The following is a 57,671-nucleotide window of genomic DNA, read 5'->3' as shown; positions in this document are numbered from 1 at the left end:
GCGGCTTTTCCCCGCTCTTTCCGGGGCTCGCGTCGTGCGGAGCTGGGCGGCTTTGCGCGTGCTGACCGCGGACGGCGATCCGGTCTATGACGAATCCCCCACGCATCCCGGGATATTCGTGGCCGCGACCCATAGCGGGGTCACACTCGCGCCGGCCCATCGCGGGCCCCTCGCGCAATGGATTCTGCGCGGGCAGAAACCACCCGAGTTCAAAGCTTTCACCGCAAGCAGGTTCGCAAGAGAACCTGTCAATCAACAACAACACTGAGGGAACCCATATGAAGAATGCATCCAGCCAAACAGCCTTGCTCCTCGCTGCCATGTTGGCGGCAGGTCCCGCCGCTGCGGACGTGACATGGACCTTCGGCGGTATCAATCCGCCGGAAGCGCCCGTCACGATCGCATCGAAGCGTTTCGCCGATCTCGTGACGGAGCGGACGGAGGGACGGGTGAAGGTGGAGTTCTACGAGGGCTCTCAGTTGGGAGATGGCCCGTCCCAGATCGAGGCGATGGCCGTCGGTGCGCAGGAGGGCTACATCTCCTCCGGCTCGAACGCGTCGAATCTCGTCCCGGAGTATGGCGTCATCGACATGCCCTTCGTGTTCGAGAACGAGGAGCATTTCCTGAAATTCATGGAATCCGAGATGGCAGCGGAGTTGAACAAGCGCCTTCGCGAGGAATTCAACGTCCGCATCATCGCCACCAACTGGTTTCGCCTGCCGCGGGTTTTCATGACCAAGAGCGCCTGCGTGGACGGTGTCGACGACGTTGCGGGCAAGCGCGCACGCTCGCCCAACCTGCCCATGTTCATCGCAGGATGGGAGGCGATCGGCGCCGTGCCGGTGACCATTGCCTATGGCGAGACCTATATGGGCCTCAGGCAGGGCGTGGCAGATATGACGGAATCGGCGGGTGAGCAGGTCTTCTCCTCGAAATTCTACGAGGTCCTGCCCTATGTCACGGACGCGCGGATGATGTATCCGCAGAACTCGGTCTATGTGGCCGAGAGCGCGTTCCAGGCGATCAGTCCGGAAGATCAGGAGATCGTCGTCGAGGCTGCCAGGGAGGCGGGCGACTATTTCACGCAACTCGTGAAGGAGGAGCAGGCCGAGAATATGGAGGGAATGAAGGCCGCCGGCGTCACGTTCTGCGACATGGACGAGGAGACCCGCGCGCAATTTGCGGAGAAGGTGGCCGGATCGATCGACAAGTTCGAGGCGCAGGAGCTTCTTCCGGACGGCTGGTGGGGTAGGATCCAGGCGCTGAAATAGCGCTCGGTCCAGCATCGTTCACCCCGCCTCCGGTCGCGGAGGCGGGCCTCGAAAGGGAAATCCCATGGCCGCATTTCTGGATGGGCTCTGCCGTGTCATCCTGTTGGTGTGCTGCGCGCTTGCGGTGGTCATCGTCGCCGCACTCGGCGTCCAGATCATCTCCCGTTATGTGCTGAACGCCCCGGTCCACATGACGGATGCTGTTGCCGCCGGCGCTTTGATCTGGATGACTTTCCTGGGTGCCGCAGTCGTTTATCGGGAAAGGGGCCACATTGCCATCGAGCTGATCGACATGCTGCCGTGGAACGGGGCGAAGCGTGCCGTGCGCCTGATCATCCATCTGTTGGTGCTCGCGGTGCTCGCGTTCATCCTCCAGCAGGTCTGGCAAGTGAGGCCGCTGATGCTTCGGGTTCAGTTCGGTACGATCCCGGCCTCGACGCTGACCTCCAAATTCGTCTTCGTGACGCTGCCTTTTGCCGTCGGTGCGGCGCTGACGATCCTGTTCGCCCTCGAAGCGATACTCCGCGAATTCAGCGGGAAGAGATGACCGGATGAACCCTCTCGTCTTCATGGGTCTGTTTTTCGGCCTGCTCGTCCTCGGCATGCCGGTCGCCTATACCATGCTTCTCTCCTCGGCTGCCTATATTCTGGTGTCCGGCTTGCCGGAGGTGCAGCTTACGCTGCGCGCCTCGGGTGGGATCGAAAGCTTCTCGCTGCTTGCGATTCCCATGTTCCTCCTGGCCGGCAATCTCATGAACGGCATGGGCGTGACGGAGCGCATTTTCGATTTCGCGAGCGTGCTGGTCCGGCATATCACCGGGGGGCTCGGCCATGTGAACATCATGGCGTCGGTCCTGTTCGCCGGGATGTCCGGCAGCGCCGTGGCCGATGCGGGTGGCCTCGGCGCCGTCGAGATCAAGGCGATGGAGCAGGCTGGCTACAGTCGCCGTTTCTCCGCGGCCGTGACTGCCGCCTCGGCCACCATCGGCCCCATCATTCCGCCTTCCATCACATTGGTGGTCTACGGCTTCCTTGCGGAGGAGAGCATTGGCCGATTGTTCCTGGGCGGTGCGGTGCCGGGCCTGCTGGTGGCCTTCGCCCTGATGGTGATTGTCTTTGTGCTGGTGAAGACCGGTCGCGAGGAGGCCCCGCGTCTTCCGCGCGCCAGCTTTGCCGAGGTTGGCCGGGCCTTCTGGCGCGCACTGCCCGCCTTGATGGCGCCCGTAATCCTCCTGGGCGGCATCCTGCTCGGCATCTTCACGCCCACCGAAGCGAGCGTGGTCGTCGTCATTTACATCCTCGTCATCGGCATTGCGGCACTCGAATTCCGTCGTGAGCAGATATTCGATGCGCTTCTCTCCACGGTGCGGACCACGGCTTCAACCCTGTTCATCATCGCCGTCTCGGCGGTGTTCGCCTGGATCATTTCGATCCAGCGCCTGCCCGTGCAACTCGTCGGCCTGATGGAAGGAATGTTCGTCAGCAAGGAAGCCGTCATTCTCGTGATGATTGTGACCCTCCTCATCGTGGGAATGTTCATGGAAGTGTTGGCGGCCCTTGTGCTGCTGGTGCCGACTTTCCTGGTTCTCGCCGCATCCTTCGGCATCGACCCCGTGCATCTGGGGGTGATGACGGTCGTGACGATGATGATCGGCACGATCACCCCGCCCGTGGGCCTCGTGCTCTACACGGTGATGGCGGTGGGCAGGGTCGGCATGGGCGCGCTCACCCGTTCACTTCTTCCCTTCTATGCGGTGATGGTCCTTGTGGCGCTCCTCATAGGCTTCTTCCCCCAGATCACGCTCTTCCTTCCCGACCTGCTGATGCCTTCGGTCCGGTAGGTCTACTCATCATCCAGGAGACGCAACCATGTACCGTATCGGTTTCGATGTCGGCGGCACTTTCACGGACTTCACCGCGATGGAGATGGAGACCGGCACGACCACGCACTTCAAGACCGCATCGACGCCGCACGACCCCTCGGAAGCGATCGAGACGGGACTTGCCCATTTCGTCCATCAGCTCGGCTTTGCGCCCGGCGCATTCGAGTTCGTCGGCCACGGCACGACGGTCGCCACGAACATGGTGATCGAGCGACGTGGCGTCCCGACCGGGCTGATCACCACCAGGGGCTGCCGCGACGTACTCGAAATCGGGCGGCAGACCCGGCCGCATCTTTACGATTACAGCGTCACCAAGCCGGAGCCGTTGGTCGAGCGCTGGATGTCGCTTGAAGTGACGGAACGCCTGGATGCAGGCGGCCGGGTGCTGCATCCCCTGAATGAGGAGGAGGTCCATGCCGCCGCTCACAAGATGAAGGCTGCCGGGATTCAAGCCGTGGCCATCTGCTTTCTTCACGCCTATCGCGATCCCGTCCACGAGCGGCGCGCAGCGGAGATCGTCCGCGCGATGATGCCGGAGGCCTATATCAGCCTCTCCTCGGAGGTGCTGCCGGAATATCGCGAGTTCGAGCGCTTCTCGACGACCGTCATAAACGCCTATGTCGGCCCCCGGATGGACCGTTATCTGGCGAAATTTGTCAATCGGCTCGAGACGCTGGGCCTCCACGCCGCCCCTCGCACGATCCATTCCAATGGCGGGCTGATGTCGGTGGAGACCGTTCGTGCTTTTCCCGTTCGCACCTGCCTTTCCGGCCCGGCGGCCGGGGTGGTGGGGGCAGTGCAGGTGGCCGCGCGCTCGGGCTTTTCAGAAATCATCACCTATGATGTGGGCGGCACTTCTACTGACGTTTCGCTGGCGCTGGGCGGCCGGCCTGCGTTCACGACGAACCGCCTGGTTGCCGGCTATCCCGTCCGCACACCGATGCTGGACATCCATGTGATCGGCGCCGGCGGCGGGTCCATCGCCGCGATCGACGATGCCGGGGCGCTCAAGGTCGGTCCGCGCAGCGCCGGCGCTCATCCCGGTCCCGTGGCCTATGGCAGGGGCGGCGTCGAGCCGACGGTGACGGACGCAAACCTGGTGCTCGGCCGGCTCTCCTCCGACACTTTGCTCAGCGGGCGGATGACGGTGGATGCCGAGGCGGCGCGCAGAGCGATCGCGGAGCGGATCGCAAAACCGCTCGGCCTGACAACCGAAGAGGCGGCGCTCGGCATCCTGCGCATCGCCGTTGCCAATATGGGCCGCGCGATCCGTGCCGTCTCCACCGAAAAAGGGCACCGGCTGTCGGAGTTCGCGCTCTTTGCCTATGGCGGCGCGGGGCCGCTCCACGCCGCTGCCGTGGCGCGCGAGACGGGAATGAAAACCGTGATCGTGCCCTTGCAGCCGGGCACCATGTGCGCCCGCGGCATTCTCCTTTCCGATGTAGGTTTCGATTTCGTGCGCACCGGCGTCGTGGAGGCCTCGCAGGAGAGCTGGGCATCGGTCCGCTCCGCCTTCGATGCCATGACCATCGAGGGGAGTGCGTGGCTGGAAGGCGAAGGCATCGCGCCGGACCGCCGATCCATGAGCTACGTGGCTGATGCCCGCTACGACGGGCAGAACCATGAGGTGCAGGTGGATCTGCCGCACGGGACCGCCACTGGTTTTGCCGCTTTCCTTGAAGGTTTCCGTTCCGCCCATCGCCAGGAATATGGCTACGATATAGAGGGCCGGGCCGTGGAGATCGTAAATCTGCGCCTGTCCGTAAAGGGAACTGCAGCCAGCCGGCCGGAGAGCCTGCACCAGCCCGAGGCCGGCGACCCCACGGTCGGCCGTCGCTCCGTCTATTTCGAGGGAGGGTGGCGGGAGGCCGCGATCTACGATCGCGCCCGCCTGCCTGTGGACCAGGCGATACCCGGCCCCGCGATCATCCAGGAAATGTCGTCCACCACCATCGTCGAGCCCGGCCAGACCGTGCGCGTCGACGATACGGGAACCATGATCATCGAGGTATCCGCGCAATGAATGCCAGCAAACAGGCCGATTTCCACTTGGCCGATCCCATCGCCATGGAGGTCTTCACCAATCGCCTTCTCGCCATTGCCGATGAGATCGGCAATGCCATGATCCGGGCTTCCTTCTCTTCCAACATCAAGGAACGCAAGGACTGCTCGGTGGCGCTGTTCTCGATCGACGGCCGGCTGATCGCACAGGCGAGCCATATCCCGCTTCATCTCGGCTCACTGATGGGATCGGTCAAGGCCGTCCTCGACCGCTATCCGCCGGAGAGGATGCAGAAGGGCGATGTTTTCATTTGCAACGATCCCTACGTGGCCGGCGGCACGCACACGCCGGACATCTCCGTCGTTACCCCTGTCTTCATCGAGGACAAGCCCGCCTACATTACCGCCAATATCGGCCATCACTCCGATGTCGGCGGCACAGTACCGGGCTCCATCCATGGCGGTGCCACATCGATCTTCGAGGAGGGGCTGCGCCTGCCGGTCATGAAGCTTTTCCGTGCCGGAGTGCTGGACGAGGATCTGCTCTCCATGATCGCGCTCAACTCGCGCTCCAGCGAGGAGCGCTGGCTCGATATAAAGGTGCAGGCCTCGGCCAACGAGCGCGGCGCGCGCCTGCTCCTGGAATTGACCCGCACGCTCGGTGCCGACGACGTGGCCCGCGCCATCGATGACCTCTTCGCCTATACCGCGGCGCGCCTGCGCAACCGCATCGCCGAAATGAAGGATGGCACGGCTTCCTTCCATGCGATGATCGAGGGAGACGGCATCGATGAAACGCCCGTTCCCATCCAGGCCAATGTCACGGTAAAGGGTGATCGGCTGAGCGTCGATTTCACCGGCACGGGGCGGCAAGCCAAGGGTGGGCTGAATGTGGTGGAAAGTGCTCTCAACGCCTCCGTCTATTACGTGGTGAAGACGCTGCTCGATCCTTATCTTCTGCCGAATAGCGGCATGTTCGAAGGAATAGAGATTTCCGCGCCCAGGGGATCGCTTCTCAACCCGCAGCCGCCGGCTGCCGTGGGCGCGCGTTCGATCACCTGCAACAAGGTGGTGCGGGCGCTGATCGGCGCCTTTGCCCAGCTTCTGCCGCCGGAAAAGGCGCAGGCGGCGGGACAGGATATCGTCCCTGTCATGGTCTTTGCCGGAAAGCGCCGCGGCCGGGACGACGGTTATGTCTACCTCGAATCGATTGGCGGTGGCGCGGGAGCGCGCTTCGGTGGCGATGGCATGGATGGCGTTCATGTGCATGTCACCAACAGCTCGAACCTCCCCATCGAGCCGCTCGAGGTCGAATACGACCTGATCGTCGACGAATACGCGCTGGTGAACGGCTCGGCGGGCACCGGGCAGCATCGCGGCGGCATGGGCATCGCCCGGCAGATTTCCGCCCCCAACGGCAATGTGATTTTCACTGCACGCTCCGACGGCCACCGCGAGGGAGCGCCAGGGGTCATGGGCGGTAATCCCGGCCGTCCCGCCCGGCTGGTTCTTGACGCCGGCCGGCCGGGTGAGACCGAATTGAGCCCGATGACCGCGCGGCTGACGCTCGCCCCTGGAGATACGGTGCGTCTGGAAACTCCGGGCGGTGGCGGTTTCGGGCCGCCGCAGGCGCGCAAACCCGAAGCGCTGGCGCGCGACCTTCGTGATGGCCGCCTGACCCGCGAACAAGCCGAGACGGCTTACGGGCCGGACAAGGTGGCGGAAGCGCTGGCCAAGCAGTGATGCAAAGAGCAAGGCCCGGCGAAGCGTCCGCCGGGCCTTTTTTGATCTTCGTGGCTGCTTATTTCGCCGCTGAGACCACGATCTCCACCAGCGTGCCCTTCACGAGCTGGACGCCGACGGTCGTCCGCGTGGGGAGGTCATCCGGCGCAAGCCACTCCAGCCAGGCCTCGTTCATGGCGTCCTTGCCCGAAAAATCGGAAAGGAAAATGGTCGCGGTCAGGATCTTTCTCTTCGAGGAGCCGAACTGCGTCAGCAGCGCCTCGATTTTCGAACAGACCTGTTGGGTCTGGCCCTTCATGTCGAGCGTCTTGTCGTCCGCAACGACGCCGCCGAGATAAAGCACACCGCTATGCTCCACCACGCGGTGGTTGATCTTGCTGCGTATGTGACGTTGGATCACGCCTGTCTCCTTCTCTGGGTTGATAAGTCAGTGCGCGAAGCGGTCGATACGAAAGGCATCGAGCGGCAGCGCGCATTCCTCGGTGGCGATCAACTGCGCCATCAGCGCGCCGACGCCCGGTCCGAGCTGGAAACCATGCGCGGAAAATCCGAAGGCATGGAAGGCGGTCTCGCTTACGGCCGAGCGCCCGATTACCGGAATACCGTCGGGCATACGGCCTTCCACCCCGCTCCAGCAGCGCACCACGGCCGCGTGGCGCATGATGGGGAAGACCGAGATCGCGGTGGCGGCGCTGTGGCGCAACTCGGCCATGGTGAGGTCAGCCCGGTTGCGTGCGGGATCGGCTCGCCCGAGCCGCGCGCCGCCGATGATCACCGTGCCGTTCGGCATCTGCTTGAAGGAGAGAGGCCGGCTTGCGGTGCCCACCACGGCATCGCAGAAGTGCGGCATGCGGGCGGTGACAATCATCATCGGGGCGATCGCCTCCACCGGTGCCTGGTCACCCATCATTGCGGCGATCCCGCCCGCCCACGCCCCAGCGCAGTTGAGGACACGGTCGGCAAGGAAGCGCTCGCCGCCTGCCATCACCTTCCATCCTGCGCGTGTTTGCCGAATCTCCCTTACCGCACAATGCTCATGGAAGCGCACGCCGAGGCTGGCCGCCCTGCGGCGGAACGCCGTCGTCGTTGCGAAGGGCTGTGCGAAACCGTCATCGAGCACGGCGAGGGCACCGATGCAATGGGACGCCGCCGCAGGCAGATATGTACGCAGTTCGCCTTCCGTCAGCATCACCTCATGAGCGAAGCCGTGCGCTCGTACCCCGAGCATTCGTAGCTTGAGCTTCTCCAGGTCGGCCTCGTTCTCGGCCACTTTGATCTGCGGCACCACCTGGAAGCCGCAATCGTCTTCCACCAGCTCATCGATGCAGCGCCAGATCCGCATCGAATAATCGGCAAGGGCGATCTCCGCATGATCGCGCCCGAGCCGCCGCACACCACCCGCATTGACGCCCGAAGCGTGACGCGCGACGGTGTCTCTTTCCAAAACGATTACCGACATCCCGCGCAAGGCCGCGTGGAGAGCCGCCGAGCAACCGTGTATCCCGCCGCCAATCACCAGAAGATCGGCGCTATGGCGAGAAGCAACAGCGGCGCTCATTCCGTCTCGATGGCGGCGAGTTCTGCCAGCGACAGGGGCTTGAGTGGCGGCCGAATGCGGAAATATCCGGCATCCGCCGGGCTCATGCCGCGCCCGGCCGCGACAAGTTCCGTCACGGCCAGGCCGCACACGCGCCCCTGGCACGGCCCCATGCCGCAGCGCAGAAAGGATTTCACCTGGTTGGGACCGGGGGCTCCGTCCGCCACCGCAGTCCGGATTTGTCCGGCAGTCACCTCTTCGCAACGACAGACCAGTGTTTCGTCCGACGGAGCAAGGATTTCCTCAGCCGGCGCGTAGAGCGTTTCCAGAAAAGGGCGTGTAGCGGCATCTCGGGCCAGTGTTCTGCGGAGCGCCCCTACGGCTCCGGTAGGAACGGTGCGGCCGGCCTTCTCGGCCACGCGTAAGGCGGCGAGGCGTCCTCGAAGGGCGGCTGACACCGCGCCGCCGATGCCGGCGCCATCGCCCGCCGCGAAGATGCCCGGCTCCGTCGTCTCGAAACAAGTGTCGACCACGGGCACGAAGCAGTGCTGCGTGTCGTGCCAGCGATGCGCGCAACGGAGCATGCGCGTGACCTGCTGGTTGGGTACGACACCTTGATGGAGTGCCACCATCCCCGCCGGAATGCGGCGGGTTTGCCTGCCCGACGAGAAGCTCACGGCTTCTGCCGCTTCCGAGCCTTCGATCCGGATGTTCCGGGCATTGCGATGGATCGGCACGCGCGCCTTGCGCAACGCATGCATCATGGCGAGGCCCTTGCGCAGATAAGGCCAGCCGCGCAACGCCTGGGGCAGGTGCCTCAGTGCCAGCAGATGACGGGCACGTGGAACGGTTTCAACGATCGCGCGCGGTGGAGCGCCCGCCGCCAGCATTTGTGAAGCGAGAAGGTAGAGCAGGGGACCAGCGCCCACCAGAACCACGTCATCCGCCACGCCGCCATGCGATTTAAGAAGGATTTGCAGCGCGCCTGCGGTCATCACGCCGGGCAGTGTCCAGCCGGGCAGGGGAACGGGACGTTCGATCGCGCCTGTCGCCACGATCACCGCGTCGGCGTGGAGCAGGAGGGAGCCGCCGGCGATCGATACGTCCAGCCTGAAACCCGGCTCGATGTTCCAGACCATCGCTCCCGGCCTATAATCGGCGCCAGAGGCGCGGAACGCGGCGGCCAGCGCAGCACCCGCGTCGTAATCGGCGCCCAGCATGGCGCGGCGTGCGGTGCTTGCGGTCTCGATGGCTCGATAGATCTGGCCGCCGGGTGCAGGCTGCTCATCGAGCACGACCACGCTCAGATCCTGCGCGCATGCCTCCACGGCGGCAGCCATTCCCGCGGGTCCGGCACCGATGATCGCTACGTCATGGCGTTTCATGGAATGCCAGTTCCGCAGCAGCATGTTGGCGCCGCACCCGCATGTCCGGCTCAACCAGCGTCATGCAGGCCTGGCGATTGGGCACGCCGTCGATCTCCACCAAACATTCGAAGCAGATCCCCATCATGCAGTAAGGACCGCGCTTGGCGTCGGAGACGGCCGTCGTGCGAAACTCCTTGATGCCCGCCAGCAGCAGGGCAGATGCCACGCTGTCGCCCCGCCTTGCCTTGATCTCCCGCCCCTCGAAGAAGAAGCCGATCGCTTCTCCCGCTTCGTCCAGACGTCGCAGCATCACCATCCCTACAACAGCGCCCACGCCATGGAGACTTGTCTTGCACAGGTAGCCATAGTTCAAATAACAATGGACGCCGCGAATATTCGGAAATGTTATATGCTTAGCCAGCGCGCCCTCGAGGCCTTCCGGGCCGTCATGGAATCGGGCTCGGTCTCGGGAGCCGCCGACATGCTCAACGTCTCCCAACCTGCCGTCAGCCGCCTCATCCGCGATCTCGAGGAGAGCGTGGGAATGTCCCTGTTCCTGCGCATGGGCGGCAAGATCGTTCCCACGCCGGAGGCCCGTGAACTCGTGATGGAAGTTGAGCGCGCCTTCATCGGCCTCGGCACCATCGAGCAGGCCGCGCGCGACATTCGGCACGGGCTGCGCGGCGCCGTCTCCATCGCCTCGATGCCGGCTTTGGCGCAGAGCATCCTGCCGGACGCATTGATGTCGCTGCACCGCGCGAGGCCGGATTCGCGCATCGAGCTTCTATCGATGCGGACTCACAACGTCATTCGCCAGGTGGCATCGCGCCAGTGCCAGATTGGTTTCACCGCGCCCACGCAGCACCAGTTCGATATCGACCTGATCGATACCTATGCGCTTGGCTATCGCTGCATCATGCCGGCAGGGCACCCCCTGGAGGAACAGGAGGTGGTCAGGGTGAAGGACTTCGCCGGCATCGCGTTCGTAGGCTTCAACGAGACGACCGCCACCGGCAGGATGCTGGAGCGCCACTTCGCCACGCTCAACACCCCGCCGCTGATCATGGCGCGCTCGCATCTCTCATCGATCATCTCTGCGATGGTGCTGCGCGGCATGGGGGCTGCGGTGGTGGATCCGTTCACCGCCCGAATCCACGAAAGGGCCGGCGGTTCGGCCAGGACCGTCGAACTCGAAGACAGGTTCATGTTCGCGGTAATCCGTCCGCTGGGCCAGAAGTTCAGTTCGGATATCGAAGCGCTGCTACTGATATTCAATGAGATCGTCGCCGGGTTTGAAGGAGAGGAAGGTTCGGTCTGAATGAACCGCAACAGGGCCCGATCGGAGCATCCTCCGCTTGATCGCTCTTGCCCGACGCGCCGCGCGTCGCCGGGGGCGGTCGATGATACAACGTCCGGCGTCAACACCTGAACATCGGCACGTTTTTCTGTTCAGCGGCGCGGCGTCTGTCCCGAGCCGCCTACAGTCTCTGTTCCAAGCTGACGCCGCGAGCGGATTCGTGTATCAAGCGCCATGCGAGGTGCTGGGGATTTACGGTATGACTCTTGCCGGACTGATTGCGTATAGCGGGGCGCTGGCACTGGCCGCTGCGATACCCGGACCCGGTGTGACGGCCCTTGTGGCCCGCGCCCTCGGCTCCGGCTTCCGCTCGTCGCTCCTGATGGCCTTCGGCTTGGTTCTCGGGGACCTCACCTATCTGACTGCAGTGGTGTCGGGCATGGCGGTTCTCGCCCAGGCGTTCGGCACCGTTTTTCTCGTCGTGAAGTGGGTGGGAGTTGCGTACCTGGCCTGGCTCGCCTGGACTTTCTGGAGGTCCGGAATCACTGCCGGGAAGATCGAGGCATCAAAGGGTAAGAGCGGGGCTTTTTCCAGTTTTTTGGCTGGCCTGCTTGTGACGCTCGGAAACCCGAAGACAATGATCTTCTACCTTGCCCTTACCCCGACGCTGGTCGACCTGCACACTTTGACCCTCGTGGACTACGGTATTTTGATGTTCTGCACGATCGTCGTGCTGCTCATGGTGCTCGTGCCCTATCTCATTCTCGCCGCCAGAGCACGCCTGTTGCTGCAGGCGCCTCGCGCGTTGAAAGTGTTGAACAGGACTGCCGCCGCGTTCATGGCCGGAGCTGCGGTGACAATCGCCGCGCGGCAATAGCGCCTGGCCGACGATCCGGCACAACGGGGTGTTCGAGGCGATGCTGGCCAAGCTCGACGCGAAAATGGCCCAGATCGGCGACGTGCCGGAGCACGACAGTGCGGCCGCACGCGCCGCGCGTCTGGACAGGGCGGCGGCCTGAGATGAGCTGCTGCGGCGCTTCCCGGACTTCTCTTGCCTCGGCGCCATCGGCGGCAAAGCCGGACGCTTCGGATGCGTTCGCGATCGCCGATGCACGGCGCCCGGAAATCGTCCGTTTCTCCGGCGGGCCGAGCCATATCGGCACCCGCCGGCCCGAGATCGGGCAGGATGGCGAAGGGCTCTTCCGCACCGTCAAGCTCCGCCCCTTTGCGGTTGAATCATACCTGGTCACCAACGCGCGCTTCGCCGCCTTCGTGGCCGAGACAGGATATGTCACCGAAGCCGAGGAGCTTGGCTGGGGGGTCGTCTTCCGCGGGCTTTTGCCGAACCCGGAAGCGGTCCTTCCCTCGGCATCCTCGACTCCCTGGTGGGTCAGGTGCGACGGCGCCGCCTGGTTCGCGCCCGAGGGACCCGGTAGCGATGTCAGCGAGCGGCTCGACCATCCCGTCACACATATCTCCTGGGCGGATGCCAGCGCCTTCGCCGCCTGGACGGGCGGGCGCCTGCCGACCGAAGCGGAGTGGGAGCATGCGGCGCGCGGCGGGCTCGAAGACCCGCGCTTTCCCTGGGGGGACCGCGAGCCCGAGGACCGGGAGTTCCTGCCCTGCAACATCTGGCAAGGCCGTTTTCCCCATGACAATACCCGCGCCGACGGCTGGCTCGGCACTTCGCCCGTGACCGCCTTCGCCCCGAACGCGGCCGGTCTCCACGACATGGCCGGCAATGTGTGGGAATGGACGTCGGAGCCCTTCATGGTGCGCTCGCAGACGAGGGCGGCGCGGCTCAGAAACGAGGAGGCACGGGCGACGAAGCAGAAGCTGATGAAGGGCGGCAGCTTCCTCTGTCACCGCAGCTACTGCTACCGCTACCGCATCGCCGCCCGCTCGGGCGTCCCGGCAGACAGCGGGGCCAGCAACAGCGGATTTAGGGTGTTCTACGATGCCTGACACGGCCCGCCTGGTTTGAGGAAATGCCATGAGGCCCAATCTTCGTCCTCTTCAGTTCTCTGAACCGCTTGGCGGTCGCCGAGATTCGATCTGGTTCGATGCGGTGCGCGGACTTGGCGGATCGTGGAAGGCACCTTCGAGATGGCGTGGGGATCTTGGCTCACGGCATCCGAACAGTCGGCAGAACCGGTGCTGATGAAGGATTCGAGGAGGCGCCTTTTACAGCCATACGCCTCCTCTCAAGGTGGACCTACGGCCGCAATGTGGCCTATTCGAACATTCCCGTCGGTGTTTCGTCCTTCAGGAAAGGCTCGATGAAGGCATGGAGCAGGTCAGGCTGGCCGATGATGGCGGTGTGTGATGTCGCCGGCATGACGGCGAGGCGGGAGGCCGGCAGCGGCTTTCCCATATCGCCCATGACGCCGCCGCCGAGCAGCCGGAACATCGCAACTGAATGTTCGAGGGTGGTTACGTCGGCATCGCCGGTTATGATCAGCACCGGGGTCTTCAGCGCCTTGACGTCCTCCTCCCACGCCATCTGCTCGTGCTCCAGCGCGATCAGCTTCTCGACCAGTGCGGGGAAGCCATCCGGATCCGCAGAGAGCTTGCGATGGTCTTCGGCGAACGGCATGCCGACGAACATGTCCACCGTCATCTGCGGTATGAAGGCCTTGAATTCCGGTTGCCAACCCTCGGCATCATAGGAGACGGATGCGGCGGCGAGCTTGTCCACTTTCTCCGGGTGTCGGATCGCGAGCTGCAATCCTGCCGCAGCGCCCATCGAATAGCCGAATATATCGGCTTTCCCGATGCCGACCTTGTCCATGAATGCCGCGACGTCATCCGCCAGGTTGGGATAGGTGATGGGTCGGTCGATGTCAGTCGTGCGGCCGTGGCCCTGCAGTTCGAGCGCATAGACTTTGTGGCTCTCTGCGAGCTTGGGGATGATCGCTCCCATGGATGGGATGTTCATATAGGCGCCGTGCAGCACGATCAGTGGATCGCCCTCGCCGGACACCTCGTAGTACATCTGCATGCCGTTGACTTCGACCCGCTCGCCCGCCGGCCCGGACTGGGCATGCGTCAAACCAGGGACAAGCAAACTTGCGGTGACCAGGATCGTGCGGAACATGAACCCCTCCTTTCGTCTGTCTTTTCTCCAATACTGAAAACAAGACGAAGGGATCCTCCTGCAATCCGACAAGATCCGGCAAAAAATTGTCGGCGCGGATCGAAAAACTGCCGTCGTCGCTCTCTATCCGTTCTCGTTCAGATGTGGCTCGCCCTTCAGAAGCGACGCTGCGCGTGTGGAAGGTGGTGAGGCCGCTAGCGGTGCGGCGACGTTCCCGTAAAGCCGGTGCTGGGATCTTCGGGAGGGGAGAGTGTGGCCGCGCCCCGTGCGAGGGGGGCGGGATCGCCGGTGGCGCGGCCATCGTCGCGTTGCAGGTGGTAGAAGCATCACGACGCGAGATGGAACATAATCTTCTACCGTGGATTGGTAAACACCGTTTTTGAAATTTTCATCGGAAAAATCGCAAACCCATTGTTTATAACTAGCGTGATAATATGCAATGCAACCTATGCACGATATATGTAGGAAACAAGGCTGCAGCTCGCGCCTTTGACGATGCCTGTGCGCTCGTCGCCACAGCTGTGATTCGCTTTGGCGGACTCGGTTCCCTTTAGCGGAGTACCACGTGCATCGAAGCTCCATCGGGGTTCGAGATGGATAGAGCCGCTCGGTAGTGGCCATCACGGTAATGCGAGACCTCGTGATGTGCCGGTACGGCCTGTCAAAACAAGAAGAGCTTGATGGGTTCAGTGCCCGCGTGGGAGACGATGGCTGCACAGCACGCCCGCCGAGTGTGGGAGAGGGTCGCCTTCACGTTTCCACGGATTCTGATGAAGCCCATTTCCGGGGAGATGTGGTGACGCGCTGTTCGCTAGGAGTGCAGCGTGCCTCTTCCCTCAAGGCGGGCATCACCTTCCCGCGCAACTTCGATCGACATCGCGAGGAGGTGCTTGAGTAGCCTGAAGTCGATTTCATCCCCGATTTCCGCCCCGAGGCGGAAAGCCTCGCGCAAATGGAGGACAAGCAGATCGCGCGCGCAAGCACTTGCCGGCTCGTTCCATGACGCGAGCCGCTCTTTTCCATCATTCATTTGCCTTACCCCTTGATCGCCCGAAGCCAAATACAAGGCAATGTTGCTAAGCGAATGGGATATTTCAACTAAGAAATGTATCCATGGGGCTGCTTTCCTCAATATCAAAGCGTCGGCCACGAAATAAGTTCGATAGAAGTAGATTGAAACCAAATATAAAAAAGAACTCACTTTAAAACATCCGTTGCATGGCCGCCGGCTTTTCGCCGTGGTGGCGGGGACGTGAAAACGGCCCTTGTGGCCACGGCATCTCTCCAGCGTTTACAGCGCTGGCGGACACGGGCCGCATATTGCTGAATCGCGCATAAGCCTTGGTCCCGCACGCGGGCGGCAAGCCCGGAGCGGTTACGCACCGGAGATCGCACCCATTCGCTTCCTAATGTTGTCAATTAGTAGCCCGGCGCGATGAATGGGTGCCGACTGCCGGCCACTCCACGATTCGAGAGAGGGGAGCCTGGTAGGTTTGGCATGAAGGCGGGAAGGGCGCCTGCATGTCTGGCTGAATTTTTTAAAATCAATTGGAAAAGGTCGGATATGAATATTCAAGCACAGATTGTTGCCTCTGGCTCTGACGCGTCCTCGGTGCGCGTGCTGAAGGGAGAGAACCCAAAACTGGATGTCAGTTCGGCATCGAGCATCGCGCTTGATTTGCCGGCGGATTCAATCCTCGCCTGCGAGCGGCATGGATCCGACCTTTATGTTCGACTGACAAATGGCGAGGTCATTCTGCTCGTCGATTTCTTCCAGGAGGATACGAACGAGCATCCGCTGCTCAAATTCCGGAGCGGCGATGAATATGTGGAGATCTGGTTCCAGGACACCGATGTCGGATATCCAGAGGCCGGTGACGGAGCGTTCGAGCAGGCCCCTGGCGAGGAAGGGGCCGATCGTCGTGCGCATGGTCTGCTTGTCCCGTTGCTTATGCTCGGCGGCGTTGGTGGAATTATTGCCGCAGCAGCGGCCGCAGATTCCGATGACCACCGTGGCGGCTCTGGATTCTTTGACGACAGCGACAGCGACTCCGACAGCGACAGCGACTCCGATAGCGACAGCGACTCGGACAGCGACAGCGACAGCGACTCGGACAGCGACAGCGACTCCGACAGCGACAGCGACAGCGACTCGGACAGTGACAGCGACTCCGACAGCGACTCAGACTCGGATAGCGACAGTGACTCGGATAGCGACAGCGACTCGGACAGCGACAGCGACTCCGATAGCGACAGCGACTCGGACAGCGACAGCGACTCGGACAGCGACAGCGACTCGGACAGCGACAGCGACTCGGACAGCGACAGCGACTCGGACAGTGACAGCGACAGCGACTCGGACAGCGACAGCGACTCGGACAGCGACAGCGACTCCGATAGCGACAGCGACTCCGACAGCGACAGCGACAGCGACAGCGACTCCGACAGCGACTCGGACAGCGACAGCGACTCCGACAGCGACTCGGACAGCGACAGCGACTCCGACAGCGACAGCGACTCCGATAGCGACAGCGACTCGGACAGCGACTCGGACAGCGACAGCGACTCGGACAGCGACTCGGACAGCGACAGCGACTCGGACAGCGACAGCGACTCCGATAGCGACTCCGACAGCGACAGCGACTCGGACAGCGACAGCGACTCCGACAGCGACAGCGACTCCGACAGCGACAGCGACTCGGACAGCGACAGCGACTCGGACAGCGACAGCGACTCGGACAGCGACAGCGACTCCGACAGTGACAGCGACAGCGACTCGGACAGCGACAGCGACTCGGACAGCGACAGCGACAGCGACAGCGACTCGGACAGCGACTCCGACAGCGACAGCGACTCGGACAGCGACAGCGACTCGGACAGCGACTCCGACAGCGACAGCGACTCCGACAGCGACAGCGACAGCGACAGCGACTCGGACAGCGACAGCGACTCGGACAGCGACAGCGACTCCGATAGCGACAGCGACTCGGACAGCGACAGCGACTCGGACAGCGACAGCGACTCGGACAGCGACAGCGACTCGGACAGCGACAGCGACTCGGACAGCGACAGCGACTCCGACAGCGACAGCGACTCCGATAGCGACAGCGACTCCGATAGCGACAGCGACTCCGATAGTGACAGCGACAGCGACTCCGACAGCGATAGCGACTCCGACAGCGACTCGGATAGCGACAGCGACTCGGACAGCGACTCCGACAGCGACAGCGACTCCGATAGCGACAGCGACTCCGACAGTGACAGCGACTCAGACTCGGATAGCGACAGTGACTCGGATAGCGACAGCGACTCGGACAGCGACAGCGACTCCGATAGTGACAGCGACTCCGACAGCGACAGCGACTCGGACAGCGACTCAGACTCGGATAGCGACAGTGACTCGGATAGCGACAGCGACTCCGACAGCGACAGCGACTCCGATAGCGACAGCGACAGCGACTCCGATAGCGACAGCGACTCGGACAGCGACAGTGACTCTGATAGCGACAGCGACTCCGACAGCGACAGCGACTCGGACAGCGACAGCGACTCGGACAGTGACAGCGACTCCGATAGCGACAGCGACTCCGATAGCGACAGCGACAGCGACTCCGACAGCGACAGCGACTCCGATAGCGACAGCGACTCCGACAGCGACAGCGACTCCGATAGCGACAGCGACTCGGACAGCGACAGCGACTCCGATAGCGACAGCGACTCCGATAGCGACAGCGACTCGGATAGCGACAGCGACTCCGACAGCGACAGCGACTCCGACAGCGACAGCGACTCGGACAGCGACAGCGACTCCGATAGCGACAGCGACTCCGATAGCGACAGCGACTCCGACAGCGACAGCGACTCGGATAGCGACAGCGACTCGGACAGCGACAGCGACAGCGACTCGGACAGCGACAGCGACTCGGACAGCGACAGCGACTCCGACAGCGACAGCGACTCGGACAGCGACAGCGACTCGGACAGCGACAGCGACTCGGACAGCGACAGCGACTCCGACAGTGACAGCGACTCCGACAGCGACAACGACGTTGGTCACCGCGACGTTGGAGATCCGACCCACGCTAACGCGTATCTCTACCTAGACCCGTACACCTGGAAACTGATGATGTTTGCGATCGACGAGCAGAGACAGATCGACGCTTCGCCGACCAGGGAAACTGATCTTAAGCCGCTCTATGACCAATATCGCTGGGCGACGGCTCCCTACTATCAAAACCAGCAGTATTTTGCGGACGTCACCGGTGACGGACTTTCCGACTGGGTATATACGGATGCCTATACTACAAAGAAGATCTACGTAGTCCCGGGAACTACCGACGGAACTTTCGACACGGACGATCTGAGAACCACCGATATGGCCGGACCGGCTCAAACCGGTACGTGGAGTGGTTACGGCAGCGGTAATGGCAGTACCCACCTTGCGGATGTGACAGGCGACGGTGTGCTTGATCTTGTCCACGCCAACTACAACAACACTGGTCGAAGCCTGCGCGTCTTTGCCGGTTTGACGGATGCAAACGGTGTTGCCACGGGCGAGTTCGACGCAAATCATCCGGTGGAGAGTGTTGGTCCCGGCGCCTATTACTGGTCGAACTACACGCAAAGCTGGTTGACGAATGTGGGCAATGACCGGGGACTCGCCTGGGTCCACCTCGACATGTCCGAAAAGAAGCTGAACGTCTACTATTTCCAGGAAGACGGGCATCTTAGGTCGACGCCTTCCGTCTCAACCGACATATCGACGATCTACCAGTATTCCTTGCCGACCCTGAACTCCGGCAACTCGGCATGCTTCTTGAAGGACGTCAACCAGGACGGAAATGTCGATCTGGTTTGGGGTTACTACCCGAACAACGACATTCGTGTCCTCTTGGGCAACGACGATGGGACCTTCGATACACGTGCAATGAAGCAGACGGATATGAAGGATCAAGGTAGCTATTGGACCGGCCACACTCCGGGGAGTTACCCTGCTGTCGATCTGGTAGACGCCACCGGCGACGGTTTTCTGGATTGGGTGGTGCGTTATCCCAGTGGCAACCTGAATTATGTCAGGATCTACTCAGGCGAGGGAGACGGCACGTTCAATACGGATTACACCGAAAGCGTTGTTCCGTGGTTCAGTACGTATGGTGGTGCCAACTACATCGCTTACAACGGCTACAGTAACTTGGCCTGGCTCGGCGAAGCGGAAGATCGGACGCCGCACGACCCCGTGATATCGGCCACGACCACCCGCACATCTTCAGCGCCGTCCTTGACGGAGGCAAGTGCGGACGATGGTGGTGCGGGCCTTCTGCAGAGCACCAGCGGAGGCGATGTCGCCAATGTCGGCAGCACCGGTTTCGGACACGGCGACGCTGGTTCGGGAACGGGTTCGCTTTCGCTCTCCGGCGGCGGGATCCACATGGACTTCTCGCAACTGGATATCGCGAAGTTCCATTCCTCCTTGGGCCTCGGTGCCGAGGTGGACCTCACCGGAGGTGGTTCGAACAGCCTGACGCTCACCGCGGAGGACGTGAAGGATGTTCTGGACCAGTCGAACCAGAACGAGTTGCGGATCCTGGGTGATGCCGACGACACAATAGACGCAGCCGGCTTCACCGATACGGGCAGGACGGCCTCCGACGGCGACGTGAACTACCACGTCTACGAGACAGCGGATGGTGCCCAGCTCTGGGTCGATGAAGATGCAGAGGTAGTGTCCTAACCGCGGTGGACGGTTGCGAAATCCGGTCGGGCGGCCTCAAAAAGCCGTCCGACATCGAAAGGAACGGTTCCGTCGCATTGTGAGCCATCGTGGCGGCGGGACCGATTTGGACCGGATACAATTCGAGACGTATCTTGCTGCCCGCGCCAGCTCTTGGCGTGGGCAGATTTTTGAATGCGAAGTCACGTTCCTGCGACAGTGCGATCCCGTTCGGCACCCCCTTGCCGAGGAACTGGCAAGGCAGCCGATGCACAGCATACCATGATCGATCGGATCCGTGGCCGCTGGTGTGAACCGCGGCCGATCCGCGTCTTCGGAATCGCCGGCCGGCAGAGCATCGTTGATGAACCAGCGTAAGTAGAGGGGCGGCGGGCCGCTTGGCTCCAGCCGTGCCGGCGAGCCGGCAAGTCTCGTGCGCCGGCAGCTTCCTGAGCTCTCGCACCACACACTCAGCTCCTAATGTTGCCAATTAGCACGCGGATGCCGTGAATGGGCGTCAGCTACCGACCGCTTCCACGATTCGAGAGAGGGAAGCGTGGCTGGTTAACATGCTGGCAGGGAAATCGCCTGCATGCCCGGTTATAAAATCCATCGGAAAGGGTCGGACATGGATGTTGGAGCATCGATAGTTGCCACGGGGTTTGACGAGTCGAACGAGACCGGTCGTCTCTTCGCGGATATGGACAGGACAGCTTTCGAGGGCAGTGTGCTTATCGCGTTTACGAAACATCCGACAGTGCCCTGCTCTGGATCGACTAGTATGCAGAGCTAGTGTCCTGGCGGTAGGACGAGGGGTTGCCGCCCCTTCCTCTCGTCCGGGGCCCGTCTTTTGCTGCCTCTGGGCAAGCGAAGACGGGCCAGAATTGCCGCGGCCGACCTGCTGAGGGCGTCATCGGCGGCGGCGGGACTTTCGAGTTTTTCATCAGTCTTGCGGCGGGGAGAGCATCCATCCGGGTGAATGCGGCATCTCGCGCGTGCCGCGGAAGGCCAAACTTGCATCTGCAGAGGTCAGTGGTCGAGCAGCACAGCTTGACGGCTTCCTCCGGCAGTCAGGGATCGTGACGATAAATCCAGCCCAAAAACAAGCCAGGGGCGAGACAGAGTGACCATCACACGAAAGATTTCAGGACAAGGGCCGCAGCGGCGGATGCCGATATTGGCGGGCACTGTTTTCGCGGCGATTGCGCTGCACGGCTGCCTGCCCTCGGGCGACGCGGTGTTCGAGACCGCGGCCGCGTTGCCCGAACCCGCTACAGGCAGCACCAGCGCCGGCGCGCCGGCCAAGCATAAGGTTTGTGACTGCGTCGTGCCGCCGGGCCAAGATGCTGTGCCTGCTGCCGACCGCAGGGTGGCGCGGGCGCCGGGCGGGTTGCGTGATGCGGCCTTGTCCGCTCTCGACTACAGTTCGGAGATACGCGGCTCTCGCGCCGCGGTTGCTGCCGCCGATGCCCAGGTGGACCAGGCCCGGTCGGGCTATTTCCCGGCCCTGGACAGCAATGCCGGGATCGGTACCGACGGAGAGCACGATTATGAGGTGACCCTGTCGCAGCCGCTCTATGATTGGGGCCGCACGGCAGCGAAGGTCGGTGGCGCGCGGGCAGGTCGCTCGGCTGCGCAGGTGGAACTCTCCGCGCAACGGGAACAGGTGATGCTGGATGCCGCCAGCGCCTATATCGAGGTGGCGCGTGCAGCCGAATTGGAGAAGGTGGCGGCCGATGAGCTGAAGGCCTATCGGCGGATTGCCAATCTGGCGCGACAGCGGACAGAGGGCGGTTATGGCGACGCAACGGAGGCGACACTCGCCGAAGTGCATGTGGGCGAGGCAAGCTCCTCGCTTGCGGATGCGCAGGGCAAGCTTCGGGACGCGCGCAGCGTCTTTGCCTCCCGGGTCGGGCGCGGCGCCGGCACGCTTCCACCCGTGCCCGAACTTTCCACGGCGTTGAAAACGGCCCTGCGGCTGTCCGACGGGGCGGCCGGACAGAACCTGAGCAGGCGAGCAGACCAGGCGCCGACTGTCAAAGCGGCCTTGGCGCGCGCATCGGAGGCCGACGCGTCGGCGGCGGCGGAGGAGGCGCAGCTTTTTCCGACGCTGAGTGCGGAAGCCTTTGTGCGCGGCGACGATGCGCGCGACGACCTGAACAAGGGCATAGGGCTGCGCGTGACGAGTCCGACCGTTCAGGGGCTCAGCAATCTGCGGCGTGTGGAGGCGGCGAAACTTGCCGCTGAAGAGGCGACCTGGAAGGCGGAGACGGCACGACGCGATGTCTTGCGCCAGGTGCAGGCCTTTCTGGATCAAGAACCCACGTTGCGCAGTCGTCAATCGGTTCTGAAGGAGCAGCGCGTCAATGCGCGGCAACTGCGCGACCTTTATGAAGATCAGTTCAAGACGGGAACGCGTTCGCTCTCGGATCTCGTAACCGTGCAATCCGATCTCACGCGCATCGAAAGCAGCTTAATCAATGTGCGGTTCGACCTCTACGACCTGCAATATAAGGCCGCGGCCTCCCTGGGGATGCTGGGTGGCCTGCTGGAGATTACTCCGGCCGCGGATGCGGGAGGGATGTGAAATGACATCAGACGACCGGCAAGACGCAAAAGAAAATCCGGCGCTGCGTGGTTTGCGCGCACTGATCATGTTGTCGCGGCTCCATGACGAACTGCGCGACGGGATGGCGGGAGGGGCGTTGCAGAGCCGCTCGGACACGGGTGCGGATCTCCTGACGCTTCTGGATCGCGAAATCAGCATATCACAGGATGAGAACGGGGCCACGACATGAACCTCGGCAGGAACAGGAACTGGTTCAAAGCACAGCAGAGTGATGCGGCGGACGGCCCGCGGCCCGGCGAGGCGCAAGCGATCGAGGCTGCCCCCAGGGCCGCGGGTCGAGCACGGGTCACGCCGCATGCCACAGCGGATGAGATTCCGGAAGCACTGGCGGGTGCCGATCTCCTCGATGGACTCCTGCTTCTATGCCGGCTCCACAACCGCCCGGCCACGAGCGGTGAATTGACCTCAGGCCTGCCGCTCGAACAGGGTCGCCTCACCATAGGGCTCCTGTCGCGGGCGGCAGCGCGGGCAGATCTGGACGTACGGGTCCGCCGGCGGCCGTTGTCGTCGATCCCGCCTCACCTGCTGCCTGCATTGGTACTGTTGTCGGATGGCTCCGCGGTGGCGCTCGTCAGCCGGGAGGGAGAGTTCTGCCGTATCTGTCATCCCGAGTTGGACAGCCGGGAAGAGACGGTTTCTCTCGCTGCACTTTCGGCGCGGCACTCGGGCCTTGTGGTTCTCGCAGCACCGCTGGTCCGCTCCGATGATCGCGCTGGACCCTATGCCGCGGAACCCGAGCAGCACTGGTTCTGGAGTGAGATCAAGCGGTATAGGTGGGATTTTGCCGAGGTCGGATTTGCTGCCGCCTTGGCCAACACCCTTGCCGTGGTCACATCGCTGTTCAGCATGCAGGTCTATGATCGAGTGGTGCCGAACCTCGCCTTTGCGACACTGTGGGTTTTGGCGCTCGGTGTCCTGATCGCGATCGGAATTGAAGCGGTCGTGCGGATAACCAGGGCATATCTGATGGATGCGGCCGGCCGCCGAATCGATCAGCGTCTCTCCGCCCGGATTTTCGAGCAGGCGCTTGGACTTCGGCTTGAGGCTCGCCCTGCGGCGGTCGGATCCTTCGCCAGTCAGGTGCGGGAATTCGACGGCGTGCGCGAGTTCTTCACCTCGACCACCATCGGGACGCTGAGCGACATACCGTTCACGCTCCTCTTCATGACAGTCATCTGGCTGATCGGGGGGCCGGTGGTATGGGTCCTTATCGCTGCCATCCCCTTTATTGTATTGCCGGGCATTGTAGCGCAGTGGCCGCTCTCGCGAATGTCGCGTCAACATCTACGCGAAGGTGCCATCCGCAACGGCCTGCTGATCGAGGCGTTGTCGAGTGCGGAAACTGTCAAGTCCCTGCAGGGGGAAGCACGTTTCCAGCGGCTCTGGGAAGAATATACGCAGCTTCTGTCAGGCAACGGGATGCAGACACGCCGGCTGTCTTCGGTGCTCAATCAATCGGCAAGATCGGTGCAGCAGATTGCCTATGTGATGGTGATGGTCGTGGGTGTGTACGAGATTGCCGCCGGGAATATGACGACGGGCGGTCTTTTGGCTTGCGCAATCCTGTCCGGGCGGACCATCGGCCCACTGACGCGGCTCTCGTCGATTTTCGCCAGGTGGCAGCAAATGAGAGTAGCGCTGAGAGGCCTCGACGGCATCATGAAGACGCCGGTGGATCGGCCGGTGGGGCGCCGGTTCGTGCATCGTCCACGCCTGAAAGGGGCTTACGATTTCGAGGCGCTTTCATTCCGCTATGATCAGGACGGCGGGCCGATTCTGCAGATTCCGTCGTTCTCGGTAGCCGCCGGGTCGGCAACGGCCCTCCTCGGCACCAACGGGTCAGGCAAATCGACGCTTCTGAAGCTGCTATCGGGGCTTCACCAGCCGGCCGAGGGACGTGTTCTGCTTGATGGCACCGAGATGCGCCAGATCGATCCCGTGGATGTGCGACGCGCGGTGGGATACCTGCCGCAGGACGTGCGGTTGTTCTATGGAACCGTACGCGAAAACCTGCTTATGGGGCTCGAAAATCGCGAGGATGAAGAACTCCTCGAGGCGCTGAGATTTACCGGCGCCGACAGTCTTGTGCGCGACCACCCGCTCGGGCTCGATCGCAAGCTCGGGGAGGGCGGTTCCGGGATGTCCGGCGGCCAGCGCCAGTCCCTGGGACTCGCGCGACTTTGGTTGCGCGATCCCCGTATCGTGCTGCTGGATGAGCCGACGGCGGCCATGGACCACACGCTTGAGATGCGCGTGATCGAGAATCTGCGCGGGTGGCTGGCAGGCCGGACCTTGGTGGTTGCCACTCACCGCCAGCCAATACTCTCATTGGTCCAGCGTGCGGTGGTGATGAAGAACGGAAGACCGGTCGCGGACGGCCCCGTGGAAGGCGTGCTTGCGGCACTGTCGAGCAGTGAACCGGCACGTAAGGCTTAGGAGAGCGACATGGCATATGAAGGAGATATCGGCTGGGGAGCCGAATTCGGGGCGTTGAAGAAGGGCTCCCTACGCAGACCGGTTTTGTGGCTCGCCGCCTTCACGATCGCGGCGTTCTTCATCTGGGCGGCAAATGCGCCGCTTGCGGAAGTCACACGCGGGACAGGGAAGGTCACGCCATCGAGCCGCGTGCAGGTTATCCAAAGCCTCGATGGCGGCATTCTGCAGCACATCACGGTGCAAGAAGGAGAAGAGGTGAGGGCAGGCCAGGTCCTCGCGACACTCGAGGACACGCGGTCTCGCTCTGCTTATCAGGATCTTGAAGGGCAAGTGCTCGCGCTGCGCGCCGCATTGAGCCGGCTTGCCGCCGAACAGGCGGACCAGGACAGCTTCCGGGTGCCGGCGGACGTTGCCTCTCACGAGGAGGTCGTCGCCGTCGAAAGGGAATTGTTCGAGGCGCGGCGTCGCAATCTCGCCGAAACGACCGCTTCATTTGAGGAACGCCTCGCCTTGGCACGGCGCGAGTTGGAACTCGCGACGCCCTTGGTGGCCAAAGGTGCCGTGTCGACGGCAGATGAAATCAAGCTGCAACGCAATGTGGCTGATTTGCGGGGACAGCTTACCGAAACGCGGACCAGGTATTTTCAGGAAGTCAACGAAGAAATAGCAAAAAAGAGCGGCGAGCTTTCAAGTCTCCAGCAACAGCTGGCGGAGCGTCGCTCCGCCTTGGCTCGCACGGAGCTGAAGTCGCCTGTGCGGGGCATTGTGAAGAAGCTCGAGATCACCACCCAGGGTGGCGTCGTGCAGCCTGGTGAGACCATTATGGAGATCGTGCCGCTCGATGAGGCGCTTTACGTGGAGGCGCGCATTCGGCCAAGGGATGTTGCCTTCCTGTATCCGGGGCTCCCGGCTACCGTGAGGATCACCGCCTATGACAGCGCGATCTATGGGACCTTGGACGGAGAGCTGGTATTCATCAGCGCCGATACGATCGTTGACCAAAAACCGACGCAGCAGCATGACGCTGAACCCTACTACATGGTCAGGGTGCGGACCGAGCAGTCGGCCCTGGAAGGGCCCGATGGTTCTCTGCCAATCAAGCCAGGCATGGTGGCCGAGGTGGCCATACAAACAGGCAGCAAGACGGTCCTGAGCTATCTGCTGAAACCTTTGCTGCGCGGCCAGGAGGCCCTTGGCGAGCGCTAGCCGGACCGCGACCGCCATGGGCGGCTTGGCGCCCTTCCTGCGTGCGGTTCCGTCAAAGCCGCGGCCAGGGCCCGCTCTCGGGCCTGCGGCGCGGGGCTCGGCGGTTGAAACAGCCGCGATGACCTGTGTGTGAGCAGCCGGGCGCGAGAACATGCGAAGGTCTTCGGTCGGATCGTTGAGGACGTCGCGCGCGGCAGGTGCCGCACCCTATGGAAAAATATGTTTACCAACTGCTCGTCAGCCTTTCGGCGCGGCAGGACCAGGCGCGGGTGAGGTGCGGCTGGAGTCGGATCGGCTGGTCTCCTTCGACGAAACCGGCGCCACGGCAAGGGCGATCCCCCTCCTTGGACGCTGCTTGAAAGGCGCCCGCTTATTTTGCCCATAAGCCCCCGGCGGGATACGGTTTGATAATGAATACTCAGCACTGGCACCGAATCGGTTCGCTGGCTGATTCACCTTCCAAGACACGAGAGCAGCCATCCCAATGAGCCTTTCGCATCTCCTTATGCGCCTGAGACCGCAAGTTCAGAAGCATATGGCCACGCTCGCCGAGCCCTATCCTGCGTGCGTTCTCTTCTTTTCGGTGAGCGACGGCCGGAAGCGCGCAGAGGTTACGACTGCCTCCGGTAGGGACTTCGCGTCCGTGTGGCGGCAGGGCGTCCAGCGCCTTGCCCGCCTCGTGAAGGCAAAGAAGATGGAGCCTCGGTGGTTGCGCGTGGATTGGGTCGACGCTGCAGAACAAACCACATGGCTCGATCTGCAGATGCGTCTGATCGCCACCAAACGCAATTATTTCCGCTATGGCATTTCGCTGGATCGCGCATTTCGGCACGCGTTTCTGGAGACCGAGTTGAACGGCAACGCAATGCTCTACGAGGGAGGCGCAACGCGCCATGCCGTCCTGAACGCCGGCAACTTCCGCCGCTATGCGGCCCTGCGCCACAAACTCCCCGGTCTGGATTTCCCAAGTCATGGCGAAGTGCATGTGTTCTCCGCAAGGGGCGCCTTCGCTTCTGTCGGGTCCGATGAGGTCTATATTCTCAACGGCCCTGGCCGAGACGGCGGCCGGCGCGATCCGGGCCCCTTGACGCTAGGACAGGTCAGGGATCTGATCAAGAGCGGAAGCGACTATCTGGTGACCCAGGTCAAGGCCGATGGCCGCTTTCACTACGGCTGGCATCCGTGCTTTGACCGAGAGATCAACACATACAACAGCTTGCGGCACGCCAGCACCGTGTTCGCCATGCTGGACGCGTGGGAGGTGATCCGCGGTCCGGAATTGAAGTCCGCCATCGATCGAGCAGTCGGATATCTGACCGGCGCCCTTATAAAGGAAGTCGACATCGGCGATAAGCGTGCGGCGTTCCTGGTGGAAGAGAATGCCGAGATAAAGCTGGGCGGAAACGCTGTGTGCCTGCTCGCGCTGGTGAAATATTGCGAGCTGATGGATACGGATAAATACGCCGGGCTTCTCGAGAAGCTCGCGCAGGGCATCCTGCATATGCAGGATCAAAGTACAGGGAAGTTTTTCCACGTCTTAAATTATCCGTCCCTTTCGCGAAAAGACGAGTTTCGCACCATATATTACGATGGTGAGGCGGCGTTCGGACTGATGCGCCTATACGGCCTGACCGGCGACCCGCGATGGCTGGCGGCGGTCGAGAAAGCCTTCGCATACTTCATCGAAGCCGAGCATTGGAAGGCGCATGATCACTGGCTTTCCTATTGCGTCAACGAGCTTACGCGCTACAGGCCGCGCGAGGAATATTTCAGGTTTGGCATCAAGAACTTCGCAGACCACCTCGACTTCGTGATCGAGCGAATAACAACGTTCCCCACGCTTCTCGAACTCATGATGGCGGCGCAGAAGATGCTCGAGCGGCTTCAGGCCGACCGTGAGCACGGGCATCTCCTTTATGAGGTCGATTTGGACAAGTTCTACCGCGCGCTGCATACCCGCGCGAACTACCTGCTGAATGGGCATTTTTGGCCCGAACTGGCGATGTTCTACAAAAATCCGGCGCGGATCGTCGGCAGTTTCTTCATCCGGCACCATGCTTTCCGCGTACGCATCGACGACGTGGAGCATTACTTGTCCGGCTATGCCGCATATTTGAGATTCCTTGAGAGAGAGCCCGAGGTGCTGCCCCTCGGCACGCGGGATGTGGCGGCTTAAGGTCGATGGTCGCATCAAGTCATCCGATGAAGACGAGAGTGGAAACGCCCGCGTTGCATCCGCGGCAGGTTAACGCTGAAACAGGCTGGAGCTTGCGAAGTCTGCGTGGGCCTGAGCGATCCTCTCCCGGCATCCATCGTTTGCCATCCTATCTTTCGCTCGTTGCCGCGATCTTGCGTCGGACGCCGCTTCACTTCAGCGCTATCGTGCTTCTGGTGCTTGTCTCTCAGATATTGTTCTTTGCAACTATATGGCTTCCTTGGAAGGTGCTGGTTGTGCTGTCGGGGGCGGAGCCAAGGCTGATGCCCGAAACGGTAGGCGTCCTGTCTCAGCAAGATCAGGTTCTCATTCTCGGCTTTACGGCCGTGTTGGCATATCTGCTCCACCTGGCGTCCGAGAAGGCGATTGGCTGGCTCTGTATGCACGGCGCCGGCAAACAAAGATCGGCGAGCGGCAAGACTGGGTTGTTCAACAACCAGCGTGAAGTCGCCGAGCAACTCTATAGAAAGCTCGTGCGCTGCCTCGCCGACGCGTGTTTCGTTGCCGTTGCGTTATCGCTGCTGTTCCTGCTGTATCCTGCCCTGCCGTTTCTGTTCCTGGGCTGGAGCATCTTGTTCGGAACGGCCACTTGGTGTGCTGCCATCTGCTCGCGCCCGACGCGGCACTGGATTTCCAAGTCGCTCGGATGGGTGCTGGGTGTTTACGCGAACGCGGGCTTCTTTTGCGCCCTTGGCTGGCTGATCTATGCGCATTGGCGCGGCGTCATGCCTATGCTGTATATCAGCTTCATCGCGCTCTTTGTCATGCGCCTGGCACTGCAGCAGAGCGCCAGCATCGTGCTGAACCTGCGCGGTCTGGTGCGGCAGCGCAGCCAGGCGATGGCGCTGTTTCTGCCTGATGTACCTTGGCCCAGCCAGCTTCCGCGCAACAGCCCATTCGGTGATCTTTCGCTGGAAGCGAACCGAGTGCGCTGGATACGGAAGCTGGTGGAATCTCGGGAAGGTGTGATCCAGGGCGACTGGACCATCCGCATGAGTGCGATGGAGTGCGGCAACGTCAGTGTCTTTTTCGTCTCGATCACGAGTGGTGGTGATCCAAGTGACGGCCCGAGTGGCTATCTGGTTAAGCTGTTCAATCATACGCGGGATGCCCTTGCTCAACAGGAGGCAGATCTGTTGAATGTGGAAGGGCCTTCCTTGCCGACGTTCGAGTGGCTCGGTGAGACCAAGGTGAAGGGCTATCTCTGCCACCTTATGCGTTGGGAGCCTCAAGCTGAGCGGATGGAAAACGCGGCACATGGCCAAGCTGCCGGTGCACTCCGCATTCAGTTGTTGAGCCACGATCCGTCCCCGACCTTGATAGAGAAATACCGCCGCTCGCGCCCGGATCTAAGGGCGCGTTTGAAGCCCGACATGTGCGACATGCTTCTCCGATCGATCGCCGATGAAAAGCAAATTCAGTGCGTGGAGCATCTCCGCGACATATGGGATGATTTAGTTCATGTGCTGGATGATCTGCCTGTGCAGTTGACGCTGCCGTGGCTGAATGCACAATCGCTCTATAAGAGGCAGAGTGGCCAGTATTGCCTTCATCATTGGGCCGGTTGGTGCCTGGAGCCGGTGGGCGCCGGCTGGCCGCTCTCTCCTAGGACCAGCAAGGAATTGCACGACGCTCTCCAGAAGGCGGCAAAGATACGGCCCGCCTTGCAGAGTGTCACTCCGCGCGCTGCCGAGCTCAGTGCGCGACTGTTCGAGTTCGAACGCCGCTTCTCGATTTCCAACTACAATGGAGCGGCAAATATGGCACCAAAACTCCTGCGTGCCTACTCACCAGACCCATCTGCAATCCCGTGAATGGAGGAAAATATGCAGGGTAAAGCATCTATATTCATTGTTTTATCCTTGGCGTTTTGCATGGGATGGCAAAGTGCAGACGCAAGAACCCATATGTCCGAATTGGTTGTGAAAACAACCGACGACATCATTCCTGTTGAGATGATGGTTGTATTTTACGGCGCATCACCGGATGAGGACGTTGATTGGGAGACATTGCATGTTCAGCAAGGGCTGCCCGAAGCGTGGCGGGTCGCCAAGACAACGCAAAATGATGACGAGCGGATATTTAGTTGGTCGGAGCGCATCGAGCTTAATTCAAGTACCTCTCCTTCAGCAGTGGCGGCAAGTACGGGTGGCTGCGATATATGCTGGCGTAAAATTGCTATTGTATATCGGATGCCGAACGACCTGGTTGAAGAGAACTTCGCGGTCCAGGTGCGGCGCGGCGGAAACTGGCTGTTGAATACAGAGGCTACCGTGTCGGCTCTCAACGAGCGCACAATTCAGCCTGCAGAATTTGCACCTGCGCGATATTCAACAGCTGATGGCTACAAAGTCCTCGACCTGTCGCGCGCTATACCCATCTTCAAAAACCTGTTCTACGAGCTCGATGAGAATCCGGTGCTCACCGCTGCCTACGACGAACTGGGTAACATAGATTTTCGGGCGTATTCAGACCTGGCGCAGGTGGCATGGTGCTCCGAATTCGCTGCTCATATTCAAGAGGCAGCGGGACGGACCGCACCTGCAGTGCGCGACCGCGAAATCAACGGTCGTTTCCTGTTTCGCTATTATCGTAAAATTGGTGCCCACGCCTACGGGTTCGAGGAAATAGCAGGGTGGACACCGGAGGAACGGCGTAGGCGCCTGCCACCCGGAAGCATTGTATCCATAGCTACGGTCGGTGTTGGGGGGCATACTTTGATTTTGACCGCGTGGAAGGAGATGGATGGCCTGCAGACTTTCAGCGCCATTTCGGGCAACACCAGCAGGACCGTGCGACATAATTCGGAAATACGAATCCCGCGTTTGCCTCCTGAAGTGAAGGATGACCCCGCAGCAACCAAGTATTGGCGTGATCGCTCCTTTATGATTGTCACGGAAGGGCTAAATGAAAAATATTGAATACTCTTATAATTTCAGAATCTTAGACAAGGCTGAGCGCAGGCAAGAAAGTCTGGATGTTCCAGCGCGGCATGTGACTCCCCACCCTTCCGATGTAATTATTGCGTGGGGTGGAGATGTCAATTTGGGTAGGCGGCAGCACTATATAACGAAAGAGGTTGGCGAGGAAAAGGTTCTGGATATAAATGCCCTGAAATCGGCAGATTTGAGTATTGTAAATCTTGAGTGTGTCGTATCGACAAAAGGGAGATATGAGATAGAAAAAGGGGAGCCCGGTCCTTACTACTATCGTGCTCGCCCCGAGATGCTTCAAATTCTCCGCCACGCTGGCGTTCAAATGGTTGCCGTAGCAAATAATCACTCTGGTGACTATGGCGATGAGGCTCTCGTGGAGCAGGCGTACTGGCTCCGGACATTCGGCCTGAAATTCGCAGGTTCAGGTCTTAATATCTCGGAAGCTTTCAGTCCCGCTTATTCACAAGCCGGACCATTCAAAGTTGCCTTGTTCTCCGTTGATTCGACCCAACATCGTTTTGCAGCAACTGATAATTCCCCCGGAATTGCCTACCTCGATCCCAAAAAACCTGAGATCTGGCTGCAAACTCTCAAGGCGCTAATTGCAGAAGCGCGCACCAATGCTGATATCGTTCTGGTAGCAGTCCATTGGGGAAATAACTGGGCAACGATGCCGGACGATGCGGAAATTGCAATTGGCCATGCGATCATTGATGCAGGTGCTGACGCAATATTAGGGGCTTCTGCCCACGTTCTGCAGGGCATCGAGGTTTATAAGGGCAAGCCAATTATTCACGATGCGGGTGACCTGTTGTTCGATTCTAAGCTACCCGAACGAGGCGCCGGCGTATTCAGACTGCATCTCGATCGAAAGGGTATTCACGCCGTCAGCTTTGTTCCGATACGCACTGCCTTCGGCAGAACCTATCAACTGCCGCCGGATCGAGCTGCCAAGACCAGTGTCGCGTTCCGCGACCTTTGCCTGCAGCTTGGCACTGACCTTGCACTTCAGGAAGACGGGGCGGCGAAGCTTATAATTCGTGAGCAAGAAGACGATCTAACGGTCGCGCGGACACCGCCCCCAAAGCACCATAGGGCGCCGGACGCTGAAATTGCGTCCGCACTCGCTGAGATCGACATCAGGAGTGAGTGGACTGTTGTCGATGTTCCGGCAGATGCACGGTTGGAGGAGCCCCTTCGCATAGGCCCACTTACTCTTCTTGGTCTTCGTTGCAGACCGCGAGATCTGACCGGTAGAGCAATGGTTTGGGTGGAAAGCTTTTGGATCTGCGAAGAAAAGCTGGTGGATAATTGGCGACTCGACATTAGAGCTGTCTCCAAGGACGCAGGCTCCCCGGTTGTTTGGGGTGCCGGTATGGATCATGACCCATGTGATTGGATGCTACCCACGTCCAAGTGGCAGCCGCAGCAAATCTATCGCGATTATTTCGGTCTTCGTCCACCAACCTCCAAAGCCATTCGCAGTACTGACTTGCTATTTGAGGTTTGCCTGGTGGGTCGGGACGGAAAAACGGATCCCGTTTGCGTACCGAACCGTACCGTTCATATCGAGCTTCCATCGCCAAGCCCTATCCGACGTCCTTCCTTCGCTCGGTCAGCGATCAGTCGAGACCAACGGCAACCCGTGCCGATCAGTAGATGCAGGTTTAGCTTTCTTAACGTTGATATGGGCTGGCAGCGCACCGGTGTAGAGAATGCGTCGATACTTCGTGTTGCCCTATTCTCGCGAGAGCTGGGAATTTCACCCTATGTCCTTACAAGTAGATACAATCCTCAACTAAGGAGAGTGGAGGAATATCTTCGAGCTACTGGGCAATTGCCTGATGGCGTCCTTTTTCGCAACATGTATGACGATTACCAAAGCGCTGACAGCTTCGATGCTGACAGGCATCTTTCTGCCGATCTCCTGCGGCCAGAGTTGCATCCGGAGCAGGAATGGAGAGCCGTACCCAACACTGACGATCATCGGGTTTTCACACGAGATGGTCGAAAATTGATGTACGTCGCCCGCCGAAAGGACACCGGCAGAATTGGATATGTGAATCACTTTCATGACAATTTCAAGTGGCGACGCGATGTCTATGACTTCCGGGGGTTTCTGAGTTGTATACAGATGCTGGACGGGAAGAGCGCGCGCGTTGTACAGGAGATCTTTTTACGTCCGGGGGGCTCAATTGCACTCATTAAAAGTTATACCAAAGATCAAGGAAATATCGATCACATACAGGTCGTCGAAGAAAATGGGCATCTTTGTTCCAGGGTAAAGGATGAGAGCGAATTGATGAGGCTTTGGCTGAATGAGTTCGTTAACGAGGACGATTTACATCATGTTTTTATTGTAGATAAAAGCAGGATACTATACGCGCCCGCGGTTGATGTTAGAGATATGCAACCTGATAAAGGGAAGATAACGGTTATTCCCGTAGTGCACGCGTTGCATACCCGTGATCATCGTCGGGTTGAAGATGGTCGGGAAAACAGAAACTACATCGAGATTCTTAAGGACATCAGGCGACCAGATGCGATAGTTACGCTGACTGAGGAGCAGAAAACCGATATAGTAAATCGCTATGGCCCGGCTCCTATTGATGTTATTGGTCATGCTTACAATAGCCAAACTACACCTGGTTGCTTTGAGCGGAGAGATCGATATAAGGTTGTTTATCTAGCGCGCTATTCTCCAGAGAAGGAGCATAATAGTGCCATTCGCGCCTTTAGACTGGTCGTCAATCAGGTTCCTAATGCAACCTTACATTGCTACGGTTTTGGCAACCCCGGAGATCCAACACTGCCTGCATTAGAAAAACTTGTGAAAGACTTACATCTAGGATCAAATGTTTTTCTTAACGGCTGGGCTCAGGAGACAGCGTCTGTTTATGAAGGGGCGGGGTTGACTATTCTTACAAGTCAGGCTGAAGCATTTTCACTTACTATAATGGAAAGCCTCTGCCATGGCTGTCCTGCGATCGCATTTGATGTGCGCTATGGTCCTCGCGCCCTTATCCGTCATGGTTACAATGGATTTCTTGTACCTTTCGGTGATGAGAAGGCACTCGCGCAATACATAGTGGGCGTATTGGAGGATGAGACGCTGCATCGCTTACTTTCTTCCCAAGCTAGACAAGATGCTGCGCGATTTTCCCCTAGTCTGACGGCTCATTCTTGGTCGAAGCTGTTTTCGTCGCTCTCAATTACAGGATGTGCAAACAAGGCACCCAATGATTTTGACGTGCTCCCCGCTTTGTCCCCGCCTATAGGTTAGCCCTGTTCACGTTGTGGTCCATTCTGGACCGGGTTGCAAATTCGTGCGGGGTGAGCCCGTCGAGGCTCGTATGCGGTCGGTTCAGATTGTAATCGATCCTCCATTCCTCGATGCTGTCGCCGGCGTGCCGGTAGCTGGTGAACAGCCGCTCATTGAGGCACTCGTCCCTGAGCCGCCCGATGAAGCTCTCCACCAGACCGTTTTGCATCGGCTTGCCCGGCGCGATGTAGTGCTATTCGACCTGCCGCTCCTCCTGCCAGGCCAGAATCGCATTCGAGGTCAGCTCGGTGCCGTTGTCGGAGACGATCATGCAGGGATAGCCGCGCCGCTCGGCAATGCGGTCGAGTTCGCGAGCAATCCGCTCGCCGGACAGCGAGCTGTCGACCACCGCTGCCAGGCATTCGCGGCTGAAGTCGTCGATGACGCACAGGATGCGGAAGCGCCTGCCGTCGGTCAGCGTGTCGGAGACGAAGTCGAGGCTCCAGCGCTGGTTGGGGGCCTGCGGGATCGCCATCGGTGCTCTCGTGCCGAGCGCTCGCTTACGGCCGCCGCGCTTGCGCACGGTCAGCCGCTCCTCCTTGTAGAGCCGATAGAGCTTCTTCCAGTTCACCGTCACGCCCTCCTGCCTCAAGAGCAGGTGCAGCCGGCGATAGCCGAAGCGCCGGCGCTGCGCCGCCAGCTCGCGTAGCCTCTGGCGCAGGCCGGCATCGTCCGGCCGCGACGAGCGGTAGCGGTAGACGCGCGGCGCAATGCCCACCAGACCGCACGCACGGCGTTGGGAATATCCCCTCTCTTCAATGGCCCAGCCCACGGCCGTCCTCCTCGAACCGGGCGTTTTTGCCGGCATCTCGCGCAGCGTCGACGCATCCATCATCTGCTCCACCAGAAGCTTCTTCAGGCGCGCATTCTCCTCCTCCAGCGCCTTCAGCCGCTTGGCCTCCGACACCTCCATGCCGCCATACTTCTTGCGCCAGGTGTAGAACGTCGCGTCGCTGATCCCGTATTTGCGGCACAGATCCGTCGCCGACAGCCCGGCCTGGTGTTCCTTCAGAATGCCGATATCTGCTCGTCCGAAAAGCGCGATCGCTTCATTGCCAGTCTCCCTCTCTCCAAGAGCAGACTAACCACAAAGCGAGGACATTTCAGGGGAGCACGTCATCTCCGACGACGGACACGTGACCCAACCGCAATCCACTTAGCAAAGCCCTATGAAAGCTTTGGTAACTTGGTGTTAATCCCTGTTACACTATTGCTGATTTTGTAACATTTCACCTATACGTTGTGTAAAATGCTGTCAAGACATCATCCGTAGTCCATGTGGATAAAGGATATGAGAGTTGAATCTGGCTCTGCTGCATTTTGGCACACACAACCATGTGTTGCATTCTGCAAGAAGTGGAAAATAGGGGCGCATCTCAGGCATTTATGCCGGCCATTTGGTTATGATGGTTCCACAGGAGAAGCCAGCCTTCCTCCCGACCCAGCCGCACCTATGTAAGGTGGGTGGTCCACAGCCAAAAAACCGACTGCCTTCTCGATGCAATCGGTGTATCAAAGCAAATGTAGGATATTAAGCGGATTGTGGCCGCATTAGGGCTGGTTACAGCGGCGTATGTTCAGCCAACACTGCTCCAGCCAAGGGTGAGACGACATGTTTAAGATCGCGGACCTATCTGCGTTCATAAGCGTCGCGCTCAGCTTATGCGCGCTTCCAGGACGCTGCCTCGGTGCGATGCATTCTCTGTCTTGAAGACAAAGAACATGGCGCGGAAAATCGGTATCTGTACCTGACTAGCCCACCAGTACACCGGTGCGAAAGGGAGGAGTCGCATCGGCAGGACGCCCAGTTTGCACTCTGTCTCGGGTCATCAATACGGCTTGCGTTGCCGGTTGGCCCCCTACGGCTTGCGCGCGAGTCATCGCCGTTGAAGGAGCGCCTGTTGCCTGCCAAAGACGCTCGGCAAAGCCACGCTCTTCCGGGCCTACGACATCCGCATAGATGGCGGTAGTGCTCCAGTGAGCGTGCCCAAGCCAGCGCTGAACAAGGTTCATGGGTACCCCGGCTTCGAGAGCCGCGACGGCAAAGCCATGCCGCAGGCCCTTGGGGCTGGCCTGCTGTCCCTTGATGCCGGCGGCAGACATCACTGAGCATATATATCTGTAACCAGTCATACGACTCCAGGACCAGATGGGATCATCGTATTGGGATTCCGGTGTACTTTCCTTTGCGGTTACAAAGAGAGTGGCCGTTCCCGAGGAAATAGGCACTATCCTGTAGCGGATCTTTTCCCTTTTTTTTAGGCTTCGTATGACAACAATATCCTCTTCGAGGTCGATATTACGAAAAGTTAGGTTAAGAGCTTCGGAAATACGGCATCCTGTTTCCAGAAGGGTGCGACAGAACAGTTGAACCGGGAGATCTTCTTCCATTGAATGCTGTAGGAAGCGGCGCCTCTCCATAGAAGTAAGATATTTCCTGTTTCCGTACTTGTCGATCATTGACTATCCCCGCTCGACACGCCGCTTGCTATACACCACGCCTGCATCCCCATCCCCGTGTTTCCTGCTTAGTCTCGATTGTCACGAGAGTTCGCGTATAAGTTACAAAATCAGCAATAGTGTAACACCGTTGCGTGTGTCAATCGGAGATGGATATGAGAGGGATCGCAATCCTGTTCTTTTTGATCGATCTGGCGGGTATGGCATGTATCATACTGATTTCATTGATAGTTCTAGATATCGCCCTTGGGGGTATTCTGCCTTGATCCTCTGATATGCCGGGAGCTTCGTATGGATGGAGAGGTCAGAAGATACGATTTGGTTTGCGATAACTTCCTGGTTCCGGAGCACTTGAGCGCGCCGAAAGGTTCGGCGTCCTGGCCGAGGGGAAGAGGAGTGGGTTCCTGGTCATGATATCGAAGGATTCTTGCAGGTGCGAGATATGTTTTACCAGGAAAATTGGAAATAACGTCCTGTCGAGTTGCTTAAGTTCGACGTATATATGGACATATAGCTGATATACACGCGTTTATCCGAAGTGGATGCCCGTGCTGTTGAGAGCAGTTGGGCCAATCGAAATGGGAGAATGTCATGAAGCATTATATTCAAGAAAACTTGAAAATAATATTCATTAGAGAAGATCGCAGTCTTTGGCATGACATGCAGCTTGCCTTGCAGTTGGTAGGGTTTCCTGTGTCTCTCGCTGAAACAAAGGAAGAACTTGATTGTATGGTTGCATCGAGCGCTCGCTGTATTCTTGTTCTTGACTTGGAAACATGCGCAAACGAATGGCTGTCCACAATAAGGCAACTGGCTATACGCAAGCAGGTGCGCATCGTTGCCTTGATGGCGAATACGGGAGCTCAGGAGCGCCTCGAGGCGTTGAAGGCAGGTGTGGACGTCTACCTGGCGAAGCCGGTCAGCTATGACGAGTTGAAAGCTGTGCTGCAGCGTCTTGCCGCCCGTTTCCCGGAGGCGCCGTCTGCTCTGGCCCTGGACAAGGGGCGGCAGCTCCTGATGATCTCCGGAGGCCCCGTCGTGCGGCTGACTACGTTAGAGTGCTGGTTCCTTGCCTGTCTGGCAGAGGCTCCGTACCGGAGGGCTTCGCGGCATGAAGTCGAGCGCTTCCTTTGGGACGATGACCTTTCACTGACGGACAAGCGCCTCGATGTTCTCGTCCACCGCCTTAGAAAAAAACTCGAAACCGAGGCGCCGGAGCTAGGGAACATCATTGCGACGCATCGTAGCCATGGCTTCTCGCTTCTGCGGGAGACACATCTCTGTGAGCTGGATCCACCAATGTTTACTGTGTCTCCGGCGCTGGAGAGCAGCAGCGTATGAGACGAATGGGCCGCCTGACCGGCGTGCGGCAGGATGGTAACTGGAGAAGGTGCAGTCGATAGAGACGCGCTTGCACGGGGTCTCTGCAGAATCCCGTGATCTGTCGGCGGGTGATCGTAAATCCAGTACGCGCACGATGTAGGGGCTTACGCCTCCGAGCTCGGTAACTTGTTGTGTGCATTGTTAAACAATGTTCACCGTGTGCATGTGCTCGTGAATCCAATTGTAACTGTGTATACGGCGGTAGTTAAGTATACCTCTTTGAACTTTGATCGTTAGTGGGCGTAGATCGCTTTCCATCAAGAAAGAGTCATTCCCCGGGAAATAGGTATCCGGTGGCGGCTGACGATGTCCCCTTAGGAAAAGACAGGGAGCGCGACGATGAGCCTTGAGCGGTTGTCACTCGGGACAATACGATGTGTCCGAGAAGTTCTTGCGAGCAGGAGCGTAACGGTTGCTGCTGAACGTATCGGCATATCCCAGTCGGCCGTATCGCAGCAAGTTGCACGCTTCGAAAAGCTTTCGGGCATTCCAATCATAGCCCGCAACGGCACCAAGATGACGGTGTGCTCGGACGAAATTGCCCGCCTTATCTTCGCTATGATGGAGCCCGTGGAGACGATGCGGTGCATCTCGCTCGGCAAGGAAATGGGCAAGTTGCGGCTGGGCCTCTGCGACTATCTGGCTGCACGCCACTGCAGCAACATCTCTCGTTATATGGATTTGGACAAGGAATTCGAGATCCGAATTGGTCGCCCGTCGGGTGTTGCGGGGATGTTCAACGATGGCGAACTGGACATCGTTATGCGCCCTCTTTTCCACCATGAGGGTGAGGTTGATCTCATGGTCGACGTTCCATTGGTGTGGGTGGCCTCCCATGCCTTTGGACCCAGACTGGGCGACGGCCGCTCCGCGCCGATCCCGGTTGTTCTCGAGGCCACTCTTTCTCCTTACTCCTACTATGCCGAACGGTCGCTTCGAGAAGCGCAGATTCCTTACAAGGTTGCCGGCCGTGCCGATGACAACCTTGTTCGAATGCATCTGGTGTCAGCTGGGCTTGGGTGCACAACCGTTCCAAAGTTTGCCTTGGATACCCTTCCGGCTCATGCAATCAGAGCTGTGGCGGGTATCACCGGAAAGAGCTGCATAAGATTTGGCATGTTTTATAATAAGAAAAAGGTCCAATTTAAAAAGGCATGCAGGATATTTGAAGCAATATCTGAATATATGGTATAATGTCCTCTGCGCCGCAGGACTATGGGCCATTCGAATAGCCTCAACAACAAGGTGTGCTTACATGAATGCCCAAGGAGGCCGGAAGACAGGTGGTATTGGCGCTACTCTCGTGTCGCGACGTCTTGATCTTTCGTCCGCTGGTGCGGAGCGGTTCGCTCCTGCGTTTGTTGAAACAGGACACCAGGTTCCGTAATGCGAGATTCGGAAAGAATTATAGAAAAGCCGATTAGGATTAGGTATAGGCCAGCTTCAGTTCTGCCGAAAGTGCCGAAAGGGGAGATGGATACTTTTGTCGTAGCGGTAATGTATATGGAGAGCGGACAGGTAAACTGCTTCCCGGCAGACTACCTGAATGACTTTCCATTGTGGGACGATCCGCCGGACCTGCTGAAGACCGGCGACCGATCACGGTTTCTGGCGAAGGTGCAGGGCTGCAACGCGACGGGCTGGTTCGACCATCTGCCGGATGAGAGGAACGGAGCCATCATTTCGCCAATGCATTTGGGCGAGGGACAGCGCCTTATCGGCTGGTGTCCCATAGACGATCTGATCCCAGGGAAAGAACAGATCGGTCCGCTTCCATAGTGCTCTGGGCGACTGAAGGCACTCGTCCTGGAAGCGGAGTTTTGCAACCAGCGGCCGGGCAGTTGTTGTGGGAGGCCCGGATTACACCAAAAGGATGCAGCCGTGGCAGCAATCATCTCCCTTGACCCGCGCGTAAGAGACGCATGGCTGTCATCGTGGATAGGGCAGGACATGTTCTGCGCCACCGCCATACAGGAGCTTCACGCGATGCTGCCCGGCAGGCACTTCATGGTTGTGTTGACCATCGCACGGGCAGGCCAGCCATACAGTGTGGTCTTTCGCGCATGGAAGACACCTCCTTCAGCCGTGCCGTTGGGTACGCCACCGGGGTTTCAGACGAGGCGTTTGGCGGCAATTGCTCATTTGGGCAAGCATGCCGTTGAGCAAGATCCGTTGCCTGATCATCTCTTTATCTCGAAACGGAGCGGGGATCCCTGCAGCTTTGTCGAGGCGTTGGATCATGCGAGGGGCATGAGCCGCTTCTGGCCTTGCCCGGTCATCTATGTCTTCGATGGAACGGCCTACAGCCGCGCCTGATCTGTAAACGCCGGAAATGATGCAGTATGGGAGAGCGCACGAGCAATGTTGATACGGGATTTAACAGCACGCAACCTTATGTAGGTATGCATGCATCAGCATGCTGCAATCACATGTATGCTGCCCTGATGCGGCATACGGCTTTGTGCGATTTGCTTTGCCGGACGTTCATCGGACTACCGAGCTTATCCTGCGTGTAGCCCTTGTTGTAAACCTCCTCTGACAATTGGATCATGCGATGATTGAACGGCGTCTTTTCATCAAGTCTCTGATGGCATTCGGCGGCTGCGCCGCCTGCGCAGGCATTGCCTTTGCGGATGAGGAGTGGGGCTATGACGGAGCCGAGGCGCCGAAACATTGGGGCGAACTCGATCCGCACAATCTCGCCTGTGCGACAGGGAGCCAGCAGTCTCCCCTGGATATTGCAGGCGAGATCGCGGCGAAGCTGCCGAAGCTCGAACTCGACTGGGAAGAGAGCGACGGCACCATGGTCAACAACGGCCACACGATTCAGATCGATGTGCCGGCCGGCAGCGCGCTCGATCGCGACGGCGAAGTCTACGAACTGAAACAGTTTCATTTCCACACCCCGAGCGAGCACCACGTGAAGGGGCGGGCCTTTCCGATGGAGGCACATTTCGTGCATCAGAATCGCGAAACTGGCTCTTTCGGTGTTCTTGCCGTGTTCTTCGCCGCTGGCGCGGCTAACGAGGCGTTTGCCCGGCTCGCGAGAACCTTTCCCGCGCATAGGGACGACAGCGTCCTGGTGGATGATTTCGATCCTCGCGGGTTGCTACCCGGCTCCCTCGACTATTGGCTTTATGAGGGGTCTCTGACCACTCCGCCCTGCAGCGAGGACGTGGACTGGATCGTCCTCAAGGAACCGCTGCGGGTAAGCGAGGAGGACATTGCAAGGTTCAGGGCCATCATTCCTCACAATGCGCGACCGATCGTCTTGCCGCATCGGCGCTTCATCTTGAGTTCGACCTGACCGGCAAGCATGGCCGCTCCCGGCTGGCCGGCACCCGCGTGGAGCCGCTTCAGACGTTCAGGAGCGAGCCTGGAGGAGCGATGCGGAAACAATTTTCGGTTTCACTGTTCATCATTCTCGCTGGATGTGCCAGCCCATCCTCCGGCCCCAGTGTCGGCGATATTTATAGTGTTACCCTTCCCGGTTCGGATGAAAAGATGCCGGTACTTGAGCTTGTAAGTGCTTTGCCGGATATCACGAATATGCCTTCCGCCACTTCCTCTTGTGGCGAGTTCGATCGACTTCAGGCTGCAAAGACCGGAGGCAATGGCCTACAGGCGGGCGACGTGATCGAGGTCACCATTTTGGACACCGGTGAAGCGGGTTTACTATCGCCCACCGAGAGCAAAGTTCTTAACCTGGGCCGCTTTACAGTCGATCAGGACGGCTCCGTAACCGTTCCTTTTGTCGGCCGGCAACCCGTGAAAGGCGCTTCGCCCGAAGTTGTTCAAAATCGGATCGTCGATAGCCTTCGCGGATCCGCGGTAAACCCCCAGGCCGTCGTCACGGTGGTGGAAAGCCCGGCCAGTACCGTTACCGTACACGGGGATGTGCGGTCCATCGGCCGCTTTCCGCTCGCCAGCAAGAGAGAGCGGGTTCTCGATGCCATCGCATCGGCAGGCGGGCCCGGTTCTCCCCCCGGTTCGACAATGGTGACGCTGGTTCGCGGCCCTTACAGGGCGCGTGCGCCGCTTGACTGTCTCCTGGCGGATGACGGCCAAAACGTCCGCCTCATGCCAGAGGACCGGATTCTGGTCGAGAAGAACGGCTCGAGCTTCACGGCCCTCGGCGCGTTCAAGAGCAACGGCGAGTTCGAATTTGAGACCGGCAAGCTCACGCTCGCCAAAGCCATTGGGCGTGTCGGTGGCCTTCTGGATGACCGTGCGGACGCTCGCAATGTCTATCTCTTCCGCAATCCAAACATCCATGTTGCGGCTGAAGCGGCCTCGCGCGCATCCGCAACTGAGAAGCCCGTCATCTATCGCCTCAATCTGCGCGACGTCGCAAATTTCGTTCTCATGCAAGGGTTCTTGATGCAGGACGGTGACATCCTCTACGCCGGCAATGCTCGCATAGTGGATCTGGCCAAGCTTTTGACGGTTTTCCAGAAAAGCGTCTCGCTGCCCGCCGCATCCCCGCCGGCGGAGTAGATGAAGCAAGCGTCTTCTATCCGGCGATCGCGCGCAGGGCAGCAAGGGCCTCTCCCGCGCTGCCTGGGCAACGTGTGGGGTCGCCGCAGATGAGACGCTCGGCGAATGACGCCAGGGCCGCATCCGCGGTCCGGGTGCAGTGGTCCAGAAGCCTCAGAAGGATTTGTCCGCATGCATAGAGATCCGCCCGCTCATTCGGGAGGCCGTTAGCAAGGCATTGTGGAGGCGCCAGGCGCGAGCGTGCCCGCACTGCAGAATCCGGTCCGGAGGCGCTCCGCCGCTCCACCGAAATGCCGAAATCCGCGATCTTCAGGCTTATCGGACTGTCTTCGGCGAAGAGCAGATTGGCGGGCGTGATGTCCGCGTGCACGAACCCCGCCGTATGGATGGCCTGCAGCCCTGAAAGGAGCGCCTCCATGATTCCGCAGATGTCGCTGGGCGAAAAACATCTCGACCCGTTGAGGCGCTGCGAGAGGCTTCCCCCGCCCACCCATTCCAGCAGCAGCGCCGGCCTGCCGTCTGCCAGCCGCAAAGGGAGGTGGGCGATCACGATGTTCGTGTGGTGAAGCGCGGTATGAATGCGCGCTTCACGCAGCAGGAGGTCGGAAAGTGTAGGATCATCCGCGCATTCCGGGTGCAAAACCTTGAGCGCGTAAGCCTCCGCGAGATCGCGATGGCGTAGACGGAATATCTGTGCCCGAGGCGTCTCATGAACCAACTCTTCCACCAGGAAAGTGCCGGCGACGATGTCGGATGCAGAACCAGCACCGAAATGTGCGTGTCCCCGGTCGAGTGCAGCCCGCACGCGATCGATGAGCAGCCGACTTTCCTCGCGATCACGCACCCGGTCGCCTTCATGCGTCAGGGCCTGCCAAAGAGCGCCGAACCGGGCGGCGATCCGGCTCATATCCGTATCCTGCACGCTCATCTCTGGCTCGCACCGACGAGGATGGCGCTGACATTGTCGCGTGTGTTCACGATCAGCGCTTCCTGCACGAGCGCGGCGGGAAGCTCATGGGCAGGTAAATCCAACAGCATTGTTGCGATTGCATGCTCGCCCAGGACGCGAGGAAGCGGCGCACTGCAAAGCAGAAGCTGGTCCCCGTCTTGGAGGGTGTCGCTGACGATTTCGGGCGCCAAGGGGCCATCTCCTCCGATGCAGCGCGAAAGTCGCCGACGCAGCCCGATCTCTATGTGGTCCCGCGTGAGACACCGCATCATGCGGTCTCGAACCAGGTAACAGCGGGCATCTCCTGCCCAGATCACCGCAAAAGCATCGCCCATGATGGCGAGCACGATTACACTCGCCTTCGGCCCCTCGCCACGTTGGTCGGGAACAGGTAACGCGCGCAACAGTCCATGCGCGCGTCCCAGTTTGCCCTTTACCTCCTGTACGAGCGCCGAGAGCGTTTCCTGCGGGGTTGCGTCGGTCAGCGCGTTGACTGCAGCCTTGGCGGCATTTGCATCCGCCATGCCGTCTCCTACGCCGTCGGCGATGGCAAAGAGGCGTGGAACATCCGAAAGGAGCAGCGCATCGCCATTGATGGAGAGGCGCGTTCCGGGATGCGTGGCGTAACCTCTTTCGATCACAAGCTCCCGTGAAGATGGTGCTTCTGCCGAACGTGGTTCCTGGCGCGCTGAGACGTCCCCCGGCTGCCGGGTCTCATCTCCGTCGATGCGTCCTGTGGCGTGCTCGAGCAACCTCGGAAAATCGGATTCCCTTGGCTGGCCGACAGTCTTGAAGCCTGACACCTGACGCGTATGGGCGTCGACCATCCACCAGATGGAGACGCCCCTGCCGTTGCCGTCGCGCTCTTCACCGGGCAGGCTGACGAGAGCCTTCGCCTCCGGTAGGCGGAGGCGTTTGAGACCCGCCGACAGGCCTGCCAGGTCGAAATCTTTCGCGCGCGAGGTTTCCGCCAGTGCCTCGGCGGCCAGAAACCACGTCCTGTCGTAACAAAGCCAGCGTGCGGCACCGGAATAGCTGCTGAGCTGTGCTGCAACGATCAAAGGAAAGCTGCGCCCAACACGGTCTCTGCTCGGCAGCATCACGCCGGCGACGGTTGCCGGTCCCCAGAGGCCGCTCTGAACGACAAAGCGCCACGGCGTGTTAGCGTGGAACATGTCGCGCCACTGTCTGCCAAAAACCTGCTCACTCGATTGCAGTCCGGCTTGTATCCAGCCGTCCAGCGCCTCCCTTAAGGCGGGTCCGAAGCCTTCGGAAAGGAAATCGCCATGCGTGGGTACTTTACCGAAGAAGCCGATGAGGTCGGGTTCCTCCTTGGTGGCGCCTTTTGTTTGGCCCTGCCTCATGGTGCATCCCTCACAATTGCGATGGACAGCTGAAATCCGAAAGCGCCTCGAGGCGAAACGGGCTGAGCACCGAGCCGAATTGCACCTCGAACTCTGCAGTGAGGCCGACGCTTTCAAAGCGCGCCCGGAAGAGGTCGTCACCTTCGGATGTAACCTCTGCTCTATCAAAGAGCCGGAACGCGGACCAATCTCCCGTCTCGGTTGTTGCTTGCTGCCATCCGCCGGGCAGGAAAGCGATTCGCGAGAGGTTGACCGCCTCGCTGGACGGCCAGGAAATGGTCTTCGACTGCACCGGGCCATGGAAATAGACCACGCGCTCGCCGTCGATCTCGATCATCACAGCGTTGGCCGTATTCGAGAGTGAGAGCGGCTTGACGTTGATGGCTACACTCGGATTTTCACCACCCGACTGGAAAAAGGCGCGGCGGATCTTGTCTGCATTTTCAAACTGGGCGAGGGCCTCGCTCGGAGTTCCGGGCGCCCCGAAAGTACCGCGCCATGTCCACGGCGAGGTGGTCGTATCGACAAAGGGTGCGAGCCGTTCCTTGAAGAAGGTGTGAAAGAGGCCGCTCGGCCCGAACAGTCTGGCGAAGTCGTGAAGAGAGATGTCATGCGGGGACGAGCGGACGAACGGGTAGCGGCCCGTCACGATGCTGGAGCATACCGTCGCTTCGGGCGCCCACAGGTCCGCCACGCGCCGCCGTGCCGTTTTGACGGCGAGTGAACCGATGTCGGCCGCAACCCCCGCCATCCAGCCGTCGACCGGAGCAGGCATGTTTCGCGCCTGCTGCAAGAGGTCCTGATTGGCATTGGTGAGCTGGCTGTCGACGTCGAAGATCTGTGCGACTTCGGCAGTCGAGGTGGCCGCGCGCGAAAGCTGGCCGTAGACGGCGCGGATACCGGGTTGCAGGGCTGCCAGTTGGGCGGGAGCGGCTCCGCTTTCCTGGCCTTCCGCTACGGACTGTGTCTCCAGGGACTTGCGCAGAGCGGCATATGGATCAGGCACGCTGACCTTGTCGCCGTCGAGCACCGTTGCGACCTCCTCGCCTCCGCTGATGAACGCATCCTGCAAGTCGGTCGCCGCGGCGATCGATCGCGCGACCGTTTCGATCGGGTTTGGGGAGCCGGCCAGAATGCGAGCGGTCTCTGCTGCCTCGCCCAGTGACTGGGATGAGCGCACGCGCATATCCGCCAGCAGCCGGGCCCATTGTTCTCCGAAATTGTCGAGGTAGAGCTGGAGCGCGGCCTTCGTGACCTCGTTGATCGTCAAGCCCGCCGGGTTGGCCTGCCCGCGCACCCATTGCTCATCCAGGGCCGCTCGTGCAGCGCTGACGATCTGCGGCAGAACAGCGGACTGGTAACCGGTAGCGGTGAAGAAGCCCGGGACGCCTACCCGAAGCGATGCCCCCGACGCACGTTCGAAAACTTGCTCGCCAAGCGGCCCCAGCGCATCCGCAGGTATCCAAGGCGGGAGTGCGCGCGCTTGTCTGCGGCTCTTGAGTATGTCGTAGGCCCTGCTCGCCACGCTCAGGTTGCGTATCCTGTCACGCGCCTGCGCGATCAGCCCATCGTCAAGGCCGATCGGCGGCAACGGACCTGCCGCCATAGTCTCCGTGTGAGCGACCAGCGCTGCTCTCGCCTCTTTGCGCCCGGCGCCCGGATAGAGGCGCTCGAACATGTCCTCCGCCTCAACGGATACGAAGTCGGGATCGACGGGCCCGAGGCCGCCCAGCATGCTGTAGAACTTGAGTGCGTCGAAGGTCTCGTCGGTATCATGGCTCTCGGCGATCCGGCTCTGCAGATAGACCAGCATGCGGGGCAGAAGAAGTGCGCTGAGCGCCCGGTGATACGCTTGGCGTTGGCGATTGGCGATCTTGCTTCCTTGATCGAGTCCGAAGCGGATCGGCCATACCTTCTCCCGCGGAAATCCGGCGGTGATCGCGCGCAAATTGTCCAGCGCCGGTAGGATGCGCAGGAAGTCGGTATCCGACACGTCGCGCACGGGCACGCGTTGTACCTGCTCCTCGTACGCGCTGATGTGCTCCTCGGCTTGTGCCAGAGCAGTGGTATTGCGGAAATATGTTGCCGTCCAACTGACGAGCACGAGAGCGGAAAGCAGCGTTGCCGCGCCATAGGCCGCGCGGCGCAGGATCAACTGCCTGCGGGAGACGCGGCTGTCACGCTCCACGAGCGCGGCCTCGCCAAAGATGACATCCGTGAAGAGCCGGGATAGAAAATAGCTGCGCTGTGTCTGCGGCGCGCCCGCAAGCGCAGGGCTGCTTTCCTCCGTCTGGGTCGCCGATGCGAGATATACGCCGCGCAACAGGGGAGCCTCGACGAGTCGAGAACCGGAACACATTTCCGCCAAGACCTCGTGCAGCCTCTCCTTGAGGAAGGCGAGTTCGGCCGGGAAACGGAACAATCGGCCCCTGGCTTCGAGATCGGGCTCCTGCTGGAGCCGTTCGAGGAGCATGGCGTCCACCCGCTCCTGCAGCAATGCAAACTCTTGCAGAAACCGCTCGGGCAGATCCACGGCGCGATGGCTCTCTTCCAGTTCGAAGGTCATACCGAAGACTTGCTCCCTGTCCGACTTGTTGAAGCCGGCGAAGAATTCGACGAAACCGCCGAGAAGATCGGCTTTGGTCAGCACGAGATAGACCGGCACACGGGCCAGGAGGAATTCGTCCAGCTCCGAGAGGCGCTGCCGGATGGCGCGCAGTTCTTCCTTTCGCGCAGCCGGGTCGCGCATCAGGAGATCGCCGACCGAAACGGTGACGAGCACGCCGTTGACAGGCTGTGATCGACGATATTTCCGCAAGAGCTTGAGGAAACTCTCCCACCCGGCCTTTGATGCCCCGTTCAGGTCATCCTGCGTGGTGTAGCGGCCCGCGGTGTCGATGAGGATCGCTTCATCCGTGAACCACCAGTTGCAGCTGCGTGTGCCGCCGACGCCCTGGACGACGTTGGTGCCCAGAGCGTCGCCCAGGGGGAATTTGAGACCCGAATTGGTCAGCGCAGTCGTCTTACCCGACCCCGCGGCGCCGAAGATGACATACCACGGAAGCTCGTAGACATATCCAAGACGTCTGCGCGCCAGGCGGCGCAGCAACGCCAGCGCCTGCCTCAGGCGGTTGTGTATCTCGGCGACCTCTGCCTTCTGGGCGCCGGCCGCTTGGGCGGCGGCATCATTCTCTATGGCGTCGACCAGCGCCTGGTCGCGTTTTCGCGCGCGGGCAAGCGACACCGCGAGATATACGGCCCAGCCGGCGAACAAGAGCGTGATCACGAGGAGTCTGGCGCCTGCGCTTTCCAGCGGCTTGAATTCGCCGTAGCCGATCAGATGCCCGTAGAACCATACCACAACGCATAGCGCCATGAGCCAGATGAACGAAAGGAAGCGCCTACCAAGCAGTCCTGCATAGGACTCCACATAGGAGCGGATCGTGTAGAAATAGCTGAGCGGGTTCATGGTGTGTGCTCTGCTTCTTCGGTCAGGGGCCGCGCGTTTGTAAGAGGCACGATCCCTGCTGCTTTGAGGCTTTCATTGGGATCCGTGAGCACCAGAATCTCGGTGCGCCGGTTTTTCCTGCGCCCTTCGGGCGTGTCGTTGCTCGCCAGCGGATCAGACTCGGCGCGTCCTTCGGTCAGGATCGCCTGTGGTCCCGTGAACTCGGCCAATATGTTGCCAACTGCCTTCGCGCGTGCTTCCGAAAGGTGCCAGTTGGACGGAAACTGCACCGTCCGGATGGGTGTGCTGTCGGTGTAGCCGACGACGAGAGCGCGAAATTTCTCGGCTGCGATCGCCGCGCCGATGCGGCGCAGGAGATCGGTGAATTCGGTGTTGACGTTCGCGCTGCCGACATCGAACACACCGGCATTGTTGATCCGGACCAAAAGCCGGCCGCCTGCATCCGCGAGCGATACGGTGCCGCGTTCCACCTCTGGCTTGAGGAATGTGAGCAGGTTCTGAAGGCGGCTTAGAAGCTTCGGCTTCTGTGCCGGAGGCGGCGGGGGAGAGACCGGCTTTTCCTCGGCCATAGGCGTTTCCGGTTCCGGGCGCGGCAGGAAAGCCACGCTCGGCGCCTCATGCGGCGGCAGGGTGGCGAGACGCTCGAAAGTCCCATCTGATGCGCGATTCAGCGAAATCGTGAACAGAAGATAGCCGAGCGCGAAGACCAGCGTCAGGATTGAAAGCAGGGTCCATAGCGCGGCCGCCATGCGCAGTGGCCTGTGCCGCGCCGAGACGCCGCGCCAGTGAGGTGAGAGCTCTCGTTCGAAAATGCCGTACTGCCCAAGCAAGGTCTTGTAGAGACCGTCACGGATGCGCCCAAGCTCCAGTGACCCATGTGGTGAGACGCGCGTGCGGCCCTCGAAGGCCAGCGACAGGCATAGATAGATCAGGAGCAGCAGATCCTTGCTGGCCGCGGGGCTCTGATGGAAGTGGTTCAGCAGGTCGAAGACGCGATCGCCGCCCGTGACATCCATATGGAAGGTTGAGACAAGTCCGGATTTGGCCCAGCCGGCGCGCGCGCCCCAGGTTTTGCTCAGAATCGCATCGTCGACGGTCGCGCAGACGATGTAGTGCGCCGCGCGTGCCCGCTCCGGACTGATGCGGGCACTTGCGAGGTCGCGTTCGTAGCGGCGGATCTCCTCCATCGTGACGCGCCGTAACTCCTCCATATCGGGCTGATTCCTGCTCTGCCGCAGTGCATGGGCGAGGTTGAGCAGCGGCGCGGCGGAAGCGACGATCACGGGGATGCCAGCTCCTCCGAACCGGAAATCGCGCACCAGCTTTTCGGTGGACCAGCCGGTACTTTTCGTCTCCTGCTCTTCAGCGGCTTTCAGCTCTTCTGGCACGAGCTCCAGCGCCTCGTCGAGCATCTCGGCCATCTTGCGCGCCTTCCGCTGCTTGCGCGCGCCTTCTTCCGTGAGCTCGACGATGGTTGGCAGATCCTGCCAGGAAACAGACTGTTCTTTGCTCATTCTCGGATGGCCCAGAGTTCCATTTCGATATCGGGAAAGTCACCGGAGAGGTGGAGAGCGACCGCGCCCGACGTGTCGAGCTGCTTCCAGAGCGGGCTCTTGGTGTCGAGCTCGAAATAAACCGTGCCCGAACGGTAGGGGAGCTGTCGCGGGAGGACGGGAAGCGGTCTCACCGGGATTCCCGGCAGCGCGACATTGACCAGTTCGGCGATGCGCTCCACCGGTCCCACTTTGATCTGCGCCGGCAGGTTGCGCCTGATATCCTCGGTCGGCATCTCGGCGCGCACCGCGAGCACGAATCCTGCTTCCTTCAGCAATATGCGATCATTGATGGTACCCACCCGTACGCCATGACGGCGCTCGACCAGATCGACAGGAACGGCGGCCTGCTCCAGTACGGCCGACAGCGACGTCCGCAGATCGTCGAAAACGCTCTCGAAGGTGCTCTTGAGATCGTCGTGGCGATATAGGGGAAATTCGCTGGCGCGTCTGGAGTCCGTCGTAAAGGTGGAGAGCTCTCCCGCAAGCTGGATGCAGCACTCGTAAAAGACGAGCGGATGGAGCCTGGTCGCGTTGGCCGAAATATGCCGCAGCATTGGGTCTGCGCGGTTGAGGATCTGGAGCAGAAGATAATCGCCCACCTCCGCAGTGCCGCGTATGGTCGGATCTCCGATGCGTTCGGCGATTGCCTCGGCACGATGGCGCACGATGCCGAGAAGTTCGGTTACAAGCTCGTTCAGCCGCGGTTCGGCCGCGCAGGTGAGTGACGGCGCGATATAGGCGGGATCGAGGATCACGGCCTTGTCCGAACGCACCTCGACAACGCGTGCAAGTCCGACCAACTCGTAGCCGGACAGCTCATCTCCGCTTTTCAGAAGGCGAAGGCTCAGCCGTCCGACGTCGATCGAAGCCAGGAAGTCGGTCTCGACATTGGCGTCGGGCGCTTCGTACGGGCAGGCGACGACGCGTGCCTCCCTTGCCTCTGCGCTCCCATTCATCGTGATGTCGGCCTTGCCTGGGCGCCGCGCCGGAAGCGCCAGGAAGATGGTCGCATTGCGCACCGAATCATCGAGCTCGAGCGGCGGCGGCAAGTCGGTATCGATAGGAGCTTCGAAGATTGTTCCGTCGGGCAGGATGCCGCGCAGATTTGACAAGGCGAATTGCCCGATCGCAAGAGCGCCGCGATCGATGCCGATTTCGGCTACACCCCAGGGATAGGCGCAAAGCTCCCGCGCGGTCGTACGCACCAGTCTTTCGGTCCAGCGGTCGGACTGCTGGAAATGCTGCACGCGAAGGAACATACCTTCGCTCCATGCGACCCGGTTTTCATGTTTCATCTGCCGCGGCTCTCATCCATATCTTTGCCGGGAGCGCCGCCTTGAAAGGCTTCGTCCAGCGCGTCTTCGTGCAGCGAGCGCAACACTGCTTCACGGAACAGATCCCGCAGTGTCATTCGCCTCCCGTTCCTTTCGAATTGCGCCTTGTAGGCGTGCCAATAAGCACCATCGCGCCGCCAGAACTGCCCCGGTTCGGCATTGACGCGCGCTTCCACCAGCGGCGGCTCCATCATGCGGCTTGCCTGGTCGAGCAAGCTGCCGATGGCGGCTCGGAGTGTGATCTGCATGGAAAGCACGGCTTCGAGGCGCGACCGCAGCGCCTCCCCGGGAGCGGCTGCACCCAGCTCGGTGGCAGGAAAGAAAGCATCGGCATCCAGATCAAAAGCAGCGAAGGAATCGACGCATGCTTCTTCGCAGCGCCCGGTAAGCGCCTCGAGGTGCCGCAGCAGATCTGCCGGCCAAGTGGTCTCCGCGACCGGCTCTGCAGCAGCCGGGAGGCCGATCGGCGCCGGAGCTTTCGATATTTGCTGAATTGGCTTTTCGCTCTCTGGCGCGACCTCATTCGGCTTTCTTGCTCTGGCAATGGGAATCGAAACCTGGGTCGCCGGGGCATGTTCAAACCGGCTGCTACAATCGGAGCTCAGATCCCAGTCCTCCGGCAGGATAGGCACTCTCTCCATCGGTTCTGAAGGACCGCGCCAGCCGATCTCCATTCTTCGCGAAGCCGACAGGTGGCTGCTACGGTGCTGCACCGGACTTCCGCCGGCAGGCGTGTCGTGCCACTTCGCACCGGCCCCGGGAAGGCCGCTTGATTCGGCGCCGCCGCTCGGTGCAATGTCGGCGAGGATTGCCGAGATCGTGAGGGTCTCGTCGCTGAGGACGAGGTTTTCATCGGGATCGCTGAATTCCGGAGTTTTTGCGCCGGTAATCAAAACTGTAAAGGCAAAATTGCCGAGTCCGATTATTGAACCGTTCGACAGTCTTGCCGTCTCGCCTTCGCGTACCAGCACTCCGTCGACCTTCGAGCCGTTTGAACTCTTGTCACACAAGACGAATCCCGCGCGATCGGCCGTGACCACGCAGTGCAGCTTCGAAACCGTGCAGTGCGGGTCGGGGATCTGCCAGTCGCAGTCGGCAGAGCGGCCGAGCGTCCGCCGGCCCGTCTCGAAATACCAGCGCCGGTTGCGCTCACTCTTCGGAAGGCCTTTGGTCTGCTTGAGTTCAAGTCGCAGGGCCATGGTATCCTCACGACTGTGGAAGCGGCACAGCCGCATCTTGGGTGACGACCGCGTCCCCGCAGTCATCGGGGGCAGGAGCTATTCGTGCCCATGTGTTCCACCCGAGACGAGGTGCCCCCTCCGGCCCGTCGAGGCGGCAGAACGGGATGTGTTCCTTCTTCAGGACAAGTTGCAGATCGAAGGCGAGGCTTGATCCGGCAAATAGCCGTATCAGGGCGAAGAGTTCCTCTACCGCGCGGCTCCCCGGCGCGAGTGCGAGATAGTCCCGATATTCGAGCGGTCCCAACACCACGCGAAAGCCGCCGCTGAAATTGTGGATTGCTGCACCGGCGACGGCATTGTCTCCGAGGCGGGCGCTCGAACGACGCCCCAGCGTGCTCCGCTCTTCAGGTGGAATGGACAGCCACCGGCCGCGGAACAGCTCGATTTTGACCGGAAGCCCTGTGAATTCGCGCAACATTGCGCCAAGCGCCGACGCATTGCGCGTACGTGAGGCCAGGAAGCCGCTGAATCGAAGGATCAACGCCGCATCCACATTGCTCGTCTCGAGCAGCCGTGCAGTGCCGAAACCGGTAAGCGAAAACAATGCTGTCCGAAAGCCGTTGCCGCCTTCGCGGCGATCCCATCTCAGCAGGCGCGCGAGGCGGTATTTTTCGCATGCATCGATAAACAGCTCCGCTATGCGCGCGCCGAAAAGGTCGAAGAAGGCAGTCAGCCCGTGTGCGCGGTTCCGCTCCTCCCGCATCGCGAGCTCCAGATAGCTGGGCGGAAGCACGCCAAGGGGCCCGAGCGGGCTGGGAAGGGCGCTCTTGAGCGTAGACCTGCCGCCATCACCACGCCGGAAGCCGGCCAGCGGCAGAGGTATCAGAGAAACACCGATATGCGAGCAAATCGCCAGCGGGCCGCTCGCTGCTTGGGCGACACGGAACGCCGTTGTCGGCTCGAACCGGCCGGGATCGGCTTCAAGCCGATCGGCGAGGATCTCTTGGTCTTTTTCAAAAGTCCGCCTCATTGCTCCCACCCTCTCTGCGTCTATAAAAGGGGGCGCTCTGCGGCGCGTGCGGGCCAGGTCGCAACAGGTCTCGACCGGCCTTTCAGAGACACGGTCAGCCGGGTGAAGCTGTTGATGGAGGTGTAGAGGCCAAAGAAGCGGTCGAGGACACTGCCGAACAGGTAGGCGGATGCGCGATCGATGGCGGCGGGATCGAGCTCCAGCAGGATCTCGGTTCCCGGAACAATGCCGCCCTCAGCGATCCGCGCTGTCGACCTGTGCGCCTCCACGTGGGTGATGGCGTCGACGAGCTGCTTGGTCTCCGGCGCATCGCGGAAGACGTAAAGGGACAGGATGTCCTTCAGCGCGGCCCCGTCATTGTCAAAAAGCGAGAGGTGGTTGAGCATGAGGTGCGACATGAGCCGCCAGTTGCGATCCTCATGGCCGCTCATCCGCAGCGAAGGTGTGGGCGGAGTGATCGTCTCGACCGTCGCGACGGCCTCATGCCCGGACGCGATCTGAAGATGAGGATGGCCACCGCCGAAGGGCAGCTTTTCGGGTAAATCCCGGTTGAGGCAGAGCGCGTCCACAGTGGCGACGGCGTCGAGCCGCTCAGCCGAATGACGCGCGGCGTCGACGAATGCGATGTCGACATCGCTCGTTCCGTCATCCGCGTCGAAACGGCGCTGAATCTGCCAGAAGCAAGCTGCCGAGCCGCCGTCGCGCATGGTGCGCCCGAAGAAGGGGCGGCAAACTTCTTCCCCGCCGTCCCGTCTTGTCAGCAGGACGCGCTCCACTGAATAGATCTCGCGCGTCATCTGCCGGCGCGAATCCGGCAACAGGCGATACTCCGTACGCGTCCCGTCCAGCAGGATGGGTTCGCAGGCCTGACGGAAGAGGTTTACGACCGGCGTTGCATGCAAAGCGAGGTCCCGCGCGTCGATGCTGCGCTCCAGCTTTGCATTGGTATCGTCGAGGTAGACGAAGATCTCGAGGGTGGAATCGCGCCAGCGCTCCAGCCCGTCGATTTCGAGGAAGAGGAATTTTTGCGGAAGCGCAAAAAATTCAGTCAGTAGCTGATAGCCACTGAAACTGGCGGAGGGGTAAGGCAGCATGGATTCTTTCTGACCGAACCCGACGGGTCGCAGATTTTCCGGCGGCAGGAAGAAAGGCGCTTCGTCATCGGCATGGCGCGCAAGCGCGATGCCGATCGTATGGTTCGCCAGAAGCTCGTACAGCGCGCTCGCCACCTGCCACTGGGAAGCAAGATGCAGGCGCAATCGCCTGAGGCCGATCTGAGAGAACGACATCTTGTCGTCACAAGGCCTTACCGACACGCGAAGGCAGCCCGCCGCGCCCGTAAAGGGTGATGGCGGCGCGCTGATCGGTTGGCTGGAAAGGGAAGCCGTCGTAATCCGCACCGGCGCGATCTCCACATCCTGCGTCGTGCGGAAGCGGCAGCTCTCGCCGGCGATCGGCTCCGCCAGAATCTCCGTATGGCGCGGCACGGTCTGGACACTTGCCAGCGTTGTGCTCGCGCTGAGACGCACGATGCTCATGGACGGAAGCGGCGCAAGGTAATGCGGATAGAGCACTTCGAGCAATTCGCTCGTCAGCTCGGGAAACTCGTCGTCGAGCTTCTGACGGATGCGCGCGGCGGAATAGGCAAAACTTTGGATGAGGCGTTCGACATGCGGGTCGTCTGCGATTTCGCCCGTCATGCGGAGCCGTCTGGCGATCTTCGGAAAGGCTTCCGCAAAGCGGGAGGCCCGACGCCGCAATGCCGAAAGTTCCTCGTTGTAGCGGTGGAGAAAGCCTTCAGCCATCGCGCGGCTCCAGGAGAAAGCGCTGACTGGATGGGTCGAGCCTGGTCTCAAAACTGATGGGCGGCATGCCGTCGTGGAGCCTGGTGGCTGCCTCTATGCGCATGCGCAGCGTGCGCTCGCCGGCTGTCTTTCCTGGAATTGTGACGCGCACGTCCGAAAGCCGCTTCTCGAACAGCGTGATGCGCCGCTCGATGGCGCGCGCCAGCGCCGATTTCGCCTCCTCGGTCGCCAGGTTGGCGGAGACCATACTGTCGACGCCAAAGGAGACCAAGGCGTCTTTGAGCTCACCCAACTCCGGCGGTGCCGAGACGGGGCGTCGGCGTGTATTCAACAGCGCTTCGAGATCCCGGCGGATCGCCTCGCGCAACTCGCGGGCCTGCGCGGCCAGGCTTATTGCCGAATCCTGCGTGACATCCGGGCAGGCGTCGAGCAGGCGATCGAGGACGGAGCGCGCCAGGACGCGCTCCTTCGGCCTGTAGTGATCGAGCGGGTCAGCCATTGCCCGCGTCCTCCAACTCGTTCATGGGAACGGCATTGCCGAGGGAGCGCGTATCGTGAAATGGAACGAGCTGGTCACCGGCGAGGAAGCATCTTTGGCCGCGACCGGTGGTGATGCCGCTTTTCTCTTTCACCCATTCGGTCTTGCGGCCCAAAAGGAGTTTCGGTTCGTCGCCGGTCCCGTAATACACCGCCGGCAGCAGCACCGACGAGGAGGCGCCGTCGATCAGAGACAGCTTTGCGCGTCGAAAGGCGAGGTCGCGCGGCGTCATGATCGGCTCGAAGGTCACTGCGGCGATTTTGGCGAAATCGACCCAGAGATAGGCGCCACCGCTTGTCAGCACTTCGAGCGCGTGAGGTGTGCGGTCGTCGAGATCTCGGAAGTCCGAAACCAGCACGCTGTTCCAGCTCATGGGGTATTCGTCCCGTGCATTCTCCAGCTCGGCGAGCGCGTGCTTCACTTCTTCGCCCCGCCCCGCACGATCGGCCACCGCGAGCGCCAATGCCCGTTTGTCGAGGTGGCTCGGGTGCCAGGCGAATTCGGGTATAGCACCCGTTTCGAACCATGCCCGCCGCGCCATCATTGCGTAGAGCTGGTTGCGTAGAAGCGCAAAGCCCGCGGCTTCCTCAGGTGCGAGTGCAGCCGCCACATTGCACTGGGAGTCTGCCTTCTCGTAATCGCCATGCAGAATGAGCAGGTCGATCAGGAGATTTCGCGCGGGCTGGTCCGTTGGGTCAAACTTCAGCCGCTCACGCGCGGTATTGGTCGCCTGCATCAGCGCATCTTCGGCCAGGAGCGTGGCCACCTTTTCGGCAAGTGTCATACTGGCATCCCGTGGAGAGTGGAGGACGTGCGAGCAGAGGTTTGCTGCAAGGGCACGGTCTCCGAGATCAGGTGAAAGCTCGCGGAAACGTCGTCGAGCTGGAAATGGGGCTGAAGCCGCAGGGTGCAGGAGAACGTGCCGGGCTTGCCCGGCATTTCCCTGACCTCGATCCCCGCAGAGCGTAGCGGATAGCGCGCGCGGAGGGATAGGTCGGCATCATCGTTGCCAAGCGTATAGTTCGAAAGCCAGGCCTCAAGTTTCCGCTGGATCGACGCCGCATCCGCCAACTGGCCAATCTCGTCGCGCATGATGACCTTGAGGTAATGCGAGAAGCGGGATGCGCACAGGACGTATTGCAGCATGGCCGCAAGCCGCGCGTTCTGGCGGGCATTTTCGCTCGAAAAGTGCTGAGGCGCGTGTAGCGACTGATTGGAGTTGAAAATGGCCGCGGCCGAAAGATAGGTGGTGGCGACGGGAATAAGGCCGAGATCGCAGAATTGTTGCTCCTGAGCGCTCGTCAATCGCACCTCGACTGGCGCTTGCGCCGAAAGGCCGTGTTCCTCCACGCCGAAATCGTAAGATAAGAGTTCGGCTGACGTGAGAAGCCCGCCATCCCTGGCGTCCTGCGCGACGCCGCGGATTTCCGCGAACCAGCCGGAATCGATGAAGCT

43 protein-coding genes and 1 pseudogene (2 of these 44 running past the window's edge) are annotated in these 57,671 nt (G+C 60.7%); 24 read left to right on the top strand and 20 right to left on the bottom strand.

What is annotated here, in order from left to right; genetic code table 11:
* The 6 genes from PVE73_RS19690 to PVE73_RS19665 all read left to right on the top strand — a co-directional run.
* Positions 1–268 carry the 3' end of an FAD-dependent oxidoreductase gene (locus PVE73_RS19690; RefSeq protein WP_277363864.1) on the top strand. The gene continues 866 nt to the left of window position 1, outside the view, so the window shows 268 of its 1,134 coding nt (coding positions 867–1,134); the start codon falls outside the window, past its left edge; it ends in the stop codon at positions 266–268.
* A gap of 10 nt (positions 269–278) precedes the next feature.
* On the top strand, positions 279–1,271 hold the full coding sequence (locus PVE73_RS19685; RefSeq protein ID WP_277363863.1) for a TRAP transporter substrate-binding protein: 993 nt from the start codon (positions 279–281) through the stop codon (positions 1,269–1,271).
* Positions 1,272–1,335: 64 nt separating this feature from the next.
* Positions 1,336–1,818: a TRAP transporter small permease subunit gene (locus tag PVE73_RS19680; RefSeq protein WP_277363862.1), complete on the top strand. Its 483-nt coding sequence runs from the start codon at positions 1,336–1,338 to the stop codon at positions 1,816–1,818.
* Positions 1,819–1,822: 4 nt separating this feature from the next.
* Complete coding sequence (locus PVE73_RS19675) at positions 1,823–3,112, top strand: TRAP transporter large permease (RefSeq protein WP_277363861.1); 1,290 nt, start codon at positions 1,823–1,825, stop codon at positions 3,110–3,112.
* 28 nt (positions 3,113–3,140) lie between these two features.
* Complete coding sequence (locus PVE73_RS19670) at positions 3,141–5,177, top strand: hydantoinase/oxoprolinase family protein (RefSeq protein ID WP_277363860.1); 2,037 nt, start codon at positions 3,141–3,143, stop codon at positions 5,175–5,177.
* Positions 5,174–6,898 carry a hydantoinase B/oxoprolinase family protein gene (locus PVE73_RS19665; protein ID WP_277363859.1) on the top strand — a complete coding sequence of 575 codons (1,725 nt, stop codon included), beginning with the start codon at positions 5,174–5,176 and terminating at the stop codon, positions 6,896–6,898. The genes PVE73_RS19670 and PVE73_RS19665 overlap by 4 nt, the downstream gene beginning before the upstream one ends.
* 58 nt (positions 6,899–6,956) lie before the next feature.
* Here PVE73_RS19665 and PVE73_RS19660 read toward each other — a convergent pair whose 3' ends face one another.
* Genes PVE73_RS19660 through PVE73_RS19645 form a run of 4 tightly spaced genes read right to left on the bottom strand, consistent with a single transcriptional unit; the run spans position 6,957 to position 10,175 of the window.
* Positions 6,957–7,298, bottom strand: a complete 342-nt coding sequence (locus PVE73_RS19660; RefSeq protein WP_277363858.1) for a RidA family protein — start codon at positions 7,296–7,298, stop codon at positions 6,957–6,959.
* A gap of 27 nt (positions 7,299–7,325) precedes the next feature.
* Positions 7,326–8,456 carry an FAD-dependent oxidoreductase gene (locus PVE73_RS19655; protein ID WP_277363857.1) on the bottom strand — a complete coding sequence of 377 codons (1,131 nt, stop codon included), beginning with the start codon at positions 8,454–8,456 and terminating at the stop codon, positions 7,326–7,328.
* The gene (locus PVE73_RS19650) at positions 8,453–9,820 is read right to left on the bottom strand and encodes an NAD(P)/FAD-dependent oxidoreductase (RefSeq protein ID WP_277363856.1); all 1,368 of its coding nucleotides are present in this window, start codon (positions 9,818–9,820) and stop codon (positions 8,453–8,455) included. Before PVE73_RS19650 ends, PVE73_RS19655 begins: the two co-directional genes overlap by 4 nt.
* Positions 9,807–10,175 (bottom strand): (2Fe-2S)-binding protein, encoded by a 369-nt coding sequence (locus PVE73_RS19645; protein WP_346772379.1) that lies wholly within the window; start codon positions 10,173–10,175, stop codon positions 9,807–9,809. Before PVE73_RS19645 ends, PVE73_RS19650 begins: the two co-directional genes overlap by 14 nt.
* A 36-nt stretch (positions 10,176–10,211) precedes the next feature.
* Here PVE73_RS19645 and PVE73_RS19640 point away from each other — a divergent pair, with 36 nt between their 5' ends.
* From PVE73_RS19640 to PVE73_RS19630, 3 genes are all read left to right on the top strand, one after another.
* Positions 10,212–11,120: a LysR substrate-binding domain-containing protein gene (locus PVE73_RS19640; RefSeq protein WP_277363855.1), complete on the top strand. Its 909-nt coding sequence runs from the start codon at positions 10,212–10,214 to the stop codon at positions 11,118–11,120.
* Between the two features lie 238 nt (positions 11,121–11,358).
* On the top strand, positions 11,359–11,976 hold the full coding sequence (locus PVE73_RS19635) for a LysE family translocator (RefSeq protein ID WP_277363854.1): 618 nt from the start codon (positions 11,359–11,361) through the stop codon (positions 11,974–11,976).
* 143 nt (positions 11,977–12,119) lie between these two features.
* Positions 12,120–13,064 carry a formylglycine-generating enzyme family protein gene (locus tag PVE73_RS19630; RefSeq protein ID WP_277363853.1) on the top strand — a complete coding sequence of 315 codons (945 nt, stop codon included), beginning with the start codon at positions 12,120–12,122 and terminating at the stop codon, positions 13,062–13,064.
* A 268-nt stretch (positions 13,065–13,332) separates the two neighbouring features.
* Here the strand turns inward: PVE73_RS19630 and PVE73_RS19625 are convergent, their stop codons facing one another.
* The 3 genes from PVE73_RS19625 to PVE73_RS19615 all read right to left on the bottom strand — a co-directional run bounded on the left by PVE73_RS19625 (position 13,333) and on the right by PVE73_RS19615 (position 18,240).
* A complete protein-coding gene (locus PVE73_RS19625) occupies positions 13,333–14,196 on the bottom strand; it encodes an alpha/beta hydrolase (protein WP_277363852.1) in 864 nt (287 codons plus the stop codon).
* An 811-nt stretch (positions 14,197–15,007) separates the two neighbouring features.
* Positions 15,008–15,397 carry a hypothetical protein gene (locus PVE73_RS19620; RefSeq protein ID WP_277363851.1) on the bottom strand — a complete coding sequence of 130 codons (390 nt, stop codon included), beginning with the start codon at positions 15,395–15,397 and terminating at the stop codon, positions 15,008–15,010.
* Positions 15,398–15,921: 524 nt separating this feature from the next.
* Positions 15,922–18,240 (bottom strand): hypothetical protein, encoded by a 2,319-nt coding sequence (locus PVE73_RS19615; RefSeq protein WP_277363850.1) that lies wholly within the window; start codon positions 18,238–18,240, stop codon positions 15,922–15,924.
* A gap of 82 nt (positions 18,241–18,322) precedes the next feature.
* On the opposite strand from PVE73_RS19615, the gene PVE73_RS19610 reads away from it, so the two are divergent.
* From PVE73_RS19610 to PVE73_RS19570, 9 genes are all read left to right on the top strand, one after another.
* A complete protein-coding gene (locus tag PVE73_RS19610) occupies positions 18,323–19,927 on the top strand; it encodes a VCBS repeat-containing protein (RefSeq protein ID WP_277363849.1) in 1,605 nt (534 codons plus the stop codon).
* A 1,156-nt stretch (positions 19,928–21,083) separates the two neighbouring features.
* Positions 21,084–22,493 carry a TolC family protein gene (locus PVE73_RS19605; protein WP_277363848.1) on the top strand — a complete coding sequence of 470 codons (1,410 nt, stop codon included), beginning with the start codon at positions 21,084–21,086 and terminating at the stop codon, positions 22,491–22,493.
* A 1-nt stretch (position 22,494) separates the two neighbouring features.
* The gene (locus PVE73_RS19600) at positions 22,495–22,704 is read left to right on the top strand and encodes a hypothetical protein (protein ID WP_277363847.1); all 210 of its coding nucleotides are present in this window, start codon (positions 22,495–22,497) and stop codon (positions 22,702–22,704) included.
* Positions 22,701–24,971, top strand: coding sequence for a type I secretion system permease/ATPase (locus PVE73_RS19595; RefSeq protein ID WP_277363846.1), 2,271 nt, complete (start codon positions 22,701–22,703; stop codon positions 24,969–24,971). Before PVE73_RS19600 ends, PVE73_RS19595 begins: the two co-directional genes overlap by 4 nt.
* A 9-nt stretch (positions 24,972–24,980) precedes the next feature.
* Positions 24,981–26,177, top strand: coding sequence for an HlyD family type I secretion periplasmic adaptor subunit (locus PVE73_RS19590; protein ID WP_277363845.1), 1,197 nt, complete (start codon positions 24,981–24,983; stop codon positions 26,175–26,177).
* 535 nt (positions 26,178–26,712) lie between these two features.
* Positions 26,713–28,353, top strand: coding sequence for a hypothetical protein (locus tag PVE73_RS19585; RefSeq protein WP_277363844.1), 1,641 nt, complete (start codon positions 26,713–26,715; stop codon positions 28,351–28,353).
* Between the two features lie 26 nt (positions 28,354–28,379).
* Positions 28,380–30,206 (top strand): hypothetical protein, encoded by a 1,827-nt coding sequence (locus PVE73_RS19580; protein WP_277363843.1) that lies wholly within the window; start codon positions 28,380–28,382, stop codon positions 30,204–30,206.
* 12 nt (positions 30,207–30,218) lie between these two features.
* On the top strand, positions 30,219–31,313 hold the full coding sequence (locus PVE73_RS19575) for a hypothetical protein (RefSeq protein ID WP_277363842.1): 1,095 nt from the start codon (positions 30,219–30,221) through the stop codon (positions 31,311–31,313).
* Positions 31,300–34,611: a CapA family protein gene (locus tag PVE73_RS19570; protein ID WP_277363841.1), complete on the top strand. Its 3,312-nt coding sequence runs from the start codon at positions 31,300–31,302 to the stop codon at positions 34,609–34,611. Before PVE73_RS19575 ends, PVE73_RS19570 begins: the two co-directional genes overlap by 14 nt.
* Here the strand turns inward: PVE73_RS19570 and PVE73_RS19565 are convergent.
* Positions 34,601–35,703 (bottom strand): annotated as a pseudogene (locus PVE73_RS19565) (IS3 family transposase). The gene PVE73_RS19570 and the pseudogene PVE73_RS19565 overlap by 11 nt on opposite strands.
* A 699-nt stretch (positions 35,704–36,402) precedes the next feature.
* Positions 36,403–37,110, bottom strand: a complete 708-nt coding sequence (locus tag PVE73_RS19560; protein ID WP_277363840.1) for a site-specific integrase — start codon at positions 37,108–37,110, stop codon at positions 36,403–36,405.
* Between the two features lie 591 nt (positions 37,111–37,701).
* Here PVE73_RS19560 and PVE73_RS19555 point away from each other — a divergent pair.
* The 6 genes from PVE73_RS19555 to PVE73_RS19530 all read left to right on the top strand — a co-directional run bounded on the left by PVE73_RS19555 (position 37,702) and on the right by PVE73_RS19530 (position 42,990).
* On the top strand, positions 37,702–38,451 hold the full coding sequence (locus PVE73_RS19555) for a winged helix-turn-helix domain-containing protein (protein WP_277363839.1): 750 nt from the start codon (positions 37,702–37,704) through the stop codon (positions 38,449–38,451).
* A 381-nt stretch (positions 38,452–38,832) separates the two neighbouring features.
* The gene (locus PVE73_RS19550) at positions 38,833–39,687 is read left to right on the top strand and encodes a LysR family transcriptional regulator (protein ID WP_277363838.1); all 855 of its coding nucleotides are present in this window, start codon (positions 38,833–38,835) and stop codon (positions 39,685–39,687) included.
* 279 nt (positions 39,688–39,966) lie between these two features.
* Positions 39,967–40,272 carry a hypothetical protein gene (locus PVE73_RS19545; protein ID WP_277363837.1) on the top strand — a complete coding sequence of 102 codons (306 nt, stop codon included), beginning with the start codon at positions 39,967–39,969 and terminating at the stop codon, positions 40,270–40,272.
* 102 nt (positions 40,273–40,374) lie between these two features.
* Complete coding sequence (locus PVE73_RS19540) at positions 40,375–40,809, top strand: hypothetical protein (protein WP_277363836.1); 435 nt, start codon at positions 40,375–40,377, stop codon at positions 40,807–40,809.
* 241 nt (positions 40,810–41,050) lie between these two features.
* Positions 41,051–41,800 (top strand): carbonic anhydrase family protein, encoded by a 750-nt coding sequence (locus PVE73_RS19535; protein ID WP_277367520.1) that lies wholly within the window; start codon positions 41,051–41,053, stop codon positions 41,798–41,800.
* Positions 41,801–41,880: 80 nt separating this feature from the next.
* Positions 41,881–42,990: a polysaccharide biosynthesis/export family protein gene (locus tag PVE73_RS19530; protein ID WP_277363835.1), complete on the top strand. Its 1,110-nt coding sequence runs from the start codon at positions 41,881–41,883 to the stop codon at positions 42,988–42,990.
* A gap of 16 nt (positions 42,991–43,006) precedes the next feature.
* On the opposite strand, the gene PVE73_RS19525 is transcribed toward PVE73_RS19530, so the two are convergent.
* The 11 genes in view from PVE73_RS19525 to tssC are tightly spaced (at most 20 nt apart) and all read right to left on the bottom strand, a layout consistent with a single transcriptional unit that may run on beyond the window.
* Positions 43,007–43,918 carry a protein kinase gene (locus PVE73_RS19525; RefSeq protein WP_277363834.1) on the bottom strand — a complete coding sequence of 304 codons (912 nt, stop codon included), beginning with the start codon at positions 43,916–43,918 and terminating at the stop codon, positions 43,007–43,009.
* Positions 43,915–45,303, bottom strand: a complete 1,389-nt coding sequence (gene tagF, locus PVE73_RS19520; RefSeq protein ID WP_277363833.1) for a type VI secretion system-associated protein TagF — start codon at positions 45,301–45,303, stop codon at positions 43,915–43,917. Before tagF ends, PVE73_RS19525 begins: the two co-directional genes overlap by 4 nt.
* A 10-nt stretch (positions 45,304–45,313) precedes the next feature.
* A complete protein-coding gene (tssM, locus tag PVE73_RS19515; RefSeq protein ID WP_277363832.1) occupies positions 45,314–48,772 on the bottom strand; it encodes a type VI secretion system membrane subunit TssM in 3,459 nt (1,152 codons plus the stop codon).
* Positions 48,769–50,286: a type VI secretion system protein TssL, long form gene (gene tssL / locus PVE73_RS19510; RefSeq protein ID WP_277363831.1), complete on the bottom strand. Its 1,518-nt coding sequence runs from the start codon at positions 50,284–50,286 to the stop codon at positions 48,769–48,771. Before tssL ends, tssM begins: the two co-directional genes overlap by 4 nt.
* The gene (gene tssK / locus PVE73_RS19505; RefSeq protein WP_346772378.1) at positions 50,283–51,623 is read right to left on the bottom strand and encodes a type VI secretion system baseplate subunit TssK; all 1,341 of its coding nucleotides are present in this window, start codon (positions 51,621–51,623) and stop codon (positions 50,283–50,285) included. Before tssK ends, tssL begins: the two co-directional genes overlap by 4 nt.
* Positions 51,620–52,861 (bottom strand): FHA domain-containing protein, encoded by a 1,242-nt coding sequence (locus tag PVE73_RS19500; RefSeq protein ID WP_277363829.1) that lies wholly within the window; start codon positions 52,859–52,861, stop codon positions 51,620–51,622. The genes tssK and PVE73_RS19500 overlap by 4 nt, the downstream gene beginning before the upstream one ends.
* Before the next feature lie 7 nt (positions 52,862–52,868).
* A complete protein-coding gene (gene tssG, locus PVE73_RS19495) occupies positions 52,869–53,873 on the bottom strand; it encodes a type VI secretion system baseplate subunit TssG (protein WP_277363828.1) in 1,005 nt (334 codons plus the stop codon).
* Positions 53,874–53,893: 20 nt separating this feature from the next.
* Positions 53,894–55,678, bottom strand: coding sequence for a type VI secretion system baseplate subunit TssF (gene tssF / locus PVE73_RS19490; RefSeq protein ID WP_277363827.1), 1,785 nt, complete (start codon positions 55,676–55,678; stop codon positions 53,894–53,896).
* Entirely contained in the window at positions 55,671–56,177 is a 507-nt protein-coding gene (tssE, locus tag PVE73_RS19485; RefSeq protein ID WP_277363826.1) for a type VI secretion system baseplate subunit TssE, read from the bottom strand. The genes tssF and tssE overlap by 8 nt, the downstream gene beginning before the upstream one ends.
* Positions 56,170–57,000 (bottom strand): type VI secretion system accessory protein TagJ, encoded by an 831-nt coding sequence (locus tag PVE73_RS19480; protein ID WP_277363825.1) that lies wholly within the window; start codon positions 56,998–57,000, stop codon positions 56,170–56,172. Before PVE73_RS19480 ends, tssE begins: the two co-directional genes overlap by 8 nt.
* On the bottom strand, positions 56,997–57,671 hold the 3' end of the coding sequence (tssC, locus tag PVE73_RS19475; protein ID WP_277363824.1) for a type VI secretion system contractile sheath large subunit. The gene runs 711 nt beyond the window's last position; 675 of the gene's 1,386 nt are visible here — the last part of the coding sequence; its start codon lies off the right edge, out of view — the gene reads right to left on this strand; its stop codon occupies positions 56,997–56,999. Before tssC ends, PVE73_RS19480 begins: the two co-directional genes overlap by 4 nt.

Origin of the sequence: Chelativorans sp. AA-79 (genome assembly GCF_029457495.1) — a bacterium.
Classification (GTDB): Bacteria; Pseudomonadota; Alphaproteobacteria; order Rhizobiales; family Rhizobiaceae; genus Chelativorans.
The sequence above is the reverse complement of the archived record's forward strand: the minus strand, read 5'-3'. Positions and strand labels throughout refer to the sequence as shown.

Excerpts from the sequence above, each read along its gene's own strand:
- tssM (WP_277363832.1), bottom strand. The coding sequence starts at position 48,772 with ATGAACCCGCTCAGCTATTTCTACACGATCCGCTCCTATGTGGAGTCC.
- PVE73_RS19610 (WP_277363849.1), top strand. The coding sequence starts at position 18,323 with ATGTTTGCGATCGACGAGCAGAGACAGATCGACGCTTCGCCGACCAGG.
- PVE73_RS19530 (WP_277363835.1), top strand. The coding sequence starts at position 41,881 with ATGCGGAAACAATTTTCGGTTTCACTGTTCATCATTCTCGCTGGATGT.
- PVE73_RS19665 (WP_277363859.1), top strand. The coding sequence starts at position 5,174 with ATGAATGCCAGCAAACAGGCCGATTTCCACTTGGCCGATCCCATCGCC.
- PVE73_RS19625 (WP_277363852.1), bottom strand. The coding sequence starts at position 14,196 with ATGTTCCGCACGATCCTGGTCACCGCAAGTTTGCTTGTCCCTGGTTTG.
- PVE73_RS19680 (WP_277363862.1), top strand. The coding sequence starts at position 1,336 with ATGGCCGCATTTCTGGATGGGCTCTGCCGTGTCATCCTGTTGGTGTGC.
- PVE73_RS19560 (WP_277363840.1), bottom strand. The coding sequence starts at position 37,110 with ATGATCGACAAGTACGGAAACAGGAAATATCTTACTTCTATGGAGAGG.
- PVE73_RS19570 (WP_277363841.1), top strand. The coding sequence starts at position 31,300 with ATGAAAAATATTGAATACTCTTATAATTTCAGAATCTTAGACAAGGCT.
- PVE73_RS19480 (WP_277363825.1), bottom strand. The coding sequence starts at position 57,000 with ATGACACTTGCCGAAAAGGTGGCCACGCTCCTGGCCGAAGATGCGCTG.
- PVE73_RS19635 (WP_277363854.1), top strand. The coding sequence starts at position 11,359 with ATGACTCTTGCCGGACTGATTGCGTATAGCGGGGCGCTGGCACTGGCC.
- PVE73_RS19655 (WP_277363857.1), bottom strand. The coding sequence starts at position 8,456 with ATGAGCGCCGCTGTTGCTTCTCGCCATAGCGCCGATCTTCTGGTGATT.
- tagF (WP_277363833.1), bottom strand. The coding sequence starts at position 45,303 with ATGAGGCAGGGCCAAACAAAAGGCGCCACCAAGGAGGAACCCGACCTC.
- PVE73_RS19675 (WP_277363861.1), top strand. The coding sequence starts at position 1,823 with ATGAACCCTCTCGTCTTCATGGGTCTGTTTTTCGGCCTGCTCGTCCTC.
- PVE73_RS19545 (WP_277363837.1), top strand. The coding sequence starts at position 39,967 with ATGGATACTTTTGTCGTAGCGGTAATGTATATGGAGAGCGGACAGGTA.
- tssK (WP_346772378.1), bottom strand. The coding sequence starts at position 51,623 with ATGAAACATGAAAACCGGGTCGCATGGAGCGAAGGTATGTTCCTTCGC.
- PVE73_RS19650 (WP_277363856.1), bottom strand. The coding sequence starts at position 9,820 with ATGAAACGCCATGACGTAGCGATCATCGGTGCCGGACCCGCGGGAATG.
- PVE73_RS19555 (WP_277363839.1), top strand. The coding sequence starts at position 37,702 with ATGAAGCATTATATTCAAGAAAACTTGAAAATAATATTCATTAGAGAA.
- PVE73_RS19630 (WP_277363853.1), top strand. The coding sequence starts at position 12,120 with ATGAGCTGCTGCGGCGCTTCCCGGACTTCTCTTGCCTCGGCGCCATCG.
- PVE73_RS19685 (WP_277363863.1), top strand. The coding sequence starts at position 279 with ATGAAGAATGCATCCAGCCAAACAGCCTTGCTCCTCGCTGCCATGTTG.
- PVE73_RS19550 (WP_277363838.1), top strand. The coding sequence starts at position 38,833 with ATGAGCCTTGAGCGGTTGTCACTCGGGACAATACGATGTGTCCGAGAA.
- PVE73_RS19640 (WP_277363855.1), top strand. The coding sequence starts at position 10,212 with ATGCTTAGCCAGCGCGCCCTCGAGGCCTTCCGGGCCGTCATGGAATCG.
- PVE73_RS19525 (WP_277363834.1), bottom strand. The coding sequence starts at position 43,918 with ATGAGCGTGCAGGATACGGATATGAGCCGGATCGCCGCCCGGTTCGGC.
- PVE73_RS19580 (WP_277363843.1), top strand. The coding sequence starts at position 28,380 with ATGAAGACGAGAGTGGAAACGCCCGCGTTGCATCCGCGGCAGGTTAAC.
- tssE (WP_277363826.1), bottom strand. The coding sequence starts at position 56,177 with ATGGCTGACCCGCTCGATCACTACAGGCCGAAGGAGCGCGTCCTGGCG.
- tssF (WP_277363827.1), bottom strand. The coding sequence starts at position 55,678 with ATGGCTGAAGGCTTTCTCCACCGCTACAACGAGGAACTTTCGGCATTG.
- tssG (WP_277363828.1), bottom strand. The coding sequence starts at position 53,873 with ATGAGGCGGACTTTTGAAAAAGACCAAGAGATCCTCGCCGATCGGCTT.
- PVE73_RS19600 (WP_277363847.1), top strand. The coding sequence starts at position 22,495 with ATGACATCAGACGACCGGCAAGACGCAAAAGAAAATCCGGCGCTGCGT.
- PVE73_RS19575 (WP_277363842.1), top strand. The coding sequence starts at position 30,219 with ATGCAGGGTAAAGCATCTATATTCATTGTTTTATCCTTGGCGTTTTGC.
- tssL (WP_277363831.1), bottom strand. The coding sequence starts at position 50,286 with ATGAGCAAAGAACAGTCTGTTTCCTGGCAGGATCTGCCAACCATCGTC.
- PVE73_RS19590 (WP_277363845.1), top strand. The coding sequence starts at position 24,981 with ATGGCATATGAAGGAGATATCGGCTGGGGAGCCGAATTCGGGGCGTTG.
- PVE73_RS19595 (WP_277363846.1), top strand. The coding sequence starts at position 22,701 with ATGAACCTCGGCAGGAACAGGAACTGGTTCAAAGCACAGCAGAGTGAT.
- PVE73_RS19670 (WP_277363860.1), top strand. The coding sequence starts at position 3,141 with ATGTACCGTATCGGTTTCGATGTCGGCGGCACTTTCACGGACTTCACC.
- PVE73_RS19585 (WP_277363844.1), top strand. The coding sequence starts at position 26,713 with ATGGCCACGCTCGCCGAGCCCTATCCTGCGTGCGTTCTCTTCTTTTCG.
- PVE73_RS19500 (WP_277363829.1), bottom strand. The coding sequence starts at position 52,861 with ATGGCCCTGCGACTTGAACTCAAGCAGACCAAAGGCCTTCCGAAGAGT.